Source organism: Streptomyces sp. NPDC033177, assembly GCF_055577715.1.
On sequence record NZ_JBVIPS010000011.1, the window covers coordinates 324,652 to 367,421 of the forward strand.

A 42,770-nucleotide genomic window follows, 5' to 3' on the forward strand; every position below is an offset into this window, starting at 1 on the left:
GCCGGACGCGGGGTGAGAGCGGTGGCGAAGGCGCCCGAAACAGTGCACGTCGCAGCGTTGATCGTTCGTTGATTTCCTGTTTCGCGCGCCCTGCCAGCATCGACGGCATGCAGATCCACATGACAGCCGAGCCGGAACTCGCCTGGCAGGAGCAGGCCCTGTGCGCCCAGACCGGATCCGAGTTCTTCTTCCCGGAACCGGGCAGCTCGGTGCGCGAGGCCAAGTACATCTGCCGGCTCTGCGAGATGCGCCCCGCGTGTCTCGAGTACGCCCTGGCCCATGACGAACGGTTCGGCGTCTGGGGAGGCCTCTCGGAGAAGGAGCGGCTCAGCCTCAGGCGTACGTGACCGTGAACCTCCTCGTGCCCGCCGGAATGTGTACGTCGTCCCCCGTGACCGTCAGGTGGCGCCCGTCCGCCGTGACCGCCCGCACCGGGCCGAACCGGCACGGATAGACGTACCGCACCTGCCTCGGCGTCCGCGTGATGTCCACGGTCACCTTCCGCCCGCCCGCGTCATGGTGAGCCGGTAGCCGAAGGGCGCGAACGGGGTAGGGCACTTGAGCCCGTCCCGCCCAGCCGCGCCACATGACCTCGTAGAACATCCATTCATGGGTCTGTGCCATGGGTCCCCCCCCCGTGCCCGCCGTTGCACCGGGGAGGGCGGTCGTAAATCGGTTCGGCACGGGGGTCCTGTGCGGTTACGATCCGGGAGCGCGGGCGGACCGAACACTCCTGGTCCGCCTGGGTGTGGGGTCCTGTAGAGCAGAGGCAGACTCACCGCCATGGCATGGCGGATACGCCGGTTCGAATCCGGTCGGGACCACGAGCGGACGGCACGGTCGGGGCGGGACGGATGAGTGAGAGCGGCGGGACCGGCGAGTCGATCAGCGAGGCCGACCTCGCGGTCTTCCACGACGTGGTCGGCAGGCTCCGCGCGCTGCCGGTCGACGACCCAGCACGGCTGCGGGCCGAGCAGGTCGCCGCGTCCTTCGCCCGCGACGGACGGCTGCGCAGGCGCAAGGCGCGCGGAGCCGAACTCTCCGCCGCCGACGCGGCCGTGATGGCCGCCACCGCCACCGGGGCAGACGACCGCCGTGAGGACGCGCCGCTGGTCGCCGAGGAGGCAGCGGTCGCCACCCCAGGTGCCGCGGGTGTCACGGGAGCCGCGGGTGTCGCGGGAGTTTTCCGGCGGCCCCGGCCCTGCTACGTGTGCAAGACGTCGTATCGACAGGTCGACTCCTTCTACCACCGGCTCTGCCCCGACTGCGCCGCCGACAACCGCTCCCGGCGCGGGCTCGCCACCGATCTGAGCGGGCGCCGCGCGCTGCTCACCGGAGGCCGCGTGAAGATCGGCTTCCAGCTGGCCCTGATGATGCTGCGCGACGGTGTGGAACTCCTGGTCACCAGCCGCTTCCCGCACGACACACGGCGGCGCTTCAGTGCCGTGCCGGGCAGCGAGAAGTGGCTCGACCGGCTCACCGTGCTCGCCGTCGACCTGCGTGATCCGCGCCAAGTGCTCGGCCTGTGCGAGGAGTTGCGGCAGGAGGGCGAACCGCTGGAAATCCTGGTCAACAACGCGGCGCAGACGGTGCGAAGGCCGCCCGAGTCGTATGCGGCGCTCATGGCGGGGGAGTCGGCGCGGCTGCCCGCCGGGGCCCGTGGCGCGCCCGGGTTCCGGCCGATGGGGGCGCTGGGGGGCTCCGCCGCGACGCGGGGCGCGCTCGCTCTCGTCCTGAACGAGGCCGACGAGGCGGGCCTGCTGCACGATCCCTCGCCGGAGAACTCCTGGTCGGCCCGGCTCGGTGACCTCGACCCCGCCGAGGTCCTGGAGACCCAGCTGGTCAACGCGCTCGCCCCGGCCCTGCTCTGCGACCGGTTGCTGCCGCTGCTGCTCGCCTCGCCGCGCCCCCGCACGTACATCGTCAACGTCACCGCGGTCGAGGGCCGCTTCGCGGTGCGCAACAAGACGGCCGGGCATCCGCACACGAACATGGCCAAGGCCGCCCTGAACATGCTCACGCGCACGAGCGCCGCCGAACTCGCCGAACGCGGCGTGCACATGTGCGCCGTCGACACCGGCTGGATCACCGACGAGAACCCCGCACCGAAGAAGGACCGCATCGCCGACGCGGGCTTCCGCACGCCCCTCGACGTGGTGGACGGCGCGGCCCGTATCTACGACCCGATCGTGCGCGGAGAGGCGGGCGCGCCGGTCTCGGGTGTCTTCCTCAAGGACTACCGGGAGGCGGAGTGGTGAACGGCCTCTTGAAGGCGCCGAGCGCGTCTCCACTTCGCGGCCGGGACGGAGACGTGGCGGCCGTACGCAGCGTTCACCGTTGAGCTTGTGAGGTGGGACCTTTCTCATAAACCCGAATCCCGAGCCCTCGGCCCGCCCTGGGGATACGATTCACCGCAAGGCGGGGCGTAGCGCAGGGGCTGTCGCGCCGGTCTCCAAAACCGGAACACGCTGGTTCGATTCCAGCCGCCCCGCCCCCTTCGCCATTCGCTGTCCCCGGGCCGGTTCCGCCGGGCAGAATCCGCGCATGGCTCCGCACGAGAAGACCGCCGCCCAGTATCTGCTCTCCGACCTCGACCCCCTGCCCCATCCGCGGCGCGTGCGGGAGATCACCGAGAGCGCCCGGGACTTCGCGGGGCGCGGGGCGCTGCGGTCCGTCATCGAGGAGCTCGAGTGCGGCGGCCAGTACGAGCGCGGGGTGGCCGTCCTGCTGGCCTGTGCCGGCGGGGACACCGAGTGGACCGCGGCGCGGATCGCCGACCCCGACCCCTTCGTGCGGGGCCACGCGCTACGCGTCGCGCAGAGCCACGGGGTGCCGGACGCCGCCTTCGAGGCCGCGCTCGACGACGCTCCCGAGGCGGTGCGGCGGCAGTTGCTGCGGGCGATCGTCGCCGGGCGCCGCACCGCGCTCGCCGACCGCCTCATCGACCCGCTGCGCCGGCAATGGGGCGACGCCGAGGCGGCCAGACTGCTCCCCGGTTGCTCGGGCCCCGTGGTCGAGCGGCTGTTGCCCGGCCTCTTCCATGCCGTACAGGGCTGGCGCCCGCTGGCGCGACGGCACGCGGGAGCCCTGCTCGACGTCGCCGGACGTGAGCTCGACGCGCTGCCCGACGCGCTGCGGGACGCGTGGTGGCAGCGGTACGCGGCGGGGGTCGCGGCCGTCACGGAGGCGGAGCCGACCCGGGTGCTCGACCTCCTGGAACGGTTCGCGCCCAGCAGTTTTCCGCCGCAACTGCGCTCGCGCCTGGGTGTGTTGGCCGATGCCGCGCCGGGGCGTGTCCTGACGATCCTCTCCGGGCCCTGGGGGTGGCCGCTGCGACGCAGTGGTGCGCTCACGGCCCCCGTGCTGCGCAAGCTCGCCCGCTCCGGCGCGCCCGAACTGCGCGCGTACGCCCGTACCGTCGCCGACGACTCCGCCGACCTCGCCCGGCTGATGCTCGCCCACCCGCCCGCCGAACGGGCCGCCGTCCACGCGCTCACCGTCGAGGGACGCGGCGCGGGATGCGCCACCGTCGACGGGGTCATCCTCGGCGCGCTGCCCCGCAGCGCCGTCGCCGATGAGGCGCGACGGATGGCCGAACGGGTCAAGGAGAGCGGCGGCCACTGGAACGCCGTCCTGCTCGCCGAGTCCTTCCTGCCCTGCGCCGAGGTGCGCGACCGGCTCGTGGCGGCGACCCGGCGGCCCGCGGCCGACGACCGCGCGGAGGCCTGGCCGCTGCTCGTCCGCAATGCCGCCCGCTCCGGCGAGGTCGCCCAAGTCACAGTCGTACTGGGCGAGATGACCCGGCTCGCGAACGAACAGGACCCCGTGCGGTCCGCCGCCCTGACCGCGCTCGCCGAGACCCGCCCCGCCCTCTTCGGGGCCGACGCCGAACCGTACCTCGACCGGATTACCGCCGACGCCGTCGCCGCCCGTGACTCCTCGCACGCCACCCGCGGCAGCCTCAGCCGCCTGGCCGTCGCCGTCCTGCGGGAGCACGCGGCGGGCGGGCAGCGGGAGTTGGTGAACTGGGCGCTGCGCACGCTCGTCCGCATCTCCGGCAACACCGGCGGCGCCGACCTCGGACGCCTGGACTACACCCTGCGCCGTGGCCAGGAGCACGACGTGTTCGATGCGCTGCGTCCCTGGATCGAGGCGGGCGCGGAGAAGGCCGACTACAGCCTCACCTTCGCGCTGGCCCGCGCGGTCGGTCGCCGTGCCGCCGGAATGAGGGAGTTGCAGGAACTCCTGTGGCAGGCCATCCGGTTCGGCAGCAACGCGACGGTGTCGAGAGCGGTCGACCTGTGGTTGCAGCCACCCGCGCCCCGTGATGAACGCGTCGCCCGCGTCTTGGCGCACGAGCAGTCGACCGCAGTGCTCACGCCGGTCCACACCGTGCTGTGCTCGCGCCGCACGGACCTGCTCGACCCGCTCCTCTCCGGCACGCCGCCCTACGGGCGGTTCCTGACCAAGGGCGCGACCTGGACCGTGCCCGCCGACGCTCGCGAGATCCACCGTTGGCTGCCACGCCAACAGGCGTCCCTGGCACGGCAGTTGGAGCAGGCCGCCGGTGACGCGGGGCTCCCGAAGTGGGACCGGGCCGGGGCGATCGCACGCGGTGCGTGCATCCCCGGCGCGGGGGAGGAGTTCGTACGCCGCTGGACCGGATCGTCCGACACCGTGCTCGCCGAGGCGGCCATCGGCGCCCTCGCCCACACCTCGCGGCCCGGCGACGCACTGCCCGACCTGCTCGCGCACGCGGGCGGCGAGCGGGCGCGGGTCGCGGTGTACGCGGCGACGCGGGCGTCACGGCATGTACCGCCCTCCCGGCTCGCGGCGCTGCTGCGCGACGTCCTGTGCGGGCCCGGCAAGAAGGTCACGAGCCGCAAGGAGGCCGCACGTCTCGCCGCCGCACGGCTGCCCGCGTCCCAGGCGGCGGCGCTGCTCGGCGACGCCTATGAGGCGCCGGACGCCCACCGCGACGTACGCGCGGCGTGTGTCGCGTTCGCGGGCGGGCTGCTCGGCGAGGAGCGGGTCTGGGCGCTGCTGGGGGACGCGGCCGGAGGTGCGGCGGTGCTGCGGACGGCGGTGCTCCGGGTCAGGCCGCTCGACCTGGCGGAGGAACACCGGGAGCGGTACGCGCGTCTGGTACGCGAGGCGGTCGGCGCCGATGACGACGAGGCGGCGGGCCAGGCGCTCGCCGCCCTGGCGCGGTGGGCCCCGTGGTCGCCGGACGCGGCCTCGGTGCTCGCGCACGCGGTGGCGGACCTCGACCGGCGGGCCACGTGGCAGGTGGCCGCGCGGGGCCTCGTGACGGCGGCGGCGACCGCGCCCCGGGGCGGGGAGGCGTTGTGCGGCGCCCTCGCCACGCTGGCGGGTTCCGATGTGCCCGAGTCGCCGGACCGGGATCTGCCCGCGCGGCGGCGGATCGAATATGTGGCCAGGACGCTGGCCGGCGAGGGCGAGGTGTACCGGCCCGCTGCCCTGCGGGCGGGCGAGCTTCTTGCCGGGTACGGGGATTTCGTGCCGCAGGCCGCTGAGGTGCTTGCCGGTGCGGTCGCACTGGATGCCGCGCCCGCCGAAGTGATCGCCGCGTTGTCGCGACTGGCCCGGCTGCACGAGGGGCGGCCCGCGCTGGCCGTGCGGACGGCTTCGACGCTGGGCGCACGCCTGGCCGACGCGGAGGGGGAGACGGCATCGCTGCTGCCCGTGGTCCGCCACCTTGCCGAGGACGGCAGCCACGCGTCCGGCCTCTTCGCCGTGGCGGCGGTGGAGTCCCTCGGGGAGCGGACCGGCTGGCCGGCGGCCTGGCGGGATCTGCTGGGGTCCCTGCGGGGCCACGGCGTCCCGGACGTCCGGGACGCCGCGCTGACGGTGTGCACTACGTGGGAGTGACCGTGGAGCCGCCCGCAGGGGCAGGGCGCCCTACTTGCCGCGAGCCGCCATCCGCACCTTGCGGGCGGCGAGCTTCTCGTCGAACTTGGCGGCCTCGGTGTCCAGACCGTTCATGTACAGGCCGAGCTCTTCCTGAGCCTTGAGACCCTCGGGGCCCAGGCCGCCGATCTCCATGACCTTCAGGAAGCGAAGGACGGGCTGGATCACGTCGTCGTGGTGGATGCGCATGTTGTAGATCTCGCCGATCGCCATCTGGGCGGCGGCGCGCTCGAAGCCGGGCATGCCGTGGCCGGGCATCCGGAAGTTGACCACGACGTCGCGCACGGACTGCATGGTCAGGTCCGGGGCGAGTTCGAAGGCCGCGCCCAGGAGGTTGCGGTAGAAGACCATGTGCAGGTTCTCGTCGGTGGCGATGCGCGCCAGCATGCGGTCGCAGACCGGGTCGCCAGACTGGTGGCCGGTGTTGCGGTGCGAGACGCGGGTCGCGAGCTCCTGGAAGGCCACGTACGCGACGGAGTGCAGCATCGAGTGACGGTTGTCGGACTCGAAGCCCTCGGCCATGTGCGCCATGCGGAACTGCTCGAGCTTGTCCGGGTCCACGGCGCGCGAGGCCAGGAGGTAGTCGCGCATCACGATGCCGTGGCGGCCCTCCTCGGCGGTCCAGCGGTGCACCCAGGTGCCCCAGGCGCCGTCGCGGCCGAAGAGCGAGGCGATCTCGTGGTGGTAGCTGGGGAGGTTGTCCTCGGTCAGCAGGTTCACGACGAGGGCGACCTTGCCGATGTCCGTCACCTTGGACTGCTCGGGCTCCCAGGCCTCGCCGTCCTCGAAGTAGCCGGGGAAGTTCCGGGCGTCGGAGAACGGGACGTACTCGTGCGGCATCCAGTCCTTCGCCACCTTCAGGTGGCGGTTGAGCTCCTTCTCGACCACTTCTTCCAGGGCGAACAGCAACCGGGCATCGGTCCAGTCGTCCGTACTGCCGAGATGAGGAGAGGTGATCGTCACGGGGGCTCCAGGGGGACGGGAGTTTTTTCTACGGATTACGTGCGTAGGGGTTACGCGGTGGCACGAGCGGGTGCTACCTACCTACGGTCTCGTAGGTTACGTTGCCGTAGGTTAAGCGCTCCGTAAAGTGGCCGAGACAGGGGGGCCCACGAGCCTCTCCCGTCCCACCCGCCCCAGGGCTGGTCAGGCGTACAGCTCCCGCAGCCGGACTGAGAGGCATGTCACACAGCCCTCAAGCTTCTCGAACTCGCTGATATCCACCACGACGGGTTCGAAACCGAGGTCCGCGAGCAGTTCCGCGCTCTTGGGCGCACTCGCCGCAAGGAGCAGTTTCGCGCCACCGAGAAGCACCACGTGAGCCCCGGTTTCCTCGGGCACGGGCAGGAAGCGCGGGAAGAGCGAGGGGGAGTCCACGAGGGGCGGGTGGCCGATGACCGTGCCGTCCGGCAGCGCCGTCACCGCCGACTTCAGATGCAGGACCTTGCTGACGGGTACGGCCACGACCCGCGCCCCCAGCGGTTCGAAGACCGCCCGCAGCTGCCGCACACCGGCGGCGTTCGTGCGCCCGCCGCGGCCCACGTAAATGGTGTCGTCGACCTTGAGGATGTCGCCGCCGTCTAGCGTGCCCGGCTCCCACACCCAGTTCACGGAGGCGCCCAGCCGGGCCACGGTCTCCTCCACGGCGGCCGTCTCCGCCCGCCGCGACTCGGCGCCGGGACGGGCGATCAGCGCCACGTTGCGGAAGACGACGACCGTGTCCTCGACGAAGACCGAGTCCGGGCAGTCGTCGGCCGGCTCCACCTCGACCGTCTCCCAGCCGTGCGCCCGCAGTGCGTCGGCGTACGCCTCCCACTGCCGGAGGGCGAGATCCGCGTCGACCGCCGTCCGCTCGACATGGGTGACCAGGCCTTCGGCGAGACGCGGTCCTGGCCGGCGGATCAGCGCTTTCCTGCTGGGCACGGGATGTTCTCCGTAGGGGTGGAGCGGCGGGGGGCGCCCCCGTCCGGCGTGCGCCGGGCCGGGGACCTGCCGCACATCATGCAGCGTGCGAGGGGTCCAGGCCCAGAGCTCGTCGCAGATGATCGGCGGTGAACGAGCCGGCCGCCTCGATCAGCTGTCCCGGCGTTCCCTCGAAGACGATCCGGCCCCCGTGCTTGCCGCCGTCGGGGCCCAGGTCGATCACCCAGTCCGCGTGCTTGACGACCTCCAGGTTGTGCTCGACGACGAGCACGGTGTTCCCCGCGTCCACGAGCCGGTCCAGGAGGGCGAGCAGGCCGTCCACGTCCGCCATGTGCAGGCCGGTCGTCGGCTCGTCCAGGACGTACGTCGTGCCGGTGCGGTGCAGCTGCGTGGCGAGCTTGATGCGCTGCCGTTCGCCGCCCGACAGGGTGCTCAGCGGCTGTCCGAGCGTCAGGTAGGTGAGCCCCACCTCGTGCAGGGCCCGCAGCCGGCGGCGTACGCCCGTGTCGTCGACGGCGGCGAGGAAGTCGAGGGCCCGCTCGGCCGTCAGGTCGAGGACGTCGGCGATGGAGCTGCCGCCGACGGTCAGCCGGAGCACTTCCTCCTTGAAGCGGCGCCCCTCGCACGCCTCGCAGGTCGTGGTCACCGGATCCATGAAGGCCAGGTCGCTGTAGATGATCCCGCGCCCCTGGCAACTTCCGCACGCCCCGGCCGAGTTGAAGCTGAACAGTCCCGCCTCCCGGCCGGTCTCGCGCGCGAACAGCTTGCGCAGCGAGTCCATGATCCCGAGGTATGTCGCCGGGGTCGACCGGCCCGAGATGCCGATGCCCGACTGGTCGACGACCACGGCGTCCGGGTGCTCGGCGACGAACGCCCGCGACACCAGCGTGCTCTTGCCCGAGCCCGCGACGCCCGTCACCGCCGTGAGCACCCCGGTCGGCACGCGCACGCTGACGTCCTTGAGGTTGTGCAGATCGGCGCCCTTGACCCACCGCCCGCCGATGGCCTCGCGCGGGCTCTCCTTGACGCCCGTCGAACGCCGCAGGTGCCGGCCCGTGAGCGTGTCCGCGCGCCGCAGCTCCTGCGGTGTCCCCTCGAAGACGACCAGACCGCCGCCCGTGCCCGCCGCGGGGCCCATGTCCACGACGTGGTCGGCGACGGCGATCACATCCGGGTCGTGCTCGACGACCAGGACGGTGTTCCCCTTGTCGCGCAGGCGTAGCAGCAGGTCGTTGAGCCGCCCCACGTCACGCGGGTGCAGGCCGACGCTCGGCTCGTCGAAGATGTAGGTCATGCCGGTCAGGCTGGAGCCGAGGTGCCGCACCGTCTTCAGGCGCTGCCCCTCGCCGCCGGAGAGCGTGGACGTCTCGCGGCCGAGACTGAGGTAGCCGAGGCCGATCGCCTCGATCCGTTCGAGCGCCGCCACGGCCGCCGACGCGATGGGCCGCGCCACCGGGTCGTCGATACGGGCGAGCGCGGGGATGAGGTCGGTGACCTCCATGCGCGAGCAGTCGGCGATGCTCATGCCGTCGATGCGCGTGGCGAGCGCCGCCGCGTTGAGTCGCGCCCCCTCGCAGAGGTCGCACTCGCCCTCGACGAGGAAGCGCTGCACCAGGTCGCGGGTCTTCTGCGAGAGCGTCGACAGGTCGCGGTTGAGGTAGAGCCGCTCGAAGCGGTCCGCGAGACCTTCGTAGTCGATGTCCCGCGCGCCGCCGGTGTTGTCGACGTTGACCTTGCCGCCCTGCTTGCCGCCGCGCATCAGGAACTCCCGCTCCCGCGCGCTGAACCGTCCCACCGGCTTGTGGGTGTCCAGGTCGGGGGTGTTGGTGTACGTCTGGCCCTGCCAGGTCCCCGCGGCGAACGGCGGGAAGAGGATCGCGCCGTCCACCAGGGACCTGGCCGGGTCCAGGATGCGGTCGTAGTCGGGCCGTACGGTCTTGCCCAGGCCGTGGCACCGGGGGCACATGCCCGACGGGTCGTTGAACGAGTACGCGGTGGCCGGACCGGCACTCGGTGTGCCGTGCCGCGAGAACAGCACGCGCATCACCGAGTAGACGTCCGTCATCGTGCCCACGGTGGAGCGCGAGTGGCCGCCGATCGGCCGCTGGTCGACGACGATCGCGGGCGAGAGGTCCTCGATGGTCTCCGCGTGCGGCCGCTCGTACTTCGGCAGCCGGTTGCGGACGAACCACGTGAAGGTCTCGTTCAGCTGGCGCTGCGACTCGACCGCGATCGTGTCGAACACGACCGACGACTTCCCCGACCCCGATACGCCGGTGAACACCGTGAGCCGGTCCTTCGGAATGCGCAGGTTCACCTCCTTGAGGTTGTTCTCACGGGCTCCTGTGATGGTGATGAACTGGTGCATACACGCGAAGCTAGCCGGGATACCCGACAGCTTCTGTCGTGATTTCTTTCATTTCTCCGTCGAGAAGCAGCCAGCGCGTGATGCCGATCGACTCCAGGAACGGCACGTCGTGACTGGCCACGATCAGCGCCCCCTCGTACGACTCCAGGGCCGTGGCCAGCTGTTTCACGCTCGCCATGTCGAGGTTGTTCGTCGGCTCGTCCAGCATCAGGAGCTGCGGCGCCGGCTCCGCGAGCAGCAGTGCGGCCAGTGCCGCACGGAACCGCTCGCCGCCCGACAGTGTCGCCGCCCGCTGATCGGCCCGTGCCCCCTTGAACAGGAAGCGGGCCAGGCGGGCCCGGATCCTGTTGTTGGTGGCTCCGGGGGCGTAGCGCGCCACGTTCTCGGCGACGGTCAGCTCCTCGTCGAGGACGTCGAGGCGCTGGGGCAGAAAACGCAGCGGGACGTGCGCGAGCGCCTCGCCTTCCACGGCTGCCAGCTCTCCGGCGATGGTCCGCAGGAGGGTGGTCTTGCCCGCGCCGTTGCGGCCGACCAGCGCGATCCGCTCGGGGCCGCGCAGTTCGAACTCGCCCTGCACGCGCGCCCCGTAACGCAGGGTCAGCTCGCGCAGCGTGAGCACCGTGCGGCCCGGCGGGACCGCGGTGAACGGCAGGTCGACGCGGATCTCGTCGTCGTCGCGCACCGCCTCGACGGCCTCGTCCAGGCGCTCCTTGGCCTCGGTGAGCTTCTCCTCGTGCATGATGCGGTGCTTGCCCGCGGACACCTGTGCCTGACGCTTGCGCTCGCTCATGACGACCTTGGGCTCACGCTTGGTGTCCCACATCTTCTGGCCGTAGCGCTTGCGGCGGGCCAACTTGACGTGTGCGTCGGCCAGTTCACGCTTCTGCTTCTTCAGGTCGGTCTCGGCGACACGCACCATGCGCTCCGCCGCCTCCTGTTCGGCGGCCAGTGCTTCCTCGTACGCGGAGAAGTTACCTCCGTACCACTTGAGTTCTCCGTCCCGCAGATCGGCGATCTGGTCGACCAGATCGAGGAGTTCACGGTCGTGGCTGACCACGACCAGGACCCCGGACCATGCCTCGACGGCCGCGTAGAGGCGCCGACGGGCGTACAGATCCAGGTTGTTGGTGGGTTCGTCGAGCAGGAGCACGTCGGGCCGGCGAAGGAGCAGCGCGGCCAGGCGCAGCAGCACGGATTCGCCGCCGGACACCTCGCCGGTCGTGCGGTCCAGGCCGATGTGGCCGAGGCCGAGTTGATCGAGGGCCGCGACGGCGCGCTCCTCCACGTCCCAGTCGTCCCCGACGGCCGTGAAGTGTTCCTCGGCCACGTCACCCGACTCGATGGCGTGCAGGGCCGCACGAGTCGACGCGATGCCGAGCACCTCCTCGACGCGCAGAGTGGTGTCGAGGGTGACGTTCTGCGGCAGGTACCCGATGTCACCGGCGACGCGGACGGTGCCCTCGGTCGGCGTGAGTTCACCGGCGACGAGCTTCAACAGGGTTGACTTTCCCGACCCGTTGACGCCGATGAGGCCGGTCCTGCCGGTGCCGAAGGCCGCCTGGAAACCGTTGAAGACGCCGGTGCCGTCCGGCCAGGTGAAGTCGAGCGACGTGCACGTGATGGAGGTGGGGTGGGTAGACATGTGGTCCTCGCGGTTGCGTGAGATGAAGCGCGGTCAGGGGCAACGCGTTTCGGGACACCGCGAGGTGCGACGGGAGGACGGGAGCAGCGTCGTCAGGAGGCGGGAAGGAGGGCAGAAAAAAGGGCCCTGTGCCCGGGGACGGCTCGTACGCCGAGGTCGCACGCTACGCACACGGCCGAGCCGTGTGACGCGGTGACACCAGACCTCAGACGAGCAACGTCCTACTCCTATCGGCGACAACAGAACCGCTATACACCGTAGGTCGCACCCCGGTCACTGTCAACGCATTAACGTGACCGCGAAGAAGGAGGCCCCATGCCCCACGGCTCGCTCTCACTTCCGACCCGGATCTTCCTGCTGGCCTGGGACACCGGCCGGAACAGGATCGCCGGCGCCCCCGACCTGGCCTACGCGGTACGGGCCTGCGCGCTGGCGGAGCTGACCCAGCGCGGACTCCTGTCGGACGTGGACGGCATCGTCACGCCGGTCTTCGGCGCCCGCACCGGAGATCCGGCGCTCGACAGCGTCCTCGAACTCATCGAGGAGTCCCGGCCCCGCAAGTGGAACGGCTGGATCACCCACAAGTCCGGCTACACGATGGGCAGGGTGCGCGACCAGCTGGTGTCCGAGGGCTATCTGCGGATGGAGCGCGTCCGTGTCTTCGGGATCTTCCCCTCCCGGCGGTACGAACTGGAGCGCGCCGGATACGTCGAGGTCCTGCACGCCGAGGCGCTCGCGGTCCTGCGCGGTCCGGTGCCGGTGTCCGAGGTCCCGGCGGACGACGCGGCCCTGGTGGTCTGCGCGGCGACGGGCAAGCTGCGCGCCGTCGTCTCGGGCAAGGACCGCAGGCAGTACAAGGAGCGCCTCGACGCACTCACCGACCGCAGCGGAGCCCCGTCCCCGGAGCTCCCTGAACTGATGCGCGGCCTGCGCAAGGCGCTGGCGTCGGCGGTCACGTACGCGGAGGCGGCCAGGTCGGGCGGGGGCGGCTGAGGGCCGGTCCGTGACAGGGGCAGTAACAGGCGCTAGCAGGCGTCCCGCATCAGGTCGGCGAGGTCCCGGTCCAGGTCGACGTACAGATGCTCGTCACCCATGGGCACCAGGGAGAGCGAGCGCTGCAGGAAGCCGCGCAGCTCGCCGGTGCGGATGTGGACGATCGCCGTGCCCTCGGGGGCGTGGAACTCGACGACCGTGCGGTCGAAGCCGTAGGGCCGCACGCGGACGTCGCCGTCGCCCACCGCGTGCTCCAGGCCCTGCGCGAGCAGCTCACGGGCGAAGGTCCAATAGACCTCGATGCCCTCCAGGGTCGCCGGGGCGGGGAAGCTCATCCGGACGGCGAACGGATCGCTCCGGTCGTAGTGCAGTGTCGCGGGAATGGTCGACATCCGCGGTGCGGCGGCGACGAGGCGGGCCTCTACGGCTTGTTCGATGCTGGTGGACAACGCCTGCTCCCTCAACTACAGCTGGACGACTCGGGTCGGCACTTTGATAGACGTCGGAATGACGGAATCCGTGCACGCGAACACGGAGTGACCTCGGTCACCGCGTGCTCTTCACTCTCTTCACGGAATCCCCGGAAGGAATCCACCGTTCCGGTGGTAACTTCGCCCGCCATGAGGTCTCTGGGGAAGACGAGATGGGTGCGGTCCGCGGGCCGCGCGGTGTCGGTGGGACTGTGCGGGGCGGCGCTCGCCGCGACGGCGCTGGCCGCGCCGGGCCCCGCCCAGGCGGCCGCCGGGAGCCAGTCGCAGCGGGGCGGCGGCTGGGACCTCAAGGACAGCGGCTCCGACGCGCGCTTCCGCGGTCTCGCCGCCGTCAGCAGGAATACCGCCTGGGTGGCCGGCGCCAAGGGAACCGTGCTGCGCACTGCGGACGGCGGCGAGAACTGGCGGAACGTCTCTCCGCCCGGGGCCGAAGGGCTGGAGTTCCGGGACGTCGAGGCCTTCGACGGCCGCCGCGCGGTGGTGCTGGCCATCGGCGAGGGCGAGGCGTCCCGTGTCTTTCGCACGTCGGACGGCGGAGCGACCTGGACGGAGTCCTTCCGCAACACCGACCCCAAGGCCTTCTACGACTGCATGACGTTCTTCGACCGGCACCACGGCCTGGCGATGAGCGACCCGGTGGACGGCAAGTACCGCATCCTGTCCACCGCCGACGGCGGCCGCTCCTGGAAGGTCCTGCCCAGCGACGGCATGCCCGCGGCCCAGGAGGGTGAGGCGGGCTTCGCGGCGAGCGGCCAGTGCCTGGTGAGCTCCGGCTCCCGCGACGTGTGGCTCGCCACCGGGGGAGCGGCACGCGCGCGCGTCCTGCACTCCGCCGACCGGGGCCGCACCTGGACGGCCACGGACGCGCCGATCCCGGCGGGCGACCCGGCCCGCGGTGTCTTCGGCCTCGCCTTCCGCGACCGTACGCACGGCATCGCGGTCGGCGGCGACTACAACGCGGGCAAACCCTCGCCCAGGGCCGCGGCCACCACCCGCGACGGCGGCCGCACCTGGACCACGGCCGCCGAACCGCCGCCCGCCTACCGCTCCGGGGTGGCCTGGCTGCCCGGGAGCCGCCGGGGCGCGCTCGCGGTCGGGCCGACCGGCACGGACGTCACGTCGGACGGCGGACGCAGCTGGCGGACGGTCGACCCCGGGTCGTACGACACCGTCGACTGCACGCGGGACCGGGCGTGCTGGGCGTCCGGCGAGAAGGGCCGGATCGCGCGCTGGGAGCGGAACTAGGGTCCTAGGGCAGCTGCTGCCGGTAGGGGGCGAGTGCCGGTGCCGTCTTCGTGGCGATGAACTCGGTGATGCGGTACTCGCAGACCTCCGCGAGCACGAAGGGGTCGCCCGCCGCGATCTCCTCGATGGCGGCACGGTCCTCGGCCAAGGCCAGGATCACGCCGCCGTCGCGCGGATTCTTGCGCCCTGAGGCGATGAAGACGCCCTGCTCGTACAGCTGGTCGAGCCAGGCGACGTGGGCCTCGAGCTCCTTGTCGACGGCGGAGACGGGCGCGGTGTAGGTCAACTCGAGAACGAACATGATCGCGAGGCTACCGCCGCGCGCCGCCATCCGTGGCGGTGGCCCGGGGCGGTCGCGGTCCCTCGCCTGACCGACTCTTATGCTGACGGCTCAACCTGCCGCTCCATGGGGCCACTTTGTGCCGCGCGGCTGCCCCATTTCTGCCGGGAGTTCACCTTGCTGTACAGAAAGACCACTTCGCGCGTCGTCGTGACGGTGGCCGTGCTCGCCCTCGCGCTGACCGCCTGCGGCGGCGACGGCGGCAGGAAGGACGCATCGGACAGGAAGCGGGTCCCGCGCGCCGCCGGCCAGAGCGCCACGGGCGAGGCGAAGGAGGGCAACGTCTTCGTCACCTACGACCTCACCGCGCAGAAGGTCGAACTGGGCACGGAGGCCGAGACCGCGAAGATGGTCGCGGAACCGAAGCTGGCAAAGGGCCTGGTCCCGGCCATCGCCTACGTGAAGTACACGCACAGGTCCGGCCCGACCCTCACGCAGCGCCCGCGCGCCAGCCATCCCACGACGATCTACGCGGACGGCAAACGCGGGACCCTGATCGTCGGCGCCGCCGATCACGCGCCGGGCTGCGAGGCCCCCTGGTCCATCAAGGGATGGAAGCGGGGCGAGACCCACGTCCTGTGCGAGACCTATCTGGTCCCCAAGAACGCGAAGGACCTGGAGATCCACTGGTCCGAGCAGGGCGGTCGGACGTTCATCTGGAAGTTCCCGGTGACGAAGGCTCCGACGACGAAGGCTCCGACGGCCAAGTGAGCGGGGATCCGCCTAGGCTTGCCCGCACCATGACGACGCACACGACTGCTCCCTGCCACGCGCCCGCGAACTGGCCCACCGACGAGGCGACCGCCCGCGCGCTTCAGGACCGGCTCCGCGCCCGGGTCGTGCTCGACGAGGCGGGCCCCGAGCCGGGCACCGGACACGTCACGGGCGTCGACGTCGCCTACGACGACGAGCGCGACATCGTCGCGGCCGCGGTCGTCGTCCTGGACGCGGCGACGCTCGACGTCGTCGAGGAGGCCACCGCGGTGGGCCGCGTGACCTTCCCGTACGTGCCGGGACTGCTCGCCTTCCGTGAGATTCCCACCGTGCTGGCCGCCCTGGGGGAACTCAAGGCCGCGCCCGGCCTCGTCGTCTGCGATGGCTACGGCATCGCCCACCCCCGCAGGTTCGGCCTCGCGAGCCACCTCGGCGTCCTCACCGGGCTGCCCACGATCGGCGTGGCCAAGAACCCCTTCACGTTCACGTACGAGGCTCCGGACGCGCCGCGGGCGAGCGCGGCCCCGCTCCTGGACGGGGCCGAGGAGATCGGCCGCGCCCTGCGCACCCGCGAGGACGTCAAGCCGGTCTTCGTCTCCGTCGGCCACCGCGTGAGCCTGGACAACGCCTGCGCCCACACGCTCCGGCTGACACCGCGCTACCGGCTCCCGGAGTCCACGCGCCGCGCGGACGCCCTCTGCCGCGCGGCACTGCGGGAGGCGACCGCCCAGGCCCTGCCTAGCGCGACGCCGCCACCCGGAAGCTGAGCCCCGCCGCCGTCAGCCGCGCCGTCAGCGCGTCGCCCATCGCCACGGCGGTGGTCAGCTGCCCGGCCACGTCCGGCAGGTCGTCGTCGACGGCCAGGCACAGGGCCGCCTCGCCCAGCATCTTCGCCGTCTCGTCGTATCCCGGATCGCCGCCCGAGACCTCCGTGTAGACCCGCTTGCCGCCGCCCTCGCCGACGAACCGCACCGAGAACCAGCTGTCCGCGCGGCGCTGCTCGCTCGGGCCGTCGCCCGGCTTCAGGCGCGAGGACAACCACCGCCGCGCGGGCGGCAGTTGGGCCGCGGCCACCAGGCCGCTGACGGCCACCGCGCCTCCCACAGCGAAGGGCAGGGTCTTCACGGCCGCGTAGTGGCGGTAGCGGAAGTCGGGCCCGTAGCGGTCGAGCGCCCGGGCCGAGCGCTGCACGACCTGCGGGTCGATCGTCGGCAGGGGCAGGGCCCAGGCGCCGACCTCGCCCGCGTACCGGGGTGCGCTCGGCGGCGCGTACGCCGTGCGGCCCACCACACGCGGCTCGTGCCGCCGCCGGTCCCGTGCGGCGGCCAGCATCTGCGGGCCCCGCGCGAACTGGGCGAGCGCGGAGGCGAACGTACCCCCGGAGAAGGTCGCGTTGCTGCGCACGAACCCGTCGACGCGCAGCGGCACGCCCTCGGGGAGCTGGCGCACCGTGAAGTACGCGCCCAGGTCGTGCGGGACCGAGTCGAAGCCGCAGGAGTGCACGAGGCGTGCACCCGTCTCCCGCGCGCGGGCGTCGTGCCGCACGTACATCAGGTCGACGAACTCCGGCTCACCGGTGAGGTCCACGTAGTCCGTGCCCGCCTCGGCGCACGCGGCGACGAGTTCCTGGCCGTACTCGAGATAGGGGCCGACGGTCGTGGCCACCACGCGCGCGTGCCCCGCCATCTCCCGCAGGGACGCCGGGTCCGCCACGTCGGCGCGGACGAGGGGGAGCTGGGCGCAGGCCGGGTGGGCTTCGGCGAGCTTGTCCCGCAGCCGCTCCAGTTTCCCGGTGTCACGCCCCGCGATCGCCCAGCGCACGCCTTCCGGGGCGTGCGCCGCGAGGTACTCCGCGGTGAGCACACCGACGAAACCGGTCGCCCCGAAGAGCACGATGTCGTACGCGCGGTCCGCCGCACGCTCCTTGCCGTTGCCGTTGCCGTTCTGACTGGTCATGGCACCTCTCTGCCGTGCGCCCCGCGCCGATGTCGGTGGCCGAGGCTAGCGCGCGAGGGGAGTCGCGGCGCAAGGCCCGTCCCCCAATTTGTCTAAGCGCTTGCTTGCTAGGGTCTTGTGCGGAGTGGAACACGTTCTTAGCATCACTGGTGTTACATCAGTTGTGTCATAGCTGTGCCATAGCGCTGGGGGCTCAATGGCAGTTCCGGACAAGGGCGTTCACGGACCGCTTTCAGGGGTGCGTGTGGTCGAGCTCGCGGGCATCGGTCCCGGGCCGTTCGCGGCCATGCTCCTCGCCGACCTCGGCGCCGACGTCGTACGCGTCGACCGGCCGGGCGGCGGCGCTCTCGCGATCAATCCCGAGTACGACATCACCAACCGCAACAAACGCTCCGTGATCGTCGACCTCAAGGCGGCGGACGGCGCGGACCGCGTCCTGGACCTGGTCGACCGCGCGGACGTCCTCATCGAGGGCTACCGCCCCGGCGTCGCCGAGCGCCTCGGCGTCGGCCCCGAGGCCTGCCACGCCCGCAACCCGAAGCTCGTCTACGGCCGGATGACCGGCTGGGGCCAGGAGGGGCCGCTCGCCCAGCGCGCCGGGCACGACATCGCGTACATCGCGATCACCGGCACCCTCGGCATGATCGGCAACCCCGGCGAGCCGCCCACCGTCCCCGCGAACCTCGTCGGCGACTACGCGGGCGGCTCGCTCTACCTCGTCGTCGGCATCCTCGCGGCCCTGCACCACGCGCGTGCGACCGGCGCGGGGCAGGTCGTGGACGCCGCGATCGTCGACGGCACCGCGCACCTCACGTCGATGATCCACGGCATGCTCGCGGCCGGCGGCTGGCAGGACCGGCGCGGCGCCAACCTCCTGGACGGAGGATGTCCGTTCTACGGCAACTACGAGACGGCCGACGGCGGACACATGGCCGTCGGCGCCCTTGAGCAGCAGTTCTACGACGAGTTCATCGCGCTCCTCGGCCTGAGTGACGAGGCGCCCGCCCGCAAGGACCTCGCCCGCTGGGGCGAGCTGCGCGAGGCGGTCGCCGCCCGCTTCAAGTCCCGTACGCGCGAGGAGTGGACGGCCGTCTTCGAGGGCTCCGACGCCTGCGTGGCGCCCGTGCTCTCGCTGCGCGAGGCCCCCGCCCACCCCCACCTCGCGGCCCGCGGCACCTTCGTGGACCACGGCGGCATCACCCAGCCCGCCCCCGCGCCCCGCTTCTCCACGACGCCCACGGACGTCCGGAGCGGCCCCGCCCAGCCGGGCGCGGACACCGAGGCCGTGGCCCGCGACTGGGACGTACCGGCCCTGATCGACTCTCCGGCAAAGGAAGACGACTGATGCAACTCTCCGCACCTCTCGCCTACGCGGGCGACCCGCGGCAGGCCGCCGACGACGTCGCGGCCCTGGAGTCCGCCGGTCTGGACGCCGTCTGGGTGGCGGAGGCGTACGGCTTCGACTCGCCCACCATCATGGGCTACCTGGCCGCGCGCACCGAGCGTATGAAGATCGGCGCGGCGATCCTCAACGTCTACTCGCGCACACCCGCCCTCATCGCCCAGACCGCGGCCGGACTCGACGCGATCTCCGGCGGCCGGGCGATCATCGGGCTCGGCGCCTCGGGCCCGCAGGTCGTCGAGGGCTGGCACGGGAAGCCGTACGACAAGCCCCTGGCCCGCACCCGCGAGGCCATCGAGCTGACCCGCCGCATCTTGCGCCGCGAGGTCATCGATCACCACGGCGTCACGGACATGCCGCTGCCCGCGGAGAAGGGCGGCAAGCTGGGCAAGCCGCTCAAGATCCTCACCAGGCCGGTCCGCTCCGAAGTGCCGTTGTACGTCGCATCCCTGGGCCCCGCCAACGTCCGCATGACCGCCGAGATCGCCGACGGCTGGCTGCCCACCCTGTTCATCCCGGAGAAGGCCCACCAGGTGTGGGGCGCTCCGCTCGCCGAGGGCAAGGAGAAGCGCGATCCGGCGCTCGGGCCGTTGCAGACGGTCGCGGGCGGACTGCTCGCCATCGGTGACGACGCGGCCGCCGTACGGGATCTGGCCCGACCCCAGATCGCCCTCTACGTAGGCGGCATGGGTGCCCCGGGGAAGAACTTCTACAACGACCTCGCGGTCGCGTACGGCTACGAGAAGGAAGCCAAGCTCATCCAGGAGCTGTATCTCTCGGGCAAGAAGAAGGAGGCCGAGGCCGCCGTCCCGGACGAGTTCTGCGAGCTCATGTCGCTGTGCGGGCCCGAGAGCTACGTCCGTGAGCGTGTCGAGGCGTTCCGCGAGGCGGGCGTCACCATGCTCAACGTCATTCCCGTCGGCGCCGAGCCGGCCAAGTCGATCGAAACCGTCAAGGGCTGGCTCTAGGGCTCCAGGAGGCCGTACGTGAAGCGACAGATCTTTACCGCCGAACACGAGGCGTTCCGCGAGACCGTCCGCACCTTCCTGGCCAAGGAGGTGCTGCCCCACTACGAGGAGTGGGAGAAGGACGGGATCGTCAGCCGTGACGCATGGCTCGCCGCGGGCAGGCAGGGACTGCTCGGGCTCGCCGTGCCCGAGGAGTTCGGGGGCGGCGGGAACACCGACTTCCGCTACAGCGCCGTCCTCGCCGAGGAGTTCACCCGCGCGGGCGCGTCAGGGCTCGCGCTCGGCCTGCACAACGACATCATCGGCCCCTACCTGACCTCGCTGGCCACCGAGGACCAGAAGCGGCGCTGGCTGCCCGGCTTCTGCTCCGGCGAGATCATCACGGCCATCGCGATGACCGAGCCGGGCGCGGGCTCCGACCTCCAGGGCATCCGCACCACCGCCACCGACCAGGGCGACCACTGGCTGCTCAACGGCTCCAAGACGTTCATCTCGAACGGCATCCTCGCCGACCTGGTGATCGTCGTCGCCAAGACATCGCCGGAGGACGGCGCGAAGGGCCTGTCCCTCCTGGTCGTCGAGCGCGGCACGGACGGCTTCGAGCGCGGCCGCAACCTCGACAAGATCGGCCAGAAGTCCCAGGACACCGCCGAGCTGTTCTTCAACGACGTACGCGTCCCGAAGGAGAACCTCCTCGGCGAGCTGGACGGCGCCTTCATCCACCTGATGACGAACCTCGCGCAGGAGCGCATGGGCATCGCCGTCGCGGGGATCGCCGCCGCCGAGCACCTCCTGGACATCACGATGACGTACGTCAAGGAGCGCGAGGCCTTCGGGCGCCCGCTCTCCAAGCTCCAGCACATCCGCTTCGAGATCGCCGAGATGGCCACCGAGTGCGCGGTCACCCGCACCTTCCTCGACCGCTGCATCGTCGACCACGCGAACGGCGAACTCGACGCCGTGCACGCCTCGATGGCCAAGTGGTGGGCCACCGAACTGCAGAAGCGCGTCGCCGACCGCTGCCTGCAACTGCACGGCGGATACGGCTACATGACCGAGTACCGCGTCGCCAAGGCCTTCACCGACGGCCGCATCCAGACGATCTACGGAGGCACGACCGAGATCATGAAGGAGATCATCGGCCGCTCCCTGCTCGCCTGAGTCCGACCGACCCTCATCTTCGAAATCTTCAAAGTTCTTATGCGAAAGGCTGCTGTCTTGACCACCGAAGCGTACGTATACGACGCGATCCGCACCCCGCGCGGACGCGGCAAGGCCAATGGCGCCCTGCACGGCACCAAGCCGATCGACCTCGTCGTCGGCCTGATCCACGAGATCCGGGCGCGGTTCCCCGACCTGGACCCGGCCGCCGTCGACGACATCGTCCTCGGCGTCGTGGGCCCCGTCGGCGACCAGGGCTCCGACATCGCGCGCGTCGCGGCCATCGCCGCCGGTCTTCCCGACACGGTCGCGGGCGTGCAGGAGAACCGCTTCTGCGCCTCGGGCCTCGAAGCGGTCAACATGGCCGCGATGAAGGTGCGCTCGGGCTGGGAGGACCTCGTCCTCGCGGGCGGCGTCGAGTCGATGTCGCGCGTCCCCATGGGCTCGGACGGCGGCGCCTGGTTCGCCGACCCGATGACCAACTACGAGACGGGCTTCGTGCCGCAGGGCATCGGCGCCGACCTCATCGCCACGGTGGAGGGCTACTCCCGGCGTGACGTCGACGAGTACGCGGCCCTGTCCCAGGAGCGTGCCGCGGCCGCCTGGAAGGACAACCGCTTCGAGAAGTCCGTCGTGCCGGTGAAGGACCGCAGCGGTCTGACCGTCCTGGACCACGACGAGTTCATGCGCCCCGGCACCACCGCCGACTCGCTCGCCAAGCTCAAGCCGTCCTTCAAGGACATCGGCGACCTCGGCGGCTTCGACGCCGTCGCGCTGCAGAAGTACCACTGGATCGAGAAGATCGACCACGTCCACCACGCGGGCAACTCCTCCGGCATCGTGGACGGCGCGGCCCTCGTCGCCATCGGCAGCAAGGAGGTCGGCGAACGGTACGGCCTCGCGCCGCGTGCCCGGATCGTCTCCGCGGCCGTCTCCGGCTCCGAGCCGACCATCATGCTCACCGGTCCCGCGCCGGCCGCGCGCAAGGCGCTCGCCAAGGCCGGTCTGACCATCGACGACATCGACCTCGTCGAGATCAACGAGGCCTTCGCGGCCGTCGTTCTTCGCTTCGTCAAGGACATGGGCCTGTCCCTGGACAAGGTCAACGTCAACGGCGGCGCGATTGCGTTGGGGCATCCCTTGGGCGCGACGGGGGCGATGATCCTGGGCACGCTCGTGGACGAGCTGGAGCGTCAGGACAAGCGGTACGGGCTCGCCACGTTGTGCGTGGGCGGGGGCATGGGGATCGCCACGATCGTGGAGCGGATCTCCGGCTAAGCGCCGCGGGGGCTGTTGTCCGTCGCCGACCGCGGGTGCGTCGTGGTTGCTCGCGCAGTTCCCCGCGCCCCTGAGATGCGCACTGCGTGCGCCATCTCAGGGGCGCGGGGAACTGCGCGACCAGCCCCCACCGGCGTCAAGTCGGCAACGAGACAGCACCGCCCTCCCCAGTAGCCGCTCACCCCGCTCATCACAGACTTCACGGAGAAAAGACCATGACCGAAAGCACCACCATCCGCTGGGACATGGACGCCACCGGCATCCTCACCCTCGTCCTCGACGACCCCAACCAGTCCGCGAACACCATGAACCAGGGGTTCAAGGACTCCATCGCGGCCATCGCCGAACGCGCGGAGGCCGAGAAGGACTCCATCCGCGGCATCATCTACACCTCCGCCAAGAAGACCTTCTTCGCGGGCGGTGACCTGAAGGACATGATGCAGGCGGGCCCCGAGAACGCGCAGGACGCGTTCGAGGCGGGCGTCGCCATCAAGAGCTCCCTGCGCCGCATCGAAACCCTGGGCAAGCCGGTCGTCGCCGCGATCAACGGCGCGGCCCTCGGCGGCGGTTACGAGATCGCCCTGGCCAGCCACCACCGCATCGCGCTGGACGCGCCCGGCTCCAAGATCGGCCTGCCCGAGGTCACCCTCGGCCTGCTCCCGGCGGGCGGCGGCGTGACCCGCACCGTGCGCCTGATGGGCATCGCGGACGCGCTGCTCAAGGTGCTGCTCCAGGGCACCCAGTACAACCCGAAGCGCGCCCTGGAGAACGGCCTCGTCCACGAAGTGGCGGCCTCCCGTGAGGAGATGATCGAGAAGGCCCGCGCCTTCATCGACGCCAACCCTGAGTCGGCCCAGCCCTGGGACAAGCCCGGCTACCGCATCCCCGGCGGCACCCCGGCCAACCCGAAGTTCGCGGCGAACCTGCCCGCCTTCCCGGCCAACCTCAAGAAGCAGATCAACGGCGCCCCCTACCCGGCCCCGCGCAACATCCTCGCGGCCGCCGTCGAGGGCTCGCAGGTCGACTTCGAGACCGCACTGACCATCGAGGCCCGGTACTTCACCGAGCTGGTCACGGGCCAGACCGCGAAGAACATGATCCAGGCGTTCTTCTTCGACCTCCAGGCCGTGAACTCCGGTGCCAACCGCCCCAAGGGCATCGAGCCGCGCCAGGTCCGCAAGGCCGCCGTACTCGGCGCCGGGATGATGGGTGCGGGCATCGCCTACTCGTGCGCCCGCGCCGGCATCGAGGTCGTCCTGAAGGACGTCTCCGCCGAGGCCGCCGCCAAGGGCAAGGCCTACTCCGAGAAGCTGTGCGCCAAAGCGGTGCAGCGGGGGCGTACCACCCAGGAGAAGGCCGACGCGCTGCTCGCCCGCATCACGCCGACCGCCGACCCGCAGGCCCTCGCGGGCTGCGACGCCGTGATCGAGGCCGTCTTCGAGGACACCTCGCTCAAGCACAAGGTGTTCCAGGAGATCCAGGACGTCATCGAGCCGGACGCGCTGCTGTGCTCCAACACCTCGACGCTGCCGATCACCCAGCTCGCCGAGGGTGTCACGCGGCCCGTCGACTTCATCGGCCTGCACTTCTTCTCGCCCGTCGACAAGATGCCGCTCGTCGAGATCATCAAGGGTGAGCGCACCGGGGACGAGGCGCTCGCGCGCGCCTTCGACCTCGTACGCCAGATCAGCAAGACGCCGATCGTCGTCAACGACTCGCGTGGCTTCTTCACCTCGCGCGTGATCGGGCACTTCATCAATGAAGGCGTCGCGATGGTCGGCGAGGGCATCGAGCCCGCGTCCATCGAGCAGGCGGCGGCCCAGGCCGGCTACCCGGCGAAGGTCCTCTCTCTGATGGACGAGCTGACCCTCACCCTGCCCCGCAAGATCCGCAACGAGACCAAGCGCGCCGTCGAGGAGGCCGGCGGAACGTGGGCCGGGCACCCCTCGGACTCCGTCATCGACCGCATGGTCGACGAGTTCGAGCGGCCCGGCAGGAGCGGGGGAGCGGGCTTCTACGACTACGTGGACGGCAAGCGTGCCGGACTCTGGCCGGGCCTGCGCGAGCACTTCACCAAGCCGGGCACCCAGATCCCGTTCCAGGACATGCAGGAGCGGATGCTCTTCTCCGAAGCGCTCGACACCGTACGCCTGGTGGAGGAGGGCGTCCTGACGTCCGTCGCCGACGCCAACATCGGCTCCATCTTCGGCATCGGCTTCCCCGGCTGGACCGGTGGTGTGCTCCAGTACATCAACGGCTACGAGGGCGGCCTGCCCGGCTTCGTGGCACGCGCGCGTGAGCTGGCCGACCGCTACGGGGAGCGGTTCACGCCGCCCGCGCTCCTTGTCGAGAAGGCCGACAAGGGCGAGAAGTTCAGCGACGCCTGACAGCAGGAGGGCGGGAGCGGCTCAGCCTTCTGCGAGCCACTCCCGCAGCTCCTCCTTGAGGGACCGCTGGAACGCCGTCACCAGGGCCTGCACCACCATCGGCTGCATGTGGGCCGACAGGGAGCGCATCGCGGCCACGTGTTCGGGGTCGGACTCCCGGTCGCGGTAGGGGCTCCACACCTCGTCGCGGAAGAGCCGGGACAGCTCGACCGCGGCCGAGCGGGTGTGCTCCATCAGGACCGTGCGCGCCGCCAGGATCGTCTCGTGCGCGATGGGCACGTCGAGCAGTTGGACCCCCAGGCGCAGCAGCCCCGGGTCGACGCGGTATGCACCCGGGGCCTTCGCGGGAGCGACGACGCCCATCGCCGAGAGCCGGTCCAGGTCCCCCTCCGTCAACGCGCGGCCCGCCCTGCGTTCCAGCTCCGCGTGGTCGGTGTCCTCGGCCGAGTCGGGGGCCCAGGAAGCCACCACCGCGCGGTGGATGGCGAGGTCGTGGGCGCTCAGATCGGGCGGCAGCTGTTCCAGGTACCGCTCGATCGCGGCCAGGGTCATGCCCTGGTGCTGCAGCTCCTCGATGAGCCCGAGCCGGGACAGATGCTCCTGGCCGTAGTGCCCGACCCGGCGGGGGCCGATCACGGGCGGCGGCAGCAGGCCCTTGGTGCTGTAGAAGCGGATGGTGCGGACAGTGACGCCCGCGCGCGCGGCCAGCTCGTCGACCGTGAGCGTCGGCTCGTCCGTGTCCGAAGCCGTCGTCATCGTCATGGCAGCGCATCGCCTCCCCAGTCGTACACCCTTGGCCGGGCACCGAGTTGTGCACCGATCAGGTGCAACAGTATTGCTGTCTCACCACTGTTGTGAAAGCGTCCCGCCCAGTCACTTGCTTCGTCGATGACGCCAGGAGGCGGTCATGACCACGATCCTGCGACTCCCCGGGGAACCCGCCGACATCACGCTCCCCGCCCTGCTGCTCCGCAACGCCGAGGACCACGGCGACCACCCCGCACTCTCCTGGCGCGCCACTCCCGAAGGGGAGTGGACGACACTCACCTGGCGCGAGGCACGCCGCAAGGTCGCGGTCCTCGCCGCCGGGTACACGGCACTCGGCGTACGGCGCGGCGAGCACGTCCTCATGATGATGGGCAACCGCCCCGAACACTGGCTGAGCGATCTCGCGCTCGTGCACATCGGCGCGGTCCCCATCACCGTGTACGGCACATCGGCCCCCGAGCAGATCGCGCACATCGCCCGGCACAGCCGTGCCCGCTTCGCGATCATCGAGGGCGCCCGCGAGCTGGAACGCTGGGAGCCGCTCCTGACCGACCCCGACGCGCCCATCGAGCGCCTGGTGGTCGTCGAGGCGGCCGACGCGGGCCCGCACCGCACGTACGGCTCACTGCACGCCACCGGAGGCCGGCTGTTCGACCCGGACGCCTTCGAGAAGGGCTGGCGTGAGTCCCGGGCCGACGATCCGCTGACCGTCGTCTACACCTCGGGCACCACGGGAGATCCCAAGGGTGTCCGCATCACGCACCGCAACGTCGTCCTCAACGGCGTCGCCCTGGACGCCGTCGTCGAGCTCCCGGACTTCGTGGAGCACATCAGCTACCTCCCCTTCGCGCATGTCGCGGAACGCATGCTGGGCATCTACCTGCCCGTGTTCCGCGCCTCGCACGTGCACCTGTGCGCGGACCCGACGGCCGTCGCCGCGACCGCGCGCGAGCTGCGTCCCGCGCAGTTCTTCGGGGTCCCGCGCGTGTGGGAGAAGCTGGCCGCGTCCGTGAAGGCCGTGCTCGCCGGGCTGCCGCAGGAGCAGCGGGAGTCGATCGAGGCGGCGAACGAGACGACACGCGCGCGTGTGGACTGCGTCGAGCGCGGCGAGGAACCGCCGGCTGACCTGGAGAGGGCGTATCGCGAGGCCAAGGAGAAGGTCATCGGCCCGCTGCTCTCGCTGGCCGGCTTCGACCGCCTGGTGTGGACCGCGAGCGCGGCGGCGTCGATGCCCCTGGACGTCGTGCGCTTCTGGGCGGGCTTCGACATCGTGATCATGGACGCGTGGGGACTCACGGAGACCACCGGGGTCGTCACCATCAACACCCCGGCCGCCTTCCGGCTCGGTTCCGTGGGCAGGCCCCTGGACGGCCTGGAGATCCGCACCACCGACGACGGCGAGATCCTGGTGCGCGGCGCGACGGTCTTCGACGGCTACCTCCTGCCCGACGGGGGCGTGGAGTCGGCCTGTGACGCGGACGGCTGGTTCGCCACCGGCGACGTCGGGCGCATCGACGAGGACGGCTTCCTGTGGCTCACCGACCGCAAGAAGGAACTGATCGTCACGTCGACGGGGAAGAACGTCTCGCCCGCGCTCGTCGAGAACACCCTCAAGGAGCACCCCCTCATCGGCCAGGCCCTCGTGCACGGCGACGGCCGCTCCTACCTGGTCGCGCTGCTCGTCCTGGACGCCGAGATGGCCCCCGTATGGGCCGCGGGCCACGGGATCACGGGTGACCTGCTGGCCAGCGAGGCCGTACAGGAAGAGGTCGAGCGGGCCGTCGAGGCGGCCAACGCGCGCCTCAACCGCACCGAGCAGATCAAGCGCTACCGGCTCCTGGGGGAGGAGTGGGGCCCGGAGACCGGCGAGCTGACACCGTCCCTGAAACTGCGCCGCAGGGTCATCCGGGAGAAGTACGCGCAGGCCATCGACGGGCTGTACTCCCCATGATCCATGGTCCGTACACCCTGTGATCATGGTGTGTACACCCCCTGACCACCATGTGAGAAGTGCCGCTATGTGACGTGCGCCACCGCATGTCGGGGGATCTCTGGGGGAAGGTGTCGCGTCGGTCCACGCACACGTCAGGGGTGTCGTGGACCGGAGCACATCCGGACACCGGAGTTTTCCGGGCACCAGAGAGTAGACCCCCCACGTGAGCAAGGAAGCCGTAGACACGGCCGCTGCGGACGCATCCCGCACAGATGCGTCCCAGGCCCCCGCGGACGCGGGCGACGCCGGTTACAGCAAGGACCTCAAGGCCCGTCACGTCAACATGATCGCCATCGGTGGCGCGATCGGAACTGGACTCTTTCTCGGTGCGGGCGGCCGCCTGCACTCCGCGGGCCCCGCGCTCGCCGTCGCGTACCTCGTGTGCGGCATCTTCGCCTTCTTCGTCGTACGGGCCCTCGGCGAGATGGTCATCTACCGGCCGTCGTCCGGTTCGTTCGTCTCCTACGCGCGTGAGTTCCTCGGCGAGAAGGGCGCCTACGTCGCCGGCTGGATGTACTTCGTCAACTGGTCGACCACCGGAATCGCCGACATCACGGCCATCGCGCTCTACACGCACTACTGGAGCTTCTTCACCGACATCCCCCAGTGGGTGCTCGCGCTGATCGCCCTCGCCGTCGTCCTCGTGATCAACATGATCTCGGTGAAGTACTTCGGCGAGATGGAGTTCTGGTTCGCGATCGTCAAGGTCGCGGCCCTGGTCGCCTTCATGCTGATCGGCATCTTCCTGCTGGTCACGCAGCAGGACGTGGGCGGGCAGACGCCGGGCCTGAGTGTGATCACCGACAACGGCGGCTTCCTGCCGCACGGCATCATGCCGGTCGTGATCGTCATGCAGGGTGTCGTCTTCGCGTACGCGTCCCTCGAGCTGGTCGGCGTCGCGGCGGGCGAGACCGCCGATCCGCAGAAGGTCGTCCCGCGCGCGGTGAACTCCATCATGTGGCGCGTGGGCCTCTTCTACGTCGGCTCGGTCGTCCTGCTGGCCCTGCTCCTGCCGGGGTCGGTGTACTCGGCCGACCAGAGCCCGTTCGTGACGGTCCTGTCCAAGATCGGCGTCCCCGCGGCCGGTGACGTGATGAACCTGGTCGTCCTCACGGCGGCGCTGTCGTCGCTGAACTCGGGCCTGTACTCCACGGGCCGCATCCTGCGCTCGATGGCGATGGCGGGTTCGGCGCCGAAGTTCACCGCGCGGATGAACAAGAGCCAGGTTCCCTACGGCGGCATCCTGCTCACCTCCGCGGTGTGCGTGCTCGGCGTCGGCCTGAACTTCCTCATGCCGAGCCAGGCCTTCGAGATCGTCCTGAACGTGGCGTCCCTCGGCATCATCAGCACCTGGGTGATCATCATGATCTGCCACCTGGCGTTCGTCCGCCGGGCCAAGGAAGGCCTGATCAGCAGGCCGAGCTTCCGGCTCCCCTGGAGCCCGGTCACGGAGATCGTCACGATCGTCTTCCTGCTCTCCGTGCTCGGCCTGATGTGGAAGGACCCCGAGATCGGCCGCAAGACGCTCTACCTCATCCCGATCATCGCGGCGGCGCTGGCCGTCGGCTGGTACGGAATCCGCCGCAGGGTGGACCGCGAGGCGGCCGGCCTCACGAAGTAGCGCACCAGCAGCAGGTCAACGGCCACTGTCAGCGGCAGCGCCTACGGTGGCGTCATGTCGGAGATCACTTACATCCGAGGTGACGCCACCGCGCCGTCGGGCAAGGGCATCAAGCTGATCGCCCATGTCTGCAACGACCTCGGCGGCTGGGGCAAGGGCTTCGTCGTCGCGGTGTCGCGCCGCTGGCCCGAGCCGGAGGCCGCGTACCGCCGGTGGCACCGCGAGCGCGCGAAGAACGACTTCGGTCTGGGAGCCGTCCAGTTCGTCGAAGTCGGCCCCTACACCTGGGTGGCCAACATGATCGGCCAGCACGGCATGCGCACCGGCAGCAAGGGCGTCCCCGTGCGGTACGAGGCGATAGACACCGCCCTGGCCACGCTCGCCGACAAGGCGGCCGAACTGGGCGCCTCCGTGCACATGCCGCGCATCGGCTGCGGGCTCGCGGGCGGCAAGTGGTCCCGCGTCGAGCCGCTGATCACCCGGCGTCTGGTGGAGCGGGGCATCGCGGTGACGGTGTACGACTTCGGGGACTGAGCCCACGTCCGGGCAGCCGGGACGTGGCGGGGGTCACTCAACTGGCGTGCAGATGCGCGTTGTTGGGCACGCATGAGCGGGTAGATCAGCGGCATGCAGCTCATTCCCATGCCGTTAGGGCCGATCAACCCGGATGTCGAGAATCTTGCTGTCGGAGCCGTGCTGTTCGGCTCCCTCTACTTCTTCGTCAGGCGCATGATCCTCCGCGTCAACCGCGTACTCCAGGAGCGCGCCACGATCCTTGTGGGCGTCACCGGCGGACCGGCGGCGGACCTGCGCCGCGAGGCCGAGCGGATACGCGCCGAGCGTGAGGACCTGCTGGCCAAGGCCCGCCACGAGGCCGCGCAGACGCGGCAGCAGGCCCGGGAGGAAGGCGCCGCCCTGATCGCCGCCGCCCGCGAGGACGGCGTGCGGGAACGCGACGAGATCTCCGCCGCCGGTCAGGCCACGATCGCGACGGAACGTACGTCGACGGAGGTGGCGCTGCGCGCGCAGGTCCCCGACCTTGCCACGGTCCTCGCGAGCAGGATCGTGGGAGAGCCGCTCCCGACTGCGTCCGCTTCGGGCCGCTAGAGCCTCGAGACAGGCCGAGTTCCGTCTGGCCACCGGGCCGGACCCACGGCACGCTCGCACCATGGAACTCATGGTGCCGGTCAAGGACGGCGAAGTGTGGGCGCAGGACTCCGGCGGCGCGGGAACGCCGCTGGTCCTGCTGCACCCGGGAGTCGCCGACTCCCGGGTCTGGGACGGGATCATGCCGCGCCTGGCGGAGGGACGCCGGGTCATCCGCTACGACGCGCGGGGGTACGGCAGGTCTCCCGTACCCACCGCGTCGTTCTCGCTCGTCGAGGATCTGAGCGCGGTCCTCGACCACTTCGATGTCGCACGGGCGTTCCTCGCGGGGTCCAGCATGGGCGGTGCCACCGCCATCGGTCTGGCGCTCGCCGACCCCGCCCGGGTGGCGGGACTCGCGCTCCTCGTCCCCGGGATCACCGGCAACCCGGACTTCCTCATGGAGGAGTTCACCGCCGAGGTGGGCAGGCTCGCGGAGGCGGGCGACATGGACGGCATCGTGACCCTGGTGAGGCGCACATCGGCCGCCGCGGGGGCCGGGGACGACCCCGCGGCGGCGCTCATCAGGGAGGTGATCCCGTCCTGGTTCGCCGTCCACCCCCACCACGTGCCCGACCCGCCGGCCTTCGACCGCCTCGGTGAGCTGAACGTGCCGTGCGTGCTCGCCCTGGGGGAGCGGGACGACCCCGAGGTGGTCCGCTGCAACGAGCAGATGGCGGCACGCATCCCGGGCTGCCGGCTCGTGCGGCTGCGGGACAGCGACCACTTCCCGACCCTGCGCGAACCGGACGCGGTCACCGGCATCATCCTTGAGGCGTACGCGGCCTCCCGCTGAGCGGACCGGCGGAGGACCGGCTCACAGCCCGTAGCTCTTCCCGATGATGTCCCGCTGGATCTCACTGGTGCCGCCGTACACCGTCGACACCACCGCGGCCCGCAGATGCCGCTCCATGTCGTACTCGGTCGCGTAGCCGTAACCGCCCATCATCTGCATGCCTTCCAGCGCCGCGCGCTTCGCCGTCTCGGTGGCCTTCAGCTTGGCCATCGAGGCCTCGCGCGGGAAGAGGCGTTCCGGCTCGGCGTCACACCTCGCCGCCACGTCGAGGACGAGGAGCCGTACACACTCGATCTCCGTCGCCAGATCCGCGATCCGGTGCCGCAGCGCCTGGAACGAACCGACCGGCCGCCCGAACTGCTCACGCCCGCGCACATACGTGAGCGTGTCGTCGAAGATGCGCTCCGCGAGCCCCAGCATGCTCGCCGCCAGGAAAAGGCGCTCCGCGTTGAGCCCCGCCATCAGCTGCGGCCACGCCCTGCCCTCGGCGCCCACCACCGCGTCCGCGGGCAGCCGGACATCCGTGAAGTACACGTCGTTGACCTCGCGGCCACCCATCGTGGAGATGCCCCGGATCTCGATTCCCGGGGTGTCCGCGGGCACATGGAACATCGTCAGGCCCTCGTGCCTGGGCCCGCTCGCGTCCGTACGGGCGACCAGGAGGATGTACGAGGCCAGGTGCGCGTTGGAGATCCACGTCTTGTGCCCGTTGATCAACCAGCCGCCGGGACCTGAGTCATCCGACCGTTCGGCCCGGCAGCGCAGCGCCGCCACGTCCGACCCGGCGTCCGGCTCCGACATCGCGATCGAGAGGACCTGCCCGGCGACGGCCCCGCCAACCGCCGCCTTCTTCTGCGCCGCCGAGCCGAACCTGTCGTACGCCTTCGCCGTGATGACGGAGGTGACAAAGCCGCCCGCGGGCACCAGGCCGCGCGCCGTCTCGCGCAGGAAGAGGCAGGCGTCCGTCATGCCGCCGCCCGACCCGCCGTACTCTTCGGGCAGACACACGCCCAGCCAGCCGAGGTCGGCCAGCTTCGCGTAGAGGGCGGGGGAGTGCGGGCCGCCGGACTCCGCGGTCAGGGCGTCGCGCTGCTCCCGGGTGCCGCACTCGCGCTGCGCGAAGTCGCGGAGCGCGGCGGTGAAGTCGAGCTGCTCCGAGCTGAGCCGCTGCGTCATGGAACCCTCCTGGTCTGGGCGTAGTTACAAAGAGATTGAGTTAGCGTCTGTGTAGCCACGGGGAGTTGGCGCCATGGCTGTGGTTGAGTGCGTGGGGACGACGGGGAGGGCTCATGGATTCGATGATGGAGCGCGCGCTGGACGCGGCGCCGCCGCCGGACGCCCTGACCGGGCAGATACTCGACGCGGCGCGCGAGCAGTTCATGACGTTCGGCCTGCGCCGCTCGACCGTCGACGACGTCGCCAAGCGCGCCAGGGTCTCGCGCGTCACGGTGTACCGCCGCATCGGCAACAAGGAGGCGCTCGTCTCCGCCTGCCTGCTGCGCGAGTACCGCCGGTTCGTCGGCGAGGTGGACGAGGCCGTCGCCCCGCTCCCGACGATGGAGGACCGCATCGTCGAGGGCTTCGTCGTCGTCCTGCGGCACATGCGCGAACACCCGCTCATCGGCGGCCTGATGCGCCTCGAACCCGAGACGATGCTGCCGTTCCTGACACTGGAGAGCGGCCCCGCCTTCCTCGCCATGCGCGGATACCTCACGGACCGGCTGCGGCGCGCGCAGCGAGTCGAGGGGAAGGAGGAAGGTGATCCGACGCCGGTGGCCGAGCTGATGGTGCGGATCACGGTCTCCTTCCTGCTCAATCCGGTGAGCTGCTTCGCGCTCGAAGAGGACGACCACGTACGGGACTTCGCGCGCCGCTATCTGGTCCCACTGCTCGGCAGGTGAGAACTCCGGGGCCTACAGCCGGGCGTGCAGCCTGCGTCCCAGTTCCACCGCCCTCGCCGTCTTCTCCCGCGCCGTCGTGAACGACGTCAGATCCGCGTACGGCGTGAATCGCTTCACCGTCACCGAGCGCGGCACCGCGAACGACCGCAGCCCCTCGGCGCCATGGATCCGGCCGTACCCCGACTCCCCGGTGCCGCCGAACGGCAGCGCGGGCACGGCAGCGAACCCGAGCACCGAACCCACCGACACAGCACCGGCGTTCAGCCGCGCGGCCACCGCGAGCCCGGTCCTGCGTGACCCGGTGAAGACCGCCGCGCCCAGCGCGTACGCCGACGCGTTGGTCCGCCGCACCGCCTCGTCCAGATCACGTACGCGGTTCACGGAGACCACCGGGCCGAAGGTCTCCTCCGTCATCGCGGGCGAGTCCTCGGGCACGTCCACCAGGACGACCGGATGCACATAGGGTCCGCGCACGGCCTCGGGGCCGCCGAGCGGTGCCCGTGCCCCGGCGGCCAGGGCCTCCTTCATGTGGCGTTCCACGACGCCGAGTCGGGAGGGCAGCGTCATCGGCCCGTAGGCGTCCCCGGCACTGAGCGCACGCGCCCTCTCGACGATCAGCGAGCAGAGCCTCTCGTGCACGGACTCGACCGCGTACACCCGCTCCACGCCGGCGCAGGTCTGCCCCGCGTTGGCCATCGCGCCCCACACCACCGCGTCCGCGGCGGCCGTCAGGTCGGCGTCCGCGCCCACGATCACCGCGTCCTTGCCCCCGCACTCCGCGAGGAGCGGCGTCAGCGTCCGCGCGCACACCTGGGCCACCTTGCGCGCGGTCCCCGGTGATCCGGTGAACGCGATCTTGTCGACACCGGCCTCGGCCAGCGCCTGCCCGGTCGACCCGGGCCCGGTCACCGTCTGGAACAGCCCCGCGCAGTCCGGCACGGCGTCGTCGAAGGTCTCCGCCAGCAACACTCCTGTGCCCGCCGTCAGTTCGGATGGCTTGTAGACGACGGCGTTGCCTGCCGCGAGTGCGTAGCCGATCGAGCCCATGGGGGTGTAGACGGGATAGTTCCACGGGCCGATCACCCCGACGACGCCCAGTGGCCGGTAGCCGAGCAACGCCCGCTGATGGACCGAGAGCAACCCCGACGGGACCCGGCGCACCCGCAGCACACCGTGGGCGTGCCGGGCCGCCCAGTCCAGGTGGACCAGGGACAGCAGGACCTCGGCGCGCGCGTCGTGCTCCGGCTTGCCCGTCTCCGCGGCGACGGTCCCCGCGAGCTCGTCCATCCGCACGGCGAGTAACCGCTTCCACGTGAGCAGCCGCGCACGGCGGCCCGACCAGCCGAGGCCCGCCCAGACGGCCGCCGCGCCCCGGCCGCGTGCGACCGCGTGCGCGATGTCGTCGGCGCCGTGCACCGGGTGCTCGCCGACCGGTTCGCCGGTGGCGGGGGAACGTACGAAGAAGGTGGTCATGATGCGGCGCTCCAGGGGTGTTGCCGGGGTGTGGGCGGCCGTGCGGACCGACGGTGCCTCAGTACGGTGTAGCGGACCTCGGCGGCGTCCACGAGTACCTGGTCGGCCGTCACTGGCCTCAACTTGCCCCCGCGCCAAGCCATTTGATGCCCTCGCCCGCCTGGCGTGTCAAAGTTACAAGAACTATCGACTTGTTTCACCGGTCGCGTCAACATCAGTCGCGCAGTCGCGTCGACACCAGTCGCATACTGGAACTGGAACACGTACAAACCGGGCACCGACCAGCGTGCCCGCCGATCCGGACCCTGGAAGCCGTGCGATGCCAGACCGCCGCCAGACTCCCGAGCCGCCCCCGCCCGGCGGGATCCTGTGGGACATCGCGGGCGACGTCCGCGCCCTGCTCGCCCTGCCCGCCGCGCTCGCGATGCAGGTCGCGCACCCCGCGGTGGGCGCGGGCGTCGACACGTACTCCGTCTTCCGGACCGACCCCTGGGGGCGCGGCGAGCGGTCGCTGCGGTCGCTGCAGACCTGGGTGTACGGCGGCGAGAGCGCGGCCGAGGAAGGGCGCAGGCTGCGTGACCTGCACAAACACATACAAGGCACGGATGCGCACGGCCGTGGCTACCACGCGTTGACACCCGCCTACTACGCGTGGGTCCACGCCACCGGGTTCCCCGTCTACCACCATGCGCAGAAGTACCTGGGCCGCCCGTTCACCGAGGCGCAGGCGCGGCAGCTGTACGCGGAGTGGCTCCAGGTGGGCCGCATACTCGGGATACACGACCGGGACATGCCGCAGACGCTCGATGAGTTCTGGCCGTACTACGCGAAGGTCCTCGCCGATGAACTGGAGGAGACCGAGGTGGTCCGCGACCTCGTCGCCACGGACCGCCCGCTCCCGCCGCCGGACCGGGGCCCCTACCTGCTGAGGGTGACGCTGCGCGCCCTGTGGCCGCTGCTGCTGCCGCCGCTGGCCCGCTTCCGCCGCTTCCTCACGATCGGCCTGATGCCGCCGGACGCGAGGTCGGCCATAGGGCTGCCGTGGACGGCGGCCCAGGAGCGGAGGCTGCGCCGCTTCGGCCGGGTCGTGCGGACGGTGGCCCCGAGGCTGCCGGAACGTCTGCGCTACCTGCCGATGGCTCGCAGGGCTCGGGCGCACCGCTGACCCCCCGGCTCCGCCGCCCGCCCCTGAACCGCTGGCCGGGCTGGTCCTCCGCCGAGCCGGCCCTCAAGAGGGTGGCTGACCTTCCCGAACCACCGGCTGCGCCGAGCTCGTCCTCAAACGCCGGACGGGCTGATCCCCCCACCCACCCGCCCTCCCCAGCTGGCTCGCTGCCGGGTAATCGGGTGGGTGGGTGGGAAACATCCGCCGCGAAGCGGCGGCTCAGTATCAGTGACCGTGACCGCGCCCGTGCACACCGTTCGTCGCAGCGATCGACTTCCACGACTTCGGCGCAGCCGGCACCGCCGAGGACCGAGCGATCCCCGCGCCCCGCGCAGCAGGCGCATCCGGCCGCGACGGCTGGAACAGCCACGCGTCGAAGAGCGAGGCCAGCGGCTTACCGGACACCTTCTCCGCGTACTTCACGAAGTCACCCACCGTCGCGTTCCCGTACGCATGCTCCTTCGGCCACCCCTTCAAAATCGCCGAGAAGGACTTCTCGCCGATCTCGTTGCGCAGCGCCTGCAGGGCCAGCGCCCCGCGGTCGTACACGGCGATGTCGAACTGGTTCTCCGGCCCCGGGTCGCCCGGCTTGACCTTCCAGAACGGGTCATCGGCGGGGTGCTGGGCGTACACGTAGTCCGCAAGCTCCTGAGCCGTACCCTCCCCCTCCTTCTCCGACCACAGCCACTGGCTGTACCGAGCGAAGCCCTCGTTGATCCAGATGTCCTTCCAGCCGTCGACGGACACGCTGTCGCCGTACCACTGGTGGGCCAGCTCATGGACGACGACGGACACGTTGGAGCCGTTCGCGAACTGCTTCGGGCTGTAGAACGGCCGCGTCTGCGTCTCCAGTGCGAAGCCGCTCGTCACGTTCGGGACGTATCCGCCCAGGGCGTTGAAGGGGTACTTGCCGAAGACCGTCTCCAGCCACTCGGCGACCTCGGTGGAGCGCTCGATGCTCGCCCGCGCGGCCCCCGCGTTGTCGCCGAGGTCCTTGCTGTAGGCGTTCAGGACGGGCAGGCCGGCCGCGGTCTTGTCCGTCGTGATGTCGAACTTGCCGACGGCGAGCGTCGTCAGATAGCTGGCCTGCGGCTTGTTCGAGCGCCAGTTGAAGCGCGTCCAGCCGAGCTTCGAACTCTGCGACTGGAGTACGCCGTTGGAGATGGCCTGTGAGCCGTCCGGCACGGACACGGAGACGTCGTAGGTCGCCTTGTCGAGCGGGTGGTCGTTGGACGGGTACCACCAGGCGGCCGACTCCGGCTCCTGGGCGGCCACACCGCCGTCCGGCGTGCGCGCCCACGCGGTGAAGCCGTTGATCTTCACCTCGGACGGCTTGCCCGCGTATCGGACGACCACCGTGATCGGCGTGCCCTTGGGCAGGCCGGCCGCCGGAGCGATCTCCAGCTCCTGCTCGCCGGACTTCTTGAAGGCGGCCTTCTTGCCGTTGACACGCACCTCGCTGACCTTCAGGCCGAGGTCGAGGTTGAAGCGGGAAAGGTTCTGCGTCGTGGTGGCGTTGATGGTCGCCGTGCCCTCGAGCAGGTCGGTCTTCGGCTGATACTTCAGCCGCAGGTCGTAGTGCGAGACGTCGTATCCGCCGTTGCCGCTCGCCGGGTAATAGGGATCGCCGATACCCGGCGCCCCAGGGGTGAAGTCGGCCGCCGATGCCGGGATCGCCAGCAGCAGAGAGGCCGCGAGCGCGCCCGGGGCGATGAGTCTGCGGTGCACAAGAGCTCCAAGTCGTACGCGTCGTAGGGGGTGGTCGTAGGGATGGATCCGTAGTTGGGTCCGACCTTATTGAGCCCCCCGGCCACGCGTCATGTCCATGGTCGCTGCTGTCACACGATCGCCATTCGGCCGACATGTGCCAAAACGCCCCACGAACCTGTCGTGCGTGTGTACGGCCCTCTGTCGCGCAGGAGTTGACCGGTGTACCTTCCGCGCCATGCCGATACGTGCGCGACGCACGCGCTTGATCTGGAGATCCCTGCCGGCGGCGGCCATCGCCGCCCTGCTGTCCACGCTCCTGACCCCGGGAGCCGCCCAAGGGGCGCCGAGCGCCCCGCGTGAGAGCAAGCCCGTCTACTCGTACGAGAGCGCGATCCGCGAATCCGTCTGGGTCGACACGAAGATCGACGGCGACAGCGACGGGAAGACCGACCGGGTCGCCGTCGACATCGTCCGGCCCCGCGAACCGGCGCAGCACGGCCGGAAAATCCCGGTGATCATGGACGCCAGCCCGTACTACTCCTGCTGCGGGCGCGGCAACGAGAGCCAGAAGAAGACGTACGACGCGGACGGCAACCCCGTCCAGTTCCCCCTCTACTACGACAACTACTTCGTCCCTCGCGGGTATGGGTTCGTCGCCGTCGACCTCGCGGGAACGAACCGCTCCGACGGCTGCGTGGACGTGGGCGGCCGCTCCGACGTCCAGTCCGCCAAGGCCGTCGTCGACTGGCTGAACGGCCGGGCCCGCGGCTACACCACCCGCACCGGCGGCAAGAGCGCCAAGGCGTCCTGGTCGAACGGCGCCACCGGCATGATCGGCAAGAGCTACGACGGGACCATCGCGCAGGGCGTGGCCGCCACCGGAGTGCGAGGTCTCAAGACCATCGTGCCGATCGGCGCGATCTCCTCCTGGTACGACTACTACTTCGCCAAGGGTGCCCCGCTCTACGACAGCGGCCCCGAGTGGCTCTCGGACTACGTGGAGAGCCCGGAGGCGCGGGCCCGCTGCGGTGCCGTACAGAAGCGACTTGTCGACGAAGCGCCCCGCACCGGCGACTGGACCCGGCTGTGGAGCGAACGCGACCACACCCCGGACGCCGACAAGGTGCGGGCCAGTGTCTTCGCCGTACACGGCATGCAGGACCTGAACGTCAGGATGAAGCACTTCGGGCAGTGGTGGGACGCGCTCGCCGACGAGGGCGTAGACCGCAAGGTGTGGCTCAGCCAGACCGGTCACGTCGACCCCTTCGACTTCCGCCGCGGTGACTGGGTGCGCACCCTGCACCGCTGGTTCGACCACGAACTCCTCGGCTACGACAACGGCATCGACCGCGAGCCGATGGCCGACATCGAGCGTGCACCCGGACAGTGGACCACCGACCGCGTCTGGCCCCCGCGTGCCACCGACACGGTCAAGCTTCGCCCCGGCAAGGGGGCTTCACCCGGCGTCGGCACGCTCGGGACGCGTCCCGGCTCCGGCAGCGAGACGTTCACCGACGACCCGAACCTGAGCGAGACCGACTGGGCCGCGCAGATCGACACCTCCACCCCGTCGAAGGCCGGGTTCGTCAGCCGCCCGCTCGGCAGCGACCTGCGTCTCTCCGGCTCCTCCGAGGTCACCGTCACCGCGACTCCGACGACCCGCACCGCCCACCTCTCCGCGGTCCTCGTCGACCTCGGCCCCGCCACCATCCGTGACTACGCGAGCGCCGGCGAGGGCATCACCACGCTTCCCGAACGCACCTGCTGGGGCCCGAGCACCGGCGGCGACAGCTCCTGCTTCAAGGAGACCAAGGCCAAGACCACCGACGTCGACCAAACGATCTTCAGTCGCGGCTGGGCCGACCTCGGCAACTACGCGGACGACCACAAGGGCCGCCCCCTCACGCCGGGCAAGAAGCACACCATCACCCTCGATCTGGCCGCGAGCGACCACGTTGTGCCCAAGGGCCACCGCCTCGCGCTGATCATCGCGGGCACGGACAAGGGCCTCATCGACCCTCCGTCCGACAAGCCGACCCTCGCCATCGACCTGTCCCGCACGTCGGCGAAGGTCCCGCTGGTGGGCGGCGCCGACGCGTTCCGCGCAACCGGGCCCGTCATCGACCGCGACTCCCGTCTCGACGGCGTGGCCCCGCCGCGTTCGTTCCGCCCCGTACCTGGAGGCAGCACTTCATGAGCCCCCGCACCCGCCTCATGCCCCGCGTCCGCACCCTGGCGCTCGCCTGCGCCACCGTCGCGCTCGCCGCACCGCTCCTGACGGTGCCCGCACAGGCGACGCCGACCCCGCCCCGCACCGGGTTCGAGGAGAGCGACGGCGCGCGCTGGACCAGTCAGCCCGAGGAGCAGAAGCTGCTCGCCACCGTCGACAAGGCGACCGACCGGGTCTCGGTGTCCCGCATCGGCACCACCAAGCAGGACCGGCCCGTCCAGCTGGTCCGCATCGGTGAACGCCCCACGAAGAACACGGTGTTGCTGATCTGCAGCCAGCACGGCGACGAACCGTCGGGCCGCGACGCCTGCCTGTCGACCATCCGCGACCTGGCGTACGCGAAGGACAAGAAGACCCGGAAGTTCCTCTCGCGCACCACACTCCTCGTCATCCCCACCGCCAACCCGGACGGCCGCGCCGCCAACACCCGCGGCAATTCCGACGGCGTCGACATCAACCGCGACCACATCTCCCTGCAGACCGCGGAGGCCCGCGCCATGGCCGCCGTCATCCGCGACAAACAGCCCAACTCCATCTACGACCTGCACGAGTACGGCGCAACCCCGAAGTACTACGACAAAGACCTCTTCGACCTGTGGCCGCGCAACCTCAACACCGACGAGGCCGTCCACAAGGAGGCGCAAACCCTGTCCAAGGCGTATGTCAGGCCCGCCGCGGGCAAGGCGGGACATACGACGGGGACGTACGGAATCTGGACCGATCCGGTGACCGGTGAGCCCATCAAACAGACGGCGGGCGACGGTCAGGAACGCATCCTGCGCAACGTCTCCGGCATCAAGCACGCGGCCGGTCTGCTCATCGAGAGCCGCGTCGATCCGCTCACCGAGGCCGAGAAGAAGGACGAGGCGCTGAACAACCGGCGCCGCGTCACCTCGCAACTGGCGGCGCTCGGTGGCCTGTTCAGCTACGCCGACGAGCGGCGCGGACAGCTGGAGGCGGCCACCGGCGCGGCCCGCCTCGAAGGCTTCCGTGACCGCGGGCCCGTCTATGTCGGCGGCGCCGACAACGACCCCGCCGAGCCGGCCGAGGTGATCCAGGACCCGCCGTGCGGTTACCGGCTCGACGCGGAGCAGTTCGGCGACATCAAGGACGAACTCGCCCTGCACGGAGTAAAGGTCAGGAAGGACGGCAAGGGAGCCTACGTGCCGATGCGGCAGTCGGCGCGATCTCTCGTACCGTTGCTTCTCGACGAGCGCGCTGCCTATCACCTCGTCACAGGTTCGCCCGACACCCATTGCTGAGTGGTTGCCAGGTGCGTCACATGTGGTACTGGGTAGCGGACCACAGAGTTTGTACGAATGCGAAACCGTGAGAGGTGTACTTGTGACGCAAGACCAACAGAAAGCGGACGGCGGGGGAGGGGACGGCCATCTGATGCACGCCGCTCATGGCGGCGCCCATCCCCAGACCGACCGCATCGTGTTCGGCGTGACCGCCGTGCTCACCCTGGCCTTCGTGGTCTGGGGTGCCGTGGCGACGGACTCGCTCGAGAGCGCCTCCACGAAGATGCTCAACGGACTGATCCACAACGGTGGCTGGGCCTTCATGCTGGCGGCGAGCGGGTTCGTGGTCTTCGCGCTCTGGCTCGCCTGCAGCCGGTACGGGAAGATCACGCTCGGTGAGGAGGGTGAGGAGCCGGAGTTCCGCACCATCTCCTGGGTCGCGATGATGTTCAGCGCCGGTATGGGCATCGGTCTGATGTTCTACGGCGTGAGCGAGCCGCTCGCCCACTTCACCACGCCCCCGCCGGGCACCGATCCCGCCGACTCGGCGGCGAAGATGGAAACGGCGATGTCCACCACCCTCTTCCACTGGACGCTCCACCCGTGGGCGATCTACGCGGTCGTGGGACTTGCCATCGCGTACAGCACCTTCCGGCGCAAGCGCAGGCAGACCATCAGTGCCGTCTTCACGCCGCTCATCGGCGAGAAGCGCGCGAACGGCGCCTGGGGCAGGGTCATCGACATCATCGCGATCTTCGCGACGCTCTTCGGCTCCGCCGCATCGCTGGGCCTCGGTGCCCTGCAGATCGGCAGTGGTTTCGAGGTCCTCGACTGGATGGACAAGGCGAGCACCGGCCTGCTCGTCTCCATCATCGCCGTTCTCACGGTGGCCTTCGTGGCGTCCGCCATCTCCGGTGTGGAGAAGGGCGTGCAGTGGCTGTCCAACATCAACATGGTGCTCGCGCTGCTGCTCGTCGTGTTCGTCTTCATCGCGGGCCCGACCGTCATCGTCCTCGACCTGCTGCCGACCTCGATCGGCTCCTACCTCGGCGACCTGCCCCAGCTCATCGGGCGCACCGAGGCGTCGAGCGGCAAGGGCGTCTCGGACTGGCTGGGCAGCTGGACGGTCTTCTACTGGGCCTGGTGGATCTCCTGGACGCCCTTCGTGGGCATGTTCATCGCCAGGATCAGCCGCGGGCGCACGATCCGGCAGTTCGTCGGTGGCGTCATCCTGGTGCCGAGCACCGTCAGCCTCATCTGGTTCGCCGTCTTCGGCGGATCGGCGATGAAGGTCAAGGAGAGCGGCGGTCTCGGCGGCGAGTCGACCCCCGAGGGCCAGCTCTTCGGCCTGCTGCACGAGTACCCGATCGCCACGGTGACGAGCCTGCTCGTGATGATCCTCGTCGGCATCTTCTTCGTGTCGGGTGCCGACGCGGCGTCCATCGTGATGGGCACGCTCTCGCAGAAGGGCGCGCTGGAACCCGGCAAGCTCGTGGTGATCTTCTGGGGCGTCGTGACGGGAGCCGTGGCGGCGATCATGCTGCTCATCGGTGACGGGTCCGGCAACGCACTCCAGGGCCTGCAGAATCTGACGATCCTGGTCGCCGCGCCCTTCACCCTGGTGATGATCGGGATGTGCGTGGCGCTGATGCGGGACCTGCGCCACGACCCGCTGATCGTCCGCGGTGAGCACGGCACGGAGGCCGTCGAGAAGGCCGTGATCGCGGGCCACGAGCAGTACGACGGTGACTTCGAGCTCCGCATCGGCCCGAGCGACAACGGAGACGAGGAGGACACCGGAGCCACGAAGGTCTGAGTCCACTTCCGCAGGCAGGAGGCGGGGGGGGGGGGGGTGGGGGGGGGGGGGGGGGGTGGGGGGGGGGTGGGGGGGGGGTGGGGGGGGGGGGGGGGGGGAGAAGAAGTC

General features: G+C 70.7%; 35 protein-coding genes and 2 tRNA genes (1 of these 37 running past the window's edge). 25 read left to right on the forward strand and 12 right to left on the reverse strand.

Going from position 1 to position 42,770, the window contains the following annotated elements; genetic code table 11:
* Positions 1 to 16: the 3' end of a VOC family protein gene (locus tag ACZ5U5_RS34205; RefSeq protein WP_469029539.1), read on the forward strand. Its footprint begins 779 nt before the window's first position; only the last 16 of its 795 coding nucleotides appear in the window; the start codon falls outside the window, past its left edge; its stop codon occupies positions 14 to 16.
* 91 nt (positions 17 to 107) lie between these two features.
* Positions 108 to 347: a WhiB family transcriptional regulator gene (locus tag ACZ5U5_RS34210; protein WP_469029542.1), complete on the forward strand. Its 240-nt coding sequence runs from the start codon at positions 108 to 110 to the stop codon at positions 345 to 347.
* On the opposite strand, the gene ACZ5U5_RS34215 is transcribed toward ACZ5U5_RS34210, so the two are convergent.
* Entirely contained in the window at positions 334 to 624 is a 291-nt protein-coding gene (locus ACZ5U5_RS34215; protein WP_469029545.1) for a hypothetical protein, read from the reverse strand. The genes ACZ5U5_RS34210 and ACZ5U5_RS34215 overlap by 14 nt on opposite strands.
* A gap of 128 nt (positions 625 to 752) precedes the next feature.
* On the opposite strand from ACZ5U5_RS34215, the gene ACZ5U5_RS34220 reads away from it, so the two are divergent.
* The 4 genes from ACZ5U5_RS34220 (at position 753) to ACZ5U5_RS34235 (ending at position 5,892) form a co-directional block, all read left to right on the forward strand.
* Positions 753 to 824: transfer RNA gene (locus tag ACZ5U5_RS34220), tRNA-Ala, on the forward strand.
* Positions 825 to 854: 30 nt separating this feature from the next.
* Positions 855 to 2,258 carry an SDR family NAD(P)-dependent oxidoreductase gene (locus tag ACZ5U5_RS34225; protein WP_469029547.1) on the forward strand — a complete coding sequence of 468 codons (1,404 nt, stop codon included), beginning with the start codon at positions 855 to 857 and terminating at the stop codon, positions 2,256 to 2,258.
* Between the two features lie 161 nt (positions 2,259 to 2,419).
* Positions 2,420 to 2,492 (forward strand) — tRNA-Trp (locus ACZ5U5_RS34230).
* Between the two features lie 52 nt (positions 2,493 to 2,544).
* Positions 2,545 to 5,892, forward strand: a complete 3,348-nt coding sequence (locus tag ACZ5U5_RS34235; RefSeq protein ID WP_469029550.1) for a hypothetical protein — start codon at positions 2,545 to 2,547, stop codon at positions 5,890 to 5,892.
* Positions 5,893 to 5,922: 30 nt separating this feature from the next.
* Here the strand turns inward: ACZ5U5_RS34235 and ACZ5U5_RS34240 are convergent, their stop codons facing one another.
* From ACZ5U5_RS34240 to ACZ5U5_RS34255, 4 genes are all read right to left on the reverse strand, one after another.
* Positions 5,923 to 6,894 carry an acyl-ACP desaturase gene (locus ACZ5U5_RS34240; RefSeq protein WP_469029552.1) on the reverse strand — a complete coding sequence of 324 codons (972 nt, stop codon included), beginning with the start codon at positions 6,892 to 6,894 and terminating at the stop codon, positions 5,923 to 5,925.
* 183 nt (positions 6,895 to 7,077) lie between these two features.
* A complete protein-coding gene (gene ddaH, locus ACZ5U5_RS34245; protein WP_469029554.1) occupies positions 7,078 to 7,854 on the reverse strand; it encodes a dimethylargininase in 777 nt (258 codons plus the stop codon).
* 76 nt (positions 7,855 to 7,930) lie between these two features.
* The gene (locus tag ACZ5U5_RS34250; protein WP_469029556.1) at positions 7,931 to 10,222 is read right to left on the reverse strand and encodes an ATP-binding cassette domain-containing protein; all 2,292 of its coding nucleotides are present in this window, start codon (positions 10,220 to 10,222) and stop codon (positions 7,931 to 7,933) included.
* A 10-nt stretch (positions 10,223 to 10,232) separates the two neighbouring features.
* A complete protein-coding gene (locus ACZ5U5_RS34255; protein WP_469029558.1) occupies positions 10,233 to 11,864 on the reverse strand; it encodes an ABC-F family ATP-binding cassette domain-containing protein in 1,632 nt (543 codons plus the stop codon).
* Positions 11,865 to 12,179: 315 nt separating this feature from the next.
* On the opposite strand from ACZ5U5_RS34255, the gene ACZ5U5_RS34260 reads away from it, so the two are divergent.
* Positions 12,180 to 12,857, forward strand: a complete 678-nt coding sequence (locus ACZ5U5_RS34260; RefSeq protein ID WP_469029561.1) for a GOLPH3/VPS74 family protein — start codon at positions 12,180 to 12,182, stop codon at positions 12,855 to 12,857.
* Positions 12,858 to 12,889: 32 nt separating this feature from the next.
* Here the strand turns inward: ACZ5U5_RS34260 and ssgD are convergent, their stop codons facing one another.
* The gene (gene ssgD / locus ACZ5U5_RS34265; RefSeq protein ID WP_469029563.1) at positions 12,890 to 13,306 is read right to left on the reverse strand and encodes a spore wall synthesis regulator SsgD; all 417 of its coding nucleotides are present in this window, start codon (positions 13,304 to 13,306) and stop codon (positions 12,890 to 12,892) included.
* Between the two features lie 171 nt (positions 13,307 to 13,477).
* On the opposite strand from ssgD, the gene ACZ5U5_RS34270 reads away from it, so the two are divergent.
* Entirely contained in the window at positions 13,478 to 14,593 is a 1,116-nt protein-coding gene (locus ACZ5U5_RS34270; protein ID WP_469029566.1) for a WD40/YVTN/BNR-like repeat-containing protein, read from the forward strand.
* A 4-nt stretch (positions 14,594 to 14,597) separates the two neighbouring features.
* Here ACZ5U5_RS34270 and ACZ5U5_RS34275 read toward each other — a convergent pair whose 3' ends face one another.
* A complete protein-coding gene (locus tag ACZ5U5_RS34275) occupies positions 14,598 to 14,894 on the reverse strand; it encodes a YciI family protein (protein ID WP_469029568.1) in 297 nt (98 codons plus the stop codon).
* A 156-nt stretch (positions 14,895 to 15,050) separates the two neighbouring features.
* On the opposite strand from ACZ5U5_RS34275, the gene ACZ5U5_RS34280 reads away from it, so the two are divergent.
* Both ACZ5U5_RS34280 and nfi read left to right on the forward strand, forming a co-directional pair.
* Positions 15,051 to 15,644 (forward strand): hypothetical protein, encoded by a 594-nt coding sequence (locus ACZ5U5_RS34280; protein WP_469029570.1) that lies wholly within the window; start codon positions 15,051 to 15,053, stop codon positions 15,642 to 15,644.
* 29 nt (positions 15,645 to 15,673) lie between these two features.
* A complete protein-coding gene (gene nfi / locus ACZ5U5_RS34285) occupies positions 15,674 to 16,414 on the forward strand; it encodes a deoxyribonuclease V (RefSeq protein WP_469029573.1) in 741 nt (246 codons plus the stop codon).
* Here the strand turns inward: nfi and ACZ5U5_RS34290 are convergent.
* Complete coding sequence (locus ACZ5U5_RS34290) at positions 16,386 to 17,603, reverse strand: saccharopine dehydrogenase family protein (protein WP_469029576.1); 1,218 nt, start codon at positions 17,601 to 17,603, stop codon at positions 16,386 to 16,388. The genes nfi and ACZ5U5_RS34290 overlap by 29 nt on opposite strands.
* A 196-nt stretch (positions 17,604 to 17,799) precedes the next feature.
* On the opposite strand from ACZ5U5_RS34290, the gene ACZ5U5_RS34295 reads away from it, so the two are divergent.
* From ACZ5U5_RS34295 to ACZ5U5_RS34315, 5 genes are all read left to right on the forward strand, one after another.
* A complete protein-coding gene (locus ACZ5U5_RS34295; RefSeq protein ID WP_469029579.1) occupies positions 17,800 to 18,948 on the forward strand; it encodes a CaiB/BaiF CoA transferase family protein in 1,149 nt (382 codons plus the stop codon).
* The gene (locus ACZ5U5_RS34300) at positions 18,948 to 19,973 is read left to right on the forward strand and encodes an LLM class F420-dependent oxidoreductase (RefSeq protein ID WP_469029582.1); all 1,026 of its coding nucleotides are present in this window, start codon (positions 18,948 to 18,950) and stop codon (positions 19,971 to 19,973) included. The genes ACZ5U5_RS34295 and ACZ5U5_RS34300 overlap by 1 nt, the downstream gene beginning before the upstream one ends.
* A gap of 18 nt (positions 19,974 to 19,991) precedes the next feature.
* Entirely contained in the window at positions 19,992 to 21,134 is a 1,143-nt protein-coding gene (locus ACZ5U5_RS34305) for an acyl-CoA dehydrogenase family protein (RefSeq protein WP_469029584.1), read from the forward strand.
* A gap of 57 nt (positions 21,135 to 21,191) precedes the next feature.
* Positions 21,192 to 22,412: an acetyl-CoA C-acetyltransferase gene (locus tag ACZ5U5_RS34310; protein WP_469029587.1), complete on the forward strand. Its 1,221-nt coding sequence runs from the start codon at positions 21,192 to 21,194 to the stop codon at positions 22,410 to 22,412.
* A gap of 215 nt (positions 22,413 to 22,627) precedes the next feature.
* A complete protein-coding gene (locus tag ACZ5U5_RS34315) occupies positions 22,628 to 24,799 on the forward strand; it encodes a 3-hydroxyacyl-CoA dehydrogenase NAD-binding domain-containing protein (RefSeq protein ID WP_469029589.1) in 2,172 nt (723 codons plus the stop codon).
* 21 nt (positions 24,800 to 24,820) lie between these two features.
* Here ACZ5U5_RS34315 and ACZ5U5_RS34320 read toward each other — a convergent pair whose 3' ends face one another.
* Positions 24,821 to 25,555 carry a MerR family transcriptional regulator gene (locus tag ACZ5U5_RS34320; RefSeq protein ID WP_469029832.1) on the reverse strand — a complete coding sequence of 245 codons (735 nt, stop codon included), beginning with the start codon at positions 25,553 to 25,555 and terminating at the stop codon, positions 24,821 to 24,823.
* Positions 25,556 to 25,706: 151 nt separating this feature from the next.
* Here ACZ5U5_RS34320 and ACZ5U5_RS34325 point away from each other — a divergent pair, with 151 nt between their 5' ends.
* The 5 genes from ACZ5U5_RS34325 (at position 25,707) to ACZ5U5_RS34345 (ending at position 31,123) form a co-directional block, all read left to right on the forward strand.
* The gene (locus ACZ5U5_RS34325; protein ID WP_469029592.1) at positions 25,707 to 27,518 is read left to right on the forward strand and encodes an AMP-dependent synthetase/ligase; all 1,812 of its coding nucleotides are present in this window, start codon (positions 25,707 to 25,709) and stop codon (positions 27,516 to 27,518) included.
* A 205-nt stretch (positions 27,519 to 27,723) separates the two neighbouring features.
* Entirely contained in the window at positions 27,724 to 29,181 is a 1,458-nt protein-coding gene (locus ACZ5U5_RS34330; protein ID WP_469029595.1) for an amino acid permease, read from the forward strand.
* A 54-nt stretch (positions 29,182 to 29,235) separates the two neighbouring features.
* Complete coding sequence (locus ACZ5U5_RS34335; RefSeq protein ID WP_469029597.1) at positions 29,236 to 29,715, forward strand: macro domain-containing protein; 480 nt, start codon at positions 29,236 to 29,238, stop codon at positions 29,713 to 29,715.
* A 93-nt stretch (positions 29,716 to 29,808) separates the two neighbouring features.
* The gene (locus tag ACZ5U5_RS34340; protein WP_469029600.1) at positions 29,809 to 30,288 is read left to right on the forward strand and encodes a F0F1 ATP synthase subunit B family protein; all 480 of its coding nucleotides are present in this window, start codon (positions 29,809 to 29,811) and stop codon (positions 30,286 to 30,288) included.
* A 61-nt stretch (positions 30,289 to 30,349) separates the two neighbouring features.
* Entirely contained in the window at positions 30,350 to 31,123 is a 774-nt protein-coding gene (locus ACZ5U5_RS34345) for an alpha/beta fold hydrolase (protein ID WP_469029603.1), read from the forward strand.
* A 21-nt stretch (positions 31,124 to 31,144) separates the two neighbouring features.
* On the opposite strand, the gene ACZ5U5_RS34350 is transcribed toward ACZ5U5_RS34345, so the two are convergent.
* Positions 31,145 to 32,299 carry an acyl-CoA dehydrogenase family protein gene (locus ACZ5U5_RS34350; RefSeq protein ID WP_469029605.1) on the reverse strand — a complete coding sequence of 385 codons (1,155 nt, stop codon included), beginning with the start codon at positions 32,297 to 32,299 and terminating at the stop codon, positions 31,145 to 31,147.
* A 113-nt stretch (positions 32,300 to 32,412) separates the two neighbouring features.
* Between ACZ5U5_RS34350 and ACZ5U5_RS34355 the strand changes: the two genes are divergently transcribed.
* Positions 32,413 to 33,024 (forward strand): TetR/AcrR family transcriptional regulator, encoded by a 612-nt coding sequence (locus ACZ5U5_RS34355; protein WP_469029607.1) that lies wholly within the window; start codon positions 32,413 to 32,415, stop codon positions 33,022 to 33,024.
* Between the two features lie 12 nt (positions 33,025 to 33,036).
* Here the strand turns inward: ACZ5U5_RS34355 and ACZ5U5_RS34360 are convergent, their stop codons facing one another.
* Positions 33,037 to 34,497, reverse strand: a complete 1,461-nt coding sequence (locus ACZ5U5_RS34360) for an aldehyde dehydrogenase family protein (protein ID WP_469029610.1) — start codon at positions 34,495 to 34,497, stop codon at positions 33,037 to 33,039.
* A gap of 319 nt (positions 34,498 to 34,816) precedes the next feature.
* Here ACZ5U5_RS34360 and ACZ5U5_RS34365 point away from each other — a divergent pair, with 319 nt between their 5' ends.
* Positions 34,817 to 35,662 carry an oxygenase MpaB family protein gene (locus ACZ5U5_RS34365; RefSeq protein ID WP_469029613.1) on the forward strand — a complete coding sequence of 282 codons (846 nt, stop codon included), beginning with the start codon at positions 34,817 to 34,819 and terminating at the stop codon, positions 35,660 to 35,662.
* Positions 35,663 to 35,887: 225 nt separating this feature from the next.
* Here ACZ5U5_RS34365 and ACZ5U5_RS34370 read toward each other — a convergent pair whose 3' ends face one another.
* On the reverse strand, positions 35,888 to 37,390 hold the full coding sequence (locus tag ACZ5U5_RS34370) for a M1 family metallopeptidase (protein ID WP_469029616.1): 1,503 nt from the start codon (positions 37,388 to 37,390) through the stop codon (positions 35,888 to 35,890).
* Positions 37,391 to 37,607: 217 nt separating this feature from the next.
* Between ACZ5U5_RS34370 and ACZ5U5_RS34375 the strand changes: the two genes are divergently transcribed.
* From ACZ5U5_RS34375 to ACZ5U5_RS34385, 3 genes are all read left to right on the forward strand, one after another.
* The gene (locus tag ACZ5U5_RS34375) at positions 37,608 to 39,569 is read left to right on the forward strand and encodes a Xaa-Pro dipeptidyl-peptidase (RefSeq protein WP_469029619.1); all 1,962 of its coding nucleotides are present in this window, start codon (positions 37,608 to 37,610) and stop codon (positions 39,567 to 39,569) included.
* A gap of 17 nt (positions 39,570 to 39,586) precedes the next feature.
* Positions 39,587 to 40,864 carry a M14 family metallopeptidase gene (locus ACZ5U5_RS34380; RefSeq protein WP_469029834.1) on the forward strand — a complete coding sequence of 426 codons (1,278 nt, stop codon included), beginning with the start codon at positions 39,587 to 39,589 and terminating at the stop codon, positions 40,862 to 40,864.
* A gap of 133 nt (positions 40,865 to 40,997) precedes the next feature.
* Positions 40,998 to 42,662, forward strand: a complete 1,665-nt coding sequence (locus ACZ5U5_RS34385) for a BCCT family transporter (protein ID WP_469029622.1) — start codon at positions 40,998 to 41,000, stop codon at positions 42,660 to 42,662.
* The last annotated feature ends 108 nt before the right edge of the window (positions 42,663 to 42,770 follow it).

What these genes read in the sequence shown, in the direction of transcription:
- ACZ5U5_RS34385 (WP_469029622.1), top strand. Translation starts at nt 40,998, where the DNA reads ATGCACGCCGCTCATGGCGGCGCCCATCCCCAGACCGACCGCATCGTG.
- ACZ5U5_RS34340 (WP_469029600.1), top strand. Translation starts at nt 29,809, where the DNA reads ATGCAGCTCATTCCCATGCCGTTAGGGCCGATCAACCCGGATGTCGAG.
- ACZ5U5_RS34375 (WP_469029619.1), top strand. Translation starts at nt 37,608, where the DNA reads ATGCCGATACGTGCGCGACGCACGCGCTTGATCTGGAGATCCCTGCCG.
- ACZ5U5_RS34335 (WP_469029597.1), top strand. Translation starts at nt 29,236, where the DNA reads ATGTCGGAGATCACTTACATCCGAGGTGACGCCACCGCGCCGTCGGGC.
- ACZ5U5_RS34235 (WP_469029550.1), top strand. Translation starts at nt 2,545, where the DNA reads ATGGCTCCGCACGAGAAGACCGCCGCCCAGTATCTGCTCTCCGACCTC.
- ACZ5U5_RS34380 (WP_469029834.1), top strand. Translation starts at nt 39,587, where the DNA reads ATGCCCCGCGTCCGCACCCTGGCGCTCGCCTGCGCCACCGTCGCGCTC.
- ACZ5U5_RS34365 (WP_469029613.1), top strand. Translation starts at nt 34,817, where the DNA reads ATGCCAGACCGCCGCCAGACTCCCGAGCCGCCCCCGCCCGGCGGGATC.
- ACZ5U5_RS34360 (WP_469029610.1), bottom strand. Translation starts at nt 34,497, where the DNA reads ATGACCACCTTCTTCGTACGTTCCCCCGCCACCGGCGAACCGGTCGGC.
- ACZ5U5_RS34270 (WP_469029566.1), top strand. Translation starts at nt 13,478, where the DNA reads ATGAGGTCTCTGGGGAAGACGAGATGGGTGCGGTCCGCGGGCCGCGCG.
- ACZ5U5_RS34295 (WP_469029579.1), top strand. Translation starts at nt 17,800, where the DNA reads ATGGCAGTTCCGGACAAGGGCGTTCACGGACCGCTTTCAGGGGTGCGT.
- ACZ5U5_RS34260 (WP_469029561.1), top strand. Translation starts at nt 12,180, where the DNA reads ATGCCCCACGGCTCGCTCTCACTTCCGACCCGGATCTTCCTGCTGGCC.
- ACZ5U5_RS34315 (WP_469029589.1), top strand. Translation starts at nt 22,628, where the DNA reads ATGACCGAAAGCACCACCATCCGCTGGGACATGGACGCCACCGGCATC.
- ACZ5U5_RS34355 (WP_469029607.1), top strand. Translation starts at nt 32,413, where the DNA reads ATGGATTCGATGATGGAGCGCGCGCTGGACGCGGCGCCGCCGCCGGAC.
- nfi (WP_469029573.1), top strand. Translation starts at nt 15,674, where the DNA reads ATGACGACGCACACGACTGCTCCCTGCCACGCGCCCGCGAACTGGCCC.
- ACZ5U5_RS34210 (WP_469029542.1), top strand. Translation starts at nt 108, where the DNA reads ATGCAGATCCACATGACAGCCGAGCCGGAACTCGCCTGGCAGGAGCAG.
- ACZ5U5_RS34320 (WP_469029832.1), bottom strand. Translation starts at nt 25,555, where the DNA reads ATGACGACGGCTTCGGACACGGACGAGCCGACGCTCACGGTCGACGAG.
- ACZ5U5_RS34255 (WP_469029558.1), bottom strand. Translation starts at nt 11,864, where the DNA reads ATGTCTACCCACCCCACCTCCATCACGTGCACGTCGCTCGACTTCACC.
- ACZ5U5_RS34325 (WP_469029592.1), top strand. Translation starts at nt 25,707, where the DNA reads ATGACCACGATCCTGCGACTCCCCGGGGAACCCGCCGACATCACGCTC.
- ACZ5U5_RS34345 (WP_469029603.1), top strand. Translation starts at nt 30,350, where the DNA reads ATGGAACTCATGGTGCCGGTCAAGGACGGCGAAGTGTGGGCGCAGGAC.
- ACZ5U5_RS34250 (WP_469029556.1), bottom strand. Translation starts at nt 10,222, where the DNA reads ATGCACCAGTTCATCACCATCACAGGAGCCCGTGAGAACAACCTCAAG.
- ACZ5U5_RS34275 (WP_469029568.1), bottom strand. Translation starts at nt 14,894, where the DNA reads ATGTTCGTTCTCGAGTTGACCTACACCGCGCCCGTCTCCGCCGTCGAC.
- ACZ5U5_RS34350 (WP_469029605.1), bottom strand. Translation starts at nt 32,299, where the DNA reads ATGACGCAGCGGCTCAGCTCGGAGCAGCTCGACTTCACCGCCGCGCTC.
- ACZ5U5_RS34300 (WP_469029582.1), top strand. Translation starts at nt 18,948, where the DNA reads ATGCAACTCTCCGCACCTCTCGCCTACGCGGGCGACCCGCGGCAGGCC.
- ACZ5U5_RS34225 (WP_469029547.1), top strand. Translation starts at nt 855, where the DNA reads ATGAGTGAGAGCGGCGGGACCGGCGAGTCGATCAGCGAGGCCGACCTC.
- ACZ5U5_RS34290 (WP_469029576.1), bottom strand. Translation starts at nt 17,603, where the DNA reads ATGACCAGTCAGAACGGCAACGGCAACGGCAAGGAGCGTGCGGCGGAC.
- ACZ5U5_RS34215 (WP_469029545.1), bottom strand. Translation starts at nt 624, where the DNA reads ATGGCACAGACCCATGAATGGATGTTCTACGAGGTCATGTGGCGCGGC.